Raw genomic sequence first — 57,671 nt, forward strand, 5'->3', positions numbered from 1 at the left:
TCCTCCTCACGAACCAGGAGCTGCTGGCCGGTGATGTAGTACGGGCCGTACTGACCCACGACCTGGCGGCGCTCGTCGTTGATGGAGTACGACGCGAGGACGATGTCGACGGTGCCGTTCTGGAGGAAGGGCTCCCGGTTGTCCGAGACCGTCTCCTTCCAGGTGATGTCCTCGGGCGCGACACCGAGCTTGGCGGCGATGACCTTGCCCATCTCGATGTCGAACCCGGTCGGCGCGTCGGCGCCCGGCTCCTTGTAACCGATGCCGGGCTGGTCCATCTTGACGCCGATCGTGATCTTGCCGGCGTCCGCCAGCTTCGCCATCGTCGTACCGGAGGCGAACTCGGGGTTGTCGGCGACCTCGACGTCGACGCCGGTTCCCCCACCACAGGCGCTGAGGACCAGCGCGGCAACGGCGCCCACCCCCAGCAACCGCAACTTACTCATTCGCATGACGTCCCCTTCTCGGTGTCTTTCGTACTCGTTCGGCCTCGGGCCTTGGTCGGCTTCGCCTTGCAGGGCCCCGCGTGAGGCGAAGGTTCGGTGTGCAGCAGGGTCTTCAGTGCTGCAGGATCTTGGAGAGGAAGTCCTTCGCGCGATCAGAACGCGGGTTCGTGAAGAACTCCTCAGGCGTACGTTCCTCGACGATCTGGCCGTCGGCCATGAACGCCACCCGGTCGGCGGCGCTGCGGGCGAATCCCATCTCGTGGGTCACGACGACCATGGTCATGCCGCCGTGGGCGAGATCGACCATGACGTCGAGCACTTCCTTGATCATCTCGGGGTCGAGCGCCGAGGTGGGCTCGTCGAAGAGGATGACCTTGGGCTCCATGGCCAGCGCGCGGGCGATCGCGACCCGCTGCTGCTGCCCGCCGGAGAGCTGGGCGGGGTATTTGTCCGCCTGGTTGGCGACGCCGACCCGTTCGAGGAGTTGGGTGGCCTTCTCCTCGGCCTCTGCCTTGGACTTCTTGCGTACCTTGATCGGTCCGAGGGTGACGTTCTGCAGCACGGTCTTGTGCTGGAAGAGGTTGAACGACTGGAAGACCATCCCGACATCGGCCCGCAGTTGGGCGAGGGCCTTGCCTTCGCCCGGCAACAGTTGACCATCGAGGCGGATCTCGCCCGAGTCGATCGGCTCCAACCGGTTGATGGCGCGACAGAGCGTGGACTTGCCCGAGCCGGACGGTCCGATCACCACGACGACCTCGCCGGCATGGACGGAAAGGTTGATGTCGCGGAGCACGTGCAGCTCTCCGAAGTACTTCTGCACGTTGTCGAGGACGACCAACGGACGCCCGTTCGCCGCCTGGGCGGCGGGCATCTCTTCGCTCGTGTCAGTCATGACAGGGCAAGGTACCCTGTCCGCGCTCCGGTGCGCGACACAGCGGGGCGGACCGTAACCCGACTGCATTACAGATCGTCGGCAGGCCGCGTCGCCGGTCACTCATCGTGATAACCCATCTGCCGATCGTGACGGCAAGGTGGTGCGCGTGGTCGCCTTGTCGGGCACCTGCCTCCTGCGGCCGGCCCGGACCGGAGCCGTACCCTGGGACGGTCATGACGCAACGCACCGAATCCTCGCTTCCCGACGTTCTCGACACCGGTCACGCCGCCGGAGCCGTCGCGGGCGGCCGTACGTATGAGGTCCGTACGTTCGGCTGCCAGATGAACGTCCACGACTCCGAGCGGCTTTCCGGCCTGTTGGAGGACGCGGGCTACGTCCGCGCTCCCGCCGGTGACACCGCCGACGTCATCGTGCTCAACACCTGTGCCGTACGCGAGAACGCCGACAACAAGCTCTACGGCAACCTCGGCCACCTCGCGCCCACCAAGGCGGAGCGCGCAGGGATGCAGATCGCGGTCGGGGGTTGTCTCGCGCAGAAGGACAAGGGCGAGATCGTCCGCCGCGCGCCGTGGGTCGACGTCGTTTTCGGTACGCACAACATCGGCTCGCTGCCGGTCCTGCTCGAACGCGCGCGGGTGCTCGGCGAGGCGCAGGTCGAGATCAAGGACTACCTCGAGACGTTCCCGTCGACGCTGCCGTCGCGCCGGGAGTCGCCGTATGCCGCCTGGGTCGCGATCAGCGTCGGGTGCAACAACACCTGCACGTTCTGCATCGTGCCGGCGTTGCGGGGGCGCGAGAAGGACCGCCGCCCCGGTGACGTGCTGGCGGAGGTGCAAGCCCTGGTGGACGAAGGTGTGCTCGAGGTGACGCTGCTCGGGCAGAACGTCAATGCGTACGGCGTGGAGTTCGGTGACAGGTTCGCGTTCGGGAAGCTGCTGCGGTCCTGTGGCGGGATCGACGGGCTGGAGCGGGTGCGGTTCACCTCGCCGCATCCACGCGACTTCACCGACGACGTCATCGCCGCGATGGCCGAGACGCCGAACGTCATGCACCAACTGCACATGCCGCTGCAGTCGGGATCGGACTCGGTGCTGAAGTCGATGCGGCGTTCGTACCGTCAGGGCCGCTATCTCGACATCGTGCGGAAGGTCCGCGAGGCCATGCCGGACGCCGCGATCACGACGGACATCATCGTGGGCTTCCCGGGCGAGACCGAGGCCGACTTCGAACAGACCCTGCACGTGGTGCGCGAGGCGAGGTTCGCGGGCGCGTTCACGTTCCAGTACTCCAAGCGGCCGGGCACACCCGCCGCCGACATGGACGGCCAGGTGCCGAAAGCCGTTGTGCAGGAGCGGTACGAACGGCTGGTGGAGTTGGTCGAGGAAACTGCCTGGGCGGAGAACCGCGCGCTCGTCGGCCGGGAGGTCGAGGTCCTCGTCGCCGAAGGGGAGGGCCGCAAGGACGCCGCGACCAGGCGGCTCAGCGGCCGCGCGCCCGACAACCGCCTGGTCCACTTCACACCCGTCGGTGCGGTGCCCGTCGGTGCGGTGGCTGACGACGTTCAGGGAACGATCCGGCCCGGTGACCTTGTCCGTGTGGCGGTGACCTACGCCGCGCCGCATCACCTGGTGGCCGACGGTCCGGTTCTCGGCGTACGCAGGACGCGGGCTGGTGACCTCTGGGCAGCAAGCAGGAAGGGTTCGGGTGGTTCCGGCGAAACGCCCGCCACGGCCAGCGAGGCCACCGGGCGCCCAGCCCCGGTCCTGCTCGGCATGCCGTCCCTTCGCGCCTGACCCTTTCGCGACCGGAGCAGAGGCGCGCGTGCCCATGATCAGGATGGAGAGGTCCTCCATATGCCCCGCAACCTTCATGATCACGATCATGATCACGGGTCAGGGGGCGGGGGAGAAGCCTTCGGAACGGATGCGCCATCCGTCGGTGGGGAACCCGGGCGCGGGTCCTTCCGGCGCACCGTCCCAGCCGCCCGCCATCATCGCGACGGCGTAGAGCAGTCCGCCGTTGCCGGGTAGATAGAGCGGCAGCGTCCCCGGCCGCTGGAAGTTGTGACCGTTGCCGAGATAGCGGTTCTTCGGCACGTCCAGGAGCAACGCGTCGACCGCCAGCGACGGTTCTCCGACCCGGCACGCCGTCATGGCGAGAAGGGGAAAGTCCCACCCCCACGTCTCGTCCCACTCCCAGCGGTCCAGCACGTGGCGCAACGTGGCGCGCATCCGTGCGTGGTCGACGAGGCCGGTGTCGGGAACGAAGCCCAGCGCCCCGACCATCGCCGGGTGCCCCTCTGGCAGCGTCACCGGATGCTCCAGCTCGACGTAGATCCCGTCCCGCACCGGCAGGGGCGCGAGCCCACGCGCGATCGAGTCCCAGAGCGAGATCCGCGGCAGGCCGAGACGCTCGCGCCAGGCCTGCGCGGTCCGCAGCCCCCAGGCCCAGTAGCTCAGCTCGAACGCCGGGTTGCGCGCTTCCCGCCGGGCACGAAACGCGCGTTCCTGCGCCGACGCGAGCGGAGGCCCGAGGTCGAACTGTTCCCGTCGCGGATCCCAACTCGCGTACGACGCCATGAATGTCGCGGACTCGAACACGAGTGGTGCGAGACGTTCCAGGGTCCGCCGGGTGGGCCGCGCCCGCCACAGGAGCTCGGCGAAATAGATCGGGTGCGGCTGCTGCCAGATGAGGACGGCTCCGATGTCGCTGGGGCTCTCGCGTCCTTCCGGGCCCACCTGCTTGGGCCATCGGGCACCCGCGTAACCCTGCACCCTGGCGTACTCCTGCGCGACGGGGAGGATCCTTTCGTACCATCCGATGCTGCGTTCGAGCAGCGACGTGCGGCCCCACAGTGCGAAGTGGGCCGCGTGCCACCAGTGCATCTCGAGGTGGAACTTCCCGCGCCAGCTGTTCTGGACGAGTCCGGTCTCCTGCGGCGGTGTCGAGCCGGCGCAGTGGATGGCGGTGAGGTACTGCGAGAGCACGACCCGCCGCTCGAGCTCCTCCACGCGCGGGTCGGTGCTGTCGCCGAAGTCGACGACGCCGCCGGTCGCCCAGAACTCCGCCCAGAACAGCTCGGCCGCCGTCAGAGTCTCCTGCACGGTCTGCGGTGTCCCGGCAAACGGAGTGGGGGAGAAGCCCGCCGTGAAGTCCAGCGCGCCGATCCCGTCGGTCCTCAGGACGAGCTCGTGCGGCCCGGTCTGCTTCAGGTGCGCACCGCAGGACCAGGTGAGCCCGACATGGTGGACGTCCCTGTCGAGGACCCTGCGGATGTGGGCGTGGCGGCCGCGGACCGAGACCTCCGTGTGGTGCAGCGCGGCGGAGTTCCAGTCGCACGGCTCGCTCCAGTCGCCCTGGGCGTACGGAAAACGTACGGCGACAGCGAGATCGCCCCGGGCGAGGAGCGCCGACTCGATGCGCACGGCGATCAGGTCGAGCTCCGGGTCGCAGGTCGTCGCCACCTCGACCAGCGTCCCGTCGAGGAGGAACCGGCTCTCGATCCGGCCGCGCCACAGGTCGAGGCGTTGACTGATCGCCGCCAGCTCCGACACCCGCAGCCCACGGCCGTCGGCCCGGACGAACCCGATCCGGCCGAGGTCGATCCGATGCGGGTTCTGCCGAAGCCACTGCCGCGCCTCCTTCGCCCGATGGGTGACCGTCGGGTCGGAGTAGTCGGCACCCGTGGTGGCGTAGGTGACCGTGCGCCCCTCGGGCGTCTCGTAGTCCTCGTACGAGTCCGCCAACGCGAAACCCTGCGGGTTGGGCGCGGTGTGCCAGGCCCACTGCGCTTGGGTTCCCAGGCGAATTCCGTCCGCGTGGAAGTCGGGCAGGCTCTGCAGTCCGGTGACATCCACGGTGAACGCGAACTCGCCGTTGCCGACGGAAAGAGGTTCGAGCGGGTCGGCGGAGGTTCGGTGCACGGCGTGGCGGGCCACGATCGTGTAGCGATCCATCATCATGAGAAAAGGTCAAAGTGTGTGTAGTCGGCGAGCGGGAACTCTCGGGTGGGTGCGGCCCAGTCGGCACCGGTTTCGGAGAAGAGCAGGCCGTCGCGCGCACAACGTTCGACCAGGGCGTCGACACCGTCCAGGGCGACCCATCGCGCACCTTCCTCGAAACGGGCGGTGACTGCGGGTGGCGAGACGGGTCTGGGTCTGCCGGCGGATTCAAAGATCCCGGACAGGGCGAGAACGAATCCGCGGCACATTCTAAGCGGGCACAGGATTTCCCGGTCGCGCCCACCCACCACCTCGGCGAGGTCGACGAGCATGTGTGAACGGTCGACGGGACCATGAAGTGCTGGCAGGTCACCCGGAACGTCGGCCGGCAGGCCTGCGGCCATGGGCGGGTCGATCGTGAGCCTCCCGGTCGTGTACCACGCCGTGGCGGTGGCTGAGGTTCCCCTGACGACGATCCGCGGATCGGTCTGCTCTTCGGCGCACAAAGTCGTGACGGCGATGATGGTGTGGCCGTCGGTCGTGGTGATCCGGACGCTTGCCGTGTCGTCACCCTCGATGTCGCGGCAGCGGTAGAGCTCGGCGCGTACGGTCGCGGGGACGGCGGTATCTCCCGCCGCGCGCCCAGCAGCCCGCCCGGCGACCATGAGGGCGTTCATCAGGCCGTGGGCGAACGGATTGGTCAGCGTGCCGTCAAGGACGTAACGCCCCTGATGCGTGAGCCGCCCCGCCCAGCCGGTCCGCGCGTAATAGGCGTCGGAACGTTGCCACCGGCCGATCATCGCGACCAGTTCGATCTCGCCGAGCGCGCCGGTGCGCGCGAGGTCGCCAAGGGCGTCGGTCACGGGGGCCCGCGCGGTCTGGAAGCCCACCTGACACAGGACGTCACGGCCGCGCTGCACCTCGACCAGCCGGTCGAGGTCCTGGATGGTCACCACCGGTGGCTTCTCGACCAGGACGGAGACTCCCGCGGCGAACGTCTGCTCGATCATCTCCGCGTGCAGCGGAATGGGCGTCGCGAGGATCGCGATGTCGAGCGGCTCACCAGCCAGCATCGCGGCGAGCGACGGATAGCCCATCGGGTGGTGCGAGCAGGACTCGGCGACGGCCTCGGCGGCACCTGGGGCGATGTCGGCGTAGGCCACGAAGTCGAGGCGCCGGTCGAGATGGAGCTGGGCGGCGGCCCGCAGGTGGGTGCGCCCGTATCCGTTGACGCCCACCAGGCCGACGCGGGGGAGTCGCATGAGCATTTCTCCTCGCCCAAGAGGAAGCGTCCGCATCGCCCGACACCGCGAGAACCCGGGCGAGGTGCCCCGTGATCGGACACCGGCGGCGAGGTCGGCATGGGCCTGACCAGCGGCCGGACCGTCGCGATCCTAGGTCAACCGGCGCGGACGGGTCGAGCGTTGTCCCTGGTACCGGCCACCCTCGGCCGCTGGGCGACGAGTCCCCGCAGGCTCCAGAAGAGAGCACCGAGGGGGATCTCGAGAATGTAGGTGAACGTCGAGAACAGCAGGACCGCCGCAGCTACCGGTCCGGCCGGACCACCCAACGACACCATGGCGGCCGCGGTACCGGCTTCGCTGATGCCGAACCCGCCCGGCGTCACCACGACGGTGGTGAGCAACCGCCCCAGCGCGAACGCCGCCACCGCCTCGCCGAGTCCGACGTACGCACCGGTCGCCGCGAGGCAGGCGCAGAACAAACCCGCCTGGAGGACGAGGTAGGCGAGCATGCCGGCGGTCATCGCCGGCCAGGCGGTGCGCAGCAGTCCGGCGGTCGTCGTCCGCAGCCGGGCGAGCGACACACTCGGCAGGGAGCGGCGTGGTCGGATCCGGTGGGGAAGGAGCCGCAGGGCGCGGTCGGCGGTGCGTCCGGTGACCCGCGCGGCCCGGTCCCACCGCAGGGCCGTGACGGTGGCAGCCACGAGACCGATCAGGGCGAGGGCCGCCACCAACGCAGGCACGGCGACCCGCGCGTCGGGAACCCTGCCGGTGCCGAGCAGGGCCACCAGGCCGAGCGCGGGCAACAGGAACCTCGCGAGCACGTTCCACAGGCCGCTCGTCACCGTGCTCACCGCGATCGGGTTCGTCCGGAAGCCCCACGAGCGGGCGAGCGCGAACGTCAACGCCACACCCGCGGCACCGCCGAACGGCATCAGGTTGCTGACCGCGCTTCCGGCGGCGTTCAACGTCATCGCCTGCGGGCGGCTGAGGCCGGGCAGGGACGCCGTGAGCACGAAGGTGTACGCCCAGAGTCCCGCCAGCCACAAGACGACGAGTCCGGCGACGACCACCGGGTCGAGTGCGGCGAACTGCGCGCCGATGTCGCTCCACCCCACGTCGACGAAGTACGGAAGGCAGACGACGAGACCGACCGCGACCAGCAGCGAGAGGGCGGACAGGGCCATGCGTAGCGGGGCCGTTCCTCGCCGGGGGTCGGGTGTCGCGGCGGAAGGGAACGTCATCGGGCGCTCAGCCCCGGGGGTGCCGCGCTCTGGGTCGGCACCTGGTCCAACGGGTGCGTGAACGCCGAACCGGATGCCACGTCCCTGCGTACGTACCACTCCGTTCCCAGCACGAGGCGGAACAGCGGACCGGGCAGTCGCCTCAGGGCGGCGAGCGTACGGATGGAGTCGCCCCCGGTCGCCTGGCTCGCGTGCGCGGCAAGGCTTGCCCGCTTGGCCGCGGCGTACCTGCGTACGTCGATGCGATGGGTGATCTCCGTCCGCGACGCGAAGAGGTGGGCGAAGCGTTCGACGTCGAAGCCGGGCGGAAACCGATAGACGCGACCCACCAGCCGGAGCGCCCGCAGCAGCAGCTCACGGTCGACCGTGGCCTCGAGCACTGTCGGCGTGCAGGCGAGCTCGGCCGCACGGACGCCGACGCGGTGGACGTGCACGTGGTCCGGGTGGCCGTAGCCGCCGGCGGGGTCGTAGACGGTCAGCAGGTCGGCGCGTTCGGTCCGCAGCCGGTCGGCCAACCGGTGGGCGGCCTCGTCGACATCGCTTCTGCAGAAGGCCACCTGGCCCGGCCCCGGAACGGCGGTGCCGTCGAGTCCGCTGTCGGCGTAGCCGAGAACCTCGACGCGTGCACAGCCGAGTGCCTTCGCCGAGGCCGCCAGTTCGCGCAGCCGCACCTGGTCGAGGTTCTCGCTCCCTGGACGCGTGGCGGAAAGGCCATTGCCTCCGGCCGTGGCGACGACAAGGACCACCCGGTGCCCTTCGCAGGAGAGGCGCGCCATCGTTCCGCCGGTGAACAGCGCCTCGTCGTCTGGATGGGCGTGAAAGAAGACACACGTACGACTCACCCGCCCAGCCTGACATGTCGCCAATCAGAATCCGCGCATTCTCGGGGAGATCTCCGGGACACCACTGAGGATCAGAGATCTTTCGAACCTTCGCGTCAGGGACATCTCGGGGGTTCCTCCAATGGTGAACCGCGACGGCGCCTTGATAGGTATGGACGCAGGCGTGAAGGGGAATGCTGGGGGCGATGCAATAGTCCTGACGCACAAGTCCTCTGCCACCTGGCCGACGGCCACGGAAGTAGAAGAGATGTGTCGCGCGTATTGGTATTGCGTCGGCCCGATCCCACGCTAATAGACACGCCGAAATACGACAGGACAGGCGTCGAGGAAACGCAGAGTCGAATTGCGGGTGGAATTCCACCGGACTCGGCGCGTGGGGAGGGTGCATGGTGAAAGTTGTTCATGTCAGCGACTGCTTTCTACCCCGGCTGGGTGGCATCGAGACCCAGGTCGCTGAACTCACCCGGATGCAGCGTGGCGCGGGCCACGACGTCGAGATCATCACCGCGACTCCCGACCGGACGGACGGCCGTGTCGCCGCTGCGGTGCCCGTGCATCGCGTGGTCGCGCGGCTCCCGTGGGACCTTCCGGTCCATCCGCGGATGGGACACCACCTGGCGCGGCTCTACCGGGAACTGCGGCCCGATGTCGTCCACGTGCACGTCGGCGCTGTGTCGCCGTTCGCCTGGTCAGGCGTCCGGGAGGCTACGTTGGCCGGCATCCCCACCGTGGTGACCGTGCACAGCATGTGGGACGCCGGCACTGCCACGGTCTATCGCTTCCTCGACGCGATGGTCGGCTGGACGCGCTGGCGCGGAGTGTGTACGGCGGTGAGCGGAGCCGCTGCAGAGCCCATCCGCCGGGTCGTCGGGGAGCGCGTCCCCGTCCACGTCGTGGCCAACGGCATCACCATCGGCCACTGGCGTCTCGCAGCGCCGGGTGGCGGGGTCGAGCCCCACGGTCCCGTGCACGTGGTCGCGGTCGGCCGGCTCGCACCCCGCAAGCAGCCGTTGACACTGCTGCGGATCCTGCGTGACGCTCGGGACGTCCTCGCCGTCGGGCAGGACGTCGGGCAGGACGTCGGTCGGGACACTGCCGGCACGTCCCCGCTCCGGGCCACGATCGTGGGTGACGGTCCCGCACTGCCGTGGATGCGGTGGTACCTCCGGCGACATCGGATGGAGCCGTGGGTGAGGCTCACCGGGCGCCTGGACCGTACGCAGGTGCGTACGGTCCTGGAGGACGCGGACCTGTTCGTGGCACCGGCCCGGCGCGAGTCGTTCGGCCTCGCGGCGCTGGAGGCCCGGCTGGCGGGCGTTCCGGTGGTCGCGTACGCCGACAGCGGGGTGTCGTCGTTCGTCGTTGGGGAAAGGGAGGGCCTGCTGGGCCGCTCACCGGGCGAGCTCTCGGCCGCCGTGGCACGGCTGGCCAGCGACCGAGCACTCCGCGCCGCACTCGCCGCGCACAACCTCGCGAGCGTCCCAGTGCACTGCACCTGGCCGGTGGTGCTCGCCGACTTCGACGAGCGTTACGCTCAGGCCATGGCGCGGGCGCCGGTGGCGCCGGTGAGGTAGGGCTGGGGGCTCTCGACGAAGGAGAGTGGCGGCGATGCCGACGACGCTGCGGGATGTCGCGAAGCTCGCCGGCGTATCCCCCAAAACCGTCTCGAACGTCGTCAATGGCTACGTACACGTACGTCCCGAGACCCGGGACCGGGTCGAACGCGCCATCGCCACGCTCAACTACCGGCCGAACCTCTCTGCCCGGAGCCTTCGCCAGGGCAGGACCGGCATCATCGCGCTCGCCGTCCCGGAGTTGGACATTCCGTACTTCGCCGAGCTTGCCCGGCACCTCGTGACCGAGGCGGACCTGCACGGGTGGACGGTCCTCGTCGACCAGACCGAGGGCGTGCACGAGCGGGAACGCAAGGTGATCGGTGGCCTTCGCGACCAGCTCATCGACGGTCTCATCCTGAGCCCGCTCGCCCTGACGGCCGAGGACCTCGCGGCGCGCACCGACTCGACACCCATGGTGTTGCTGGGCGAACGCGTCCACCATGGTCCCGCCGATCACGTGGTGATCGACAACATCGCCGCCGCCCGGGATGCGACCAACCATCTGATCGAGCGCGGGTGCCGGCGGATCGCCGCGATCGGTGCCCAACGGGTGCCTGCCGGCGAGACGGCCCGGCTGCGGCTGCGCGGCTACCGCGAGGCACTCGCCGAGGCCGGGCTGCCCTACGACGACGAGCTCGTGACGACCACTCTGCGCTATCACCGCCGCGACGGCGCGGCGGCGATGACCTGGCTGCTGGGGCTCTCGCCCCGGCCCGACGGCGTCTTCTGCTTCAACGACCTGATGGCTCTCGGTGCGCTGCGTACCCTCGCGGAGCGGGGGGTCAAGGTGCCAGGCGACGTCGCCGTGATCGGGTTCGACGACATCGAGGACGGCCGCTACTCCGTGCCCACCCTGTCGACGATCTCACCGAACAAGCAGGAGATCGCGCGCCTCGCCGTCGATCTGCTCAAGCGGCAGATGGTGACCGGCGGTCCCGGGCGGGCCGATGCGGACGGGCCGCAGGAGATCTTCGCGCCGTACAAGCTCACGCCACGGGAGAGCACCCTCGGCTGAACCGAGCCCATGAACCGGCCCATCAGATGGGGTGTTCGGCCACCCACGCGTGACGCCTTACGCACCCACCTGGCACGGTAGCTGTTCGACGAAAACTCCTCGGAGGACCCATGCACGACGACCACCGCCTGGTCGAGGCCCGGCTGGAACGCGCCCTCAGGCAGCGCCTGCGCCCGGCTCTCCACGGCGCGACTGTCCCGCTCGACATCGAGGTCTGGCACGCACCAGGCGAACCGGTACCGGTGAGCGACGCCCTCGGCGCCGACTACAAGCCGGCCGCCCTCGGCGAGTCCTGGGGTCCGCCCTGGGGCACCAGCTGGTTCCGGCTCACCGGCCGCGTCCCGCAGGAGTGGGACGGTCAGCGGGTCGAGGCGGTCGTCGACCTCGGCTTCGGTGGCGGGCCGGGCTTCTCGGCGGAAGGGCTCGCCTACACACCTGACGGCGAGCCGATCAAGGGCCTCAACCCCGACAACATCTACGTCCCGCTCGCAGGTCTGGCCTCGGGTGGCGCCTCGGGCTCGGACCAGGCGTACGCGAAGGGTGGTGCCGCCTTCCAGGTCTACGTCGAGGCGGCCGCAAACCCCACGGTCATCGGCTGGCCGGACTTCTCACCGACGAACCTCGGAGACAAGGAGACCGCCGGGACCGAGCCGATGTATGAGATCCGCCGGGCGGACCTCGCCGTCTTCCACGCGGACGTGTGGAATCTCCTGCTCGACATCGACGTCCTGAACGAGCTCCGCGCCGAGCTGCCCGCCGACCTGCCGCGCCGCTCGGAGATCCTCCGGGCGCTCGAGCGGGCGCTCGACGCGCTCGACTACGACGACATCCCGGGGTCCGCCGCGGCCGCCCGCGCGCAGCTGGCCGGCGTTCTCGCCAAGCCGGCGTACGCCAGTGCCCACCAGATCTCGGCCGTCGGCCACGCCCACATCGACTCCGCCTGGCTCTGGCCGCTGCGCGAGACGGTCCGGAAGGTCGCGCGCACGGTCTCCAACGTCACGACGCTGGCCGCGGACCACGACGACTTCCGGTTCGCGTTCTCCCAGGCTCAGCAGCACGCCTGGATGAAGGACCACCACCCGCAGGTGTGGTCGCGTCTCAAGGCCGCTGTCGAGAGCGGCCACGTCGTGCCGATCGGCGGCATGTGGGTCGAGTCCGACACGAACATGCCCGGTGGCGAGGCGATGGCCCGCCAGTTCGTCCACGGCAAGCGGTTCTTCCTCGACGAGTACGGCATCGAGACCGAGGTCGTCTGGCTGCCCGACTCGTTCGGCTACTCCGCGGGCCTGCCGCAGCTGGTGAAGCTCTCGGGCCACAAGTGGTTCCTCACCCAGAAGATCTCCTGGAACCAGACGAACAAGTTCCCGCACCACACGTTCTGGTGGGAGGGGATCGACGGGACCCGGGTCTTCACGCACTTCCCGCCGGCCGACACCTACAACGGTCAACTCACCGGACGCGAGCTGGCCCATGCACAGCGCAACTACCAGGACAAGGGTGGCGGCACGTGGTCGCTGCTGCCGTTCGGTCATGGTGACGGCGGTGGCGGGCCGACCCGGGAGATGCTGGGCCGGGCGGAGCGCCTCGCCGACCTCGAGTCCTCGCCCAAGGTGACGGTCGAGCACCCGGCGCGGTTCTTCGAGAAGGCGCACGAGGAATACGCCAACGCGCCCGTCTGGGTGGGCGAGCTCTACCTCGAGCTGCACCGCGCCACCTACACGTCGCAGGCGAAGACCAAGCAGGGCAACCGGCGCAGCGAGCACCTCCTGCGGGAAGCCGAGCTGTGGTCCGCGGCGGCCGCGGTGGCGGGCCGGCTCGAGTATCCGTACGCCGATCTGGACCGGATCTGGAAGGCCGTCCTGCTCAACCAGTTCCACGACATCCTGCCGGGCAGCTCGATCCGCTGGGTCCACCGCGAGGCGGAGGAGACCTACGCGCGGCTCGCGGTCGAGCTGGAGGCGATCATCGCGCGCGCCCAGCAGGCGTTGGCCGGCGAGGGTTCGGCCGACGTCGTCTTCAACGCCGCGCCGCACGACCGCGACGGGGTGCCGGCCATGGGCGCTTCGGTGCGCGGGCGTTCGCACGCACCGGACGTGACGGTGAACGACGAGGGTCCGGGCATCGTGCTCGACAACGGCCTGGTGCGCGTCACCGTCGACGAGCGCGGCCTGCTGAGGTCGGTCTACGAGATCGAGTCGCAGCGGGAGGCCCTCGCACCTGGCGCGGCCGGCAACCTGCTCCAGCTCCACGTCGACACCCCGAACCTCTGGGACGCCTGGGACGTCGACCCGTTCTACCGCAACAAGGTCGTCGATCTGGTCGACGCGGACTCGGTGGAGGTCGAGAGCGCCACGCCGGAGGAGGCCGTGGTCGCGGTCACCCGGTCGTTCGGCTCCTCGCGGGTCGTGCAGCGGATCCGGGTCCGTGCGGGTGCCTGTCAAGTCGATGTTGACAACGAGATCGACTGGCACGAGAAGGAGAAGTTCCTCAAGGCGTCGTTCCCGCTCGACGTCCGGGCCGAGCAGTCCGCCTCGGAGACGCAGTTCGGGCACCTTTTCCGGGCGACGCACACGAACACCTCGTGGGAGACGGCGAAGTTCGAGATCTGCGCCCACCGGTGGATCCACGTGGGGGAGCCGGGATACGGGCACGCGATCGTCAACAACTCGACGTACGGCCACGACGTGACCCGCGACGTCCGTCCCGACGGTGGTACGACGACGACCGTACGCCTCTCGCTGCTGCGGGCGCCGCGGATCCCCGACCCGGTGACCGACCAGGGTATGCACCGACTGTCGTACGCCCTGGTGCCGGGCGCCGGCATCGCCGAGGCGGTGGAGGAGGGCTACCGGATCAACCTGCCCTCGCGCACCGTTGCCGGGTCTGACGGCGTTGCTCCACTGGTCACGGTCGACAACCCCGCGGTCGTCGTGGAGGCGGTCAAGCTGGCCGACGACCAGTCCGGCGATGTCGTCGTCCGCCTGTACGAAGCGCACGGCGGTCGGGCGACGGCGCGGCTCACCACGTCGTTCGGGATCGATTCGGCGCAGGAGACCGACCTGCTCGAACGCCCCCTGGCCGAGCGCGACCTGTCCGACGGCGGAGTCGAGGTGGCGCTGCGCCCGTTCCAGATCCTGACGCTCAGGCTGGCCCGCGCGTCGTAGCAGCGGTGTTCGGCACAACGCCATGGCCAAGGAAGGCGGCCGCGGTTCGTCCAACCTGCCGACAGCGCGCACCTGTCAGGGGTATCTCGCCTTCTACGACGAGATACCCCTGACAGGTCACCGGCTACGACAGGTCACCGGCTACGACAGGTCCACCGGCGACGACAGCAGGTCCGGCAGCCACGGGTCGATCGGCTGGCTGTACCCGGACAGATCCCTCACCAGGCCCCACGGTTGTGACACAATCCGCGGCATGGGTGACGGAAGCAGGGCCGCCGCCGATGAAGTGGCGGAGACCCTCCGCACAGAACTCCTCGACGGCATACGTCCCCCGGGCTCGCACCTGTCCGAAGAACACCTGGCGGAGAGGTTCGGCGTAGGTCGCTACACCGTGCGGGCCGCCCTGCGCAGCCTGGTCACCGCGGGGTTGCTGGTCCACGAACGGCACCGAGGTGCGTTCGTCCCCACACTCACCCGGGACCGGATCGACGAGCTCTACGCCTACCGTTCCGTCGTCGAACTGGGTAGTCTCCGCCTCGCCCTCGACCGCGAACAGGATCTCCGCCCCGTCGAAGACGCCGTCCTCGAGCTCGAACGCATCGACCGGCCGGGAGGCACTCACGGCGCGTGGCACGACGTCACCGCGGCACACCGAGCGGTCCACCACGCGATCGTGGCCGCCGCCGGAAACTCCCGCCTCCTCGCCGCCTACTCCGCGTGTGAGGACGAACTGCAGTTCGTGCTGGCGTTCCTTCGTCCCGAGTTCGCGCCGGGACGGCTCGCGACGCTGCACCGAGACCTGCTCCGGCGCCTCGCCGACGGTGTCGAGGCCGCGCAGGCCGCGCTCGCCGACGACCTCGAGGTCGGTCGGCAGGGTCTGCTGCGGGCGCTCCACGACCCTGCCCTTGAAGGGAGAACTGCTTGATGCCAGAGCTGTCGAAACTGCCCGAACGGCCCGCCATCCGTCGCCAACTCCCGCGCTGGTCCGAGCTGCGGCCGCTCCTGCGTACGCGCCGGATCGAACTGGACGCGACCGAGCGCCGGCTCCGGCGCGCCCTCACGATCGCCGACCTGCGGGAGGCCGCGCGGCGGCGGACACCTCGGGCGGCGTTCGACTACACCGACGGCGCCGCCGAGGGCGAGGTGAGCCTGCGCCGGGCACGGTCGTTGTTCCGCCGCCTGCAGTTCAACCCCAGCATCCTGCGCGACGTGTCGAAGGTGGAGACGGCGACGACGATCCTCGGGCGCCCGTCGGCGTACCCGTTCGCGTTCGCGCCCACCGGCTTCACCCGGATGATGCAGCACGAGGGGGAGTCGGCAGTCGCTCGCGTCGCCGAACGCGTGGGCATCCCGTACGGCCTCTCCACCGTCGGCACCACCTCGATCGAGGACGTCGCCGCGGCGGCGCCGGCCGCCGACAAGTGGTTCCAGCTCTACATCTGGACCGACCGGGCAGCCGGCAAGGACCTCGTCGACCGCGCCCGCGAGGCCGGCTACACGGCACTGGTGCTCACCGTCGATGTGCCGGTCGCGGGCGCGAGACTTCGGGACGTACGCAACGGCATGACCATCCCGCCCACCCTCACGCCGAAGACGCTCATCGACATGGCGACCCACCCGGCGTGGTGGTTCAACCTGCTGACCACGAAGCCGCTGACGTTCGCGTCGCTGTCGGACTGGCCGGGCACGGTCGCCGAGCTGATCAACACGATGTTCGACCCGACGGTGACGTTCGAAGATCTGGCGTGGATGCGGGAGTCGTGGCCGGGATCCCTTGTGGTGAAGGGAATTCAGAACGTCGACGACGCGCGCAAGGTTGTCGACCTCGGCGTCGACGGGGTGGTGGTCTCCAACCACGGCGGCCGACAGCTCGACCGGGCACCCGTGCCGTTGGAGCTGCTGCCGCAGGTGGTCGACGCCGTCGGCGACCGGGCGGAGGTGCTCGTCGACACCGGCATCATGAGCGGTGCCGACATCGTGGCCTGCCTCGCACTGGGCGCGAAGGCCGCGCTCGTCGGTCGGGCGTACCTCTACGGGCTGATGGCCGGCGGTGAGCGGGGCGTCCAGCGGGCGGCCGACATCCTCGGCACGGAGATACGCCGGACGATGCAGCTGCTCGGCGTCGCCGACGTCAGCGAGCTGAACCGCTCCCACGTCACGTTGCCCGCCGTGCCCTTCTGAGCGGGGTCGCCGTCAGGGGCGGATCCGGGTCATGGCCCGTGCATCCGCTCGGTGGGCAGGGCAGGATGGACAGAAGCCAGCACACCACGCGAGGAGGCTGCGCCTTATGTATGACAACGCCACGTGGTTTCCGATCTGCGCCGCGCTCTCGGCTGTCGGGGTCGTGGCGGCGTTCTTCGCGTTCCGCCGGCGTGGGCTGGCCTCCGGTCTCCGGCTGCTCGGCTGGGCGGTCCTGCCGATGGCGATCTACCTGACCGGCATGGTGCGGCTGTTGTGGACCATCGGCGCGGCGGTCGGCAAGTGGGTCTCCGGCTTCGTCTTCAGCCCGTTCGTCTGGGCCGGCGTGGCCCTCTTCGGCTTCGCCGCGATCGCGCTCCCCGTCGCCGGCGCGCTGCGGCGGCGGAAGGCCGGCCGTGAGGTTCCGGCGGGCGAGGGCGCGGGCGCTGCGCAGCTGGAACGCGGTGTCACTCCAGGGACCGGCGCGGTCGGTGCCGCGGCGTCCGGGACGAAAGGGAAACCAGCCGAGAAGAAGGCCAGGAAGTCGTCCCAGGAGAAGTCGACCGCCGACAAGGGGGCCCGGGACGAGGCCGCGGGCCAGGGGGACAAGTCCTCCGACCCGCTCGAAGGCATGGAAGACATCGAGGACATCCTCAAGCGACGTGGCATATCGTGAGGCGTTTCTGACCCCGCTGAGCGCGTGGTGACGCCACGTCGAGCAGGTACGAATGTCCCCGTCGGCCAACCGCCCCGTCAGGACAGAGGCAGGCCCCCGGAGATCCTGACGTGCGCGCTCGGTGGCTGTGCCTCGCGGCGCGCTCGCCCGGCTGGGGACGGGCGAGCATCGAACGATCTCCGGGGGCCCGAATCCGGCCGGGTCGAGGCGTTCACTCCCACGATCGGCCGGGGCACGGAGTAGCGGGGACCGGGCGGGGCACGCCGCACTTCGGTGACGCTCGCGTTCGCGCGACGAGGTGGTCGCGGCAGGATGGGCGCCGAGGCCGTGTGCCGGCAGTCTCGTACCCGTCGGCCGGTGGTCCACACGCCAGGCAGGGTCACGATCCGGTGAAAGGTGGCGGCCGTTGCGCTCCGCTCCACTCGACGTACTCGCCGTCGTCGGTCCGACCGCGGCCGGGAAGTCCGACCTCGCGGTCGAGCTGGCGCTCCGGCTCGGCGGCGAGGTCGTCAACGCCGACTCGATGCAGCTCTACCGGGGCATGGACATCGGTACCGCGAAGCTCGCGGTCGCCGAGCGGCGAGGTGTCCACCATCACCTGATCGACGTCCTGGACATCCACGAGACGTCGACGGTGGCGGAGTTCCAGGACCGCGCCCGAGCGGCGATCCGCGACTGCCAGGCACGCCGCGTCCTCCCCATCGTGGTCGGCGGGTCGGCGTTGTACGTCCGGGCGGTGCTCGACAGGTTCGAGTTCCCCGGCACTGATCCGGTCGTACGCCGGCGACTGGAGGCGGAACTGTCCGCCGTCGGATCCGTACGCCTGCACGCACGCCTCGCGGAGGTCGATCCGGAGGCCGCGGCCCGGATCCTGCCTTCGAACGGGCGGCGGGTGGTTCGTGCCCTGGAGGTCATCGACATCACCGGGAGGCCGTTCACCGCGTCGCTTCCCACGCATGCGTACGCATTCGACCAAGTCTGTCAAGTCGGCCTTGACGTTCCTCGTCCGGTGCTCGACGAACGGATCCGGCTCCGCGTCGACCGGATGTGGGACGCGGGCATCGTCGACGAGGTACGCCGGCTGGATGCCGCGGGCCTGCGGAAGGGCGTGACGGCGAGCCGGGCGCTGGGCTATGCGCAGGTGCTGGCCTACCTCGCAGGTGAATGCGGCGAGGACGAGGCGAAGGACGCGACCGTACGGGCCACCCGACGCTTCGCACGCCGCCAGGACTCATGGTTCCGGCGAGACACCCGGATCGGCTGGCTGCCCTACGACACCCCCGGCCTGGTCGAGCGGGCCCTCGCTGCGGTGTCGGACGACCAGCTGCCGCGGCAAGAATGATCAGTTTGCGGGTCAATACCAACAACACGTGGCAAATTCACCACCGCGTCGGTGCGAAATGATCACGCAGGCGTGATCATTTCGCCCCGACGCGGTGGTTCTCTTCGACAGGGTTCGCGTATAGCGTCGATCGGGACGAGGAAGGGAGCACCATGATGCGCCGACTCGCCGTCGCTTCCGTCGCCAGCGCCACCGCGGCGGTGCTGGCCGCCGCGCTTGTCGTCCCACCCGCACAGGCGTACGTCCGCGCCGCGAGCCCGCCCGGCACCACGACGTCCCTTGCCGAAGCGCCCGCCGGACATGTGCCCGCCGGGAAGGTGCCGGTCGCCGAAGGCTATGGAGGGGCGGTGTCCACGGTCGACCTCGACGCCACCCGCGCGGGTCTCGGAGTGCTCCGCAGGGGCGGCAACGCCGTCGACGCGGCGGTCGCGGCGGCCGCGACGCTCGGTGTCACCGAACCGTTCTCCGCAGGCATCGGTGGCGGCGGCTTCTTCGTCTACTACGACGCCCGCTCCGGCGAGGTCCGCACGATCGACGGCCGGGAGACGGCACCGGCGGCGGCGACGGAGGAGTTGTTCATCGACCCCGAGTCCGGCGGGCCGTTGCCGTTCGAGCAGGCGCGGGTCAGCGGCCTGTCCGTCGGCGTCCCGGGCACTCCTGCCACCTGGCAGCGTGCGCTCGACGAGTGGGGTACCTGGTCCCTGCCCCAGGCGCTCGCTCCCGCGACAAAGGTGGCCGCGGAGGGCTTTGTCGTCGACGAGACGTTCCGCTCCCAGGTCGCCGAGAACTCCGACATCTTCGACGACTTCACCTCGACCAGTGAGCTGTACCTTCCGGGCGGCGCGCCGCCCGCTGCTGGATCCCGCTTCAGCAACCCGGATCTGGCGCGCACCTATGCGTTGCTCGCCAAGCAGGGCGTCGGTGCCCTCTACGACGGCCCGCTCGGTGCCGAGATCGCGCGTACCGTCCAGCAGCCGCCGGTCGCCCCCGACACCGATCGCGTTGTCAGGCCGGGCGCGATGACCGCTGCGGACCTCGCGGCCTACGACGCACCGCTGCGCGCGCCGACGCACGTGGACTACGCCGGCCTCGACGTCTACGGCATGGGCCCGCCGTCGTCCGGTGGCTCGACCGTGGGGGAGGCGCTCAACATCCTCGAGAGCCAGGACCTTTCGGCCGACGACAGGACCGCGGCACTGCACGCGTACGTCGAGGCGAGCGCGCTGGCCTTCGCCGACCGCAACCGCTACGTGGGCGATGCCGACCAGGTGGATGTCCCGCTCGACGAACTGCTGTCCCAGGGCTTCGCCGAGGAACGTGCCTGCCAGATCGATCCCGACGCGGTGCTGGAGAAGCCCGTCGCCCCCGGCGTCCCGGACGGGCAGTACGCGGGCTGCGGCGAAGAGGCGCCCGGCCCAACCGGCGGGCAGCGCGAAGGCTTGTCCACCACGCACCTGACCGTCTCCGACCGGTGGGGCAACGTCGTCGCCTACACGCTCACCATCGAGGCGACAGGCGGGAGCGGCATCGCGGTGCCCGACCGGGGTTTCCTGCTCAACAACGAGCTGACCGACTTCAACTTCGCACCCACCCAGGGCGATGCGCCCGACCCGAACCTGCCGGGGCCCGGCAAGCGACCGCGTTCGTCGATGTCGCCGACGATCGTGCTCGACGACGGCCGACCCCTCCTCGCGCTCGGTAGCCCGGGCGGAGCGACGATCATCACGACCGTCCTGCAGACCCTTGTCAACCGGCTCGATCTCGGCATGAACCTGCCGGATGCCGTGGCGGCTCCGCGCGTATCGTCACGCAACACCGCATCCCAGGCCGAACCCGCATTCCTCGCCTCACCGGAAGGCGAGGCACTTGTGGCAAAGGGGCACAAGTTCGCCGAGATCCCGGAGATCGGCGCGGAGACGGCGCTGGAGTTCGGCCGGCACGGGTTCGTCCAGGCAGTCGCCGAACCCACCAGGCGAGGAGGCGGATCGGCCATGGTCGTCAGACCCGGCCCGGACCGCTGAGGACCGCACGGCGGCGTACGAGGCGCCTCCTGATGCAATAGGTTCGTACGAAGGACCCCAGCGAGCCGGACCGTCGAGCAACACGGGCCGCCGAGCACGACAGGGTCCTTCGGCATGACAGGGTCCTTCGGCATGTACTGGGACACCTCAGGCGGAACGGAAGCGAGCGACTAGGTGACGCGGACTGTGCGGTGGGTCAAGGGCCACGGCACCGAGAACGACTTCCTGCTGCTCCGCGACCCGGACGGTACGGCCTACCGTGACCTGGACGCCGCGGCCGTGCGGGCGATGTGCGAACGCCGCAGGGGTGTGGGCGCCGACGGGGTCCTCCGTGCCGTACGCACGGACGCGATCGACGACGGCCGGGCCTACGCCGAGGTGGCCGAGTGGTTCATGGACTTCCGCAATGCCGACGGCTCGACCGGCGAGATGTGCGGCAACGGTGCACGGGTGTTCGCGGCTTTCCTGTACGCGGAGGGGCTCGCCGACCCCGGCACCGAACTGCCTGTCGCGACCCGGGCGGGACTGAAGCGGATCCGGGTCGAGGGCGACGGCCAGCTCACGGTGGACATGGGCATCGCCCGGTTCCCAGCCTCGGACGGCCTGGAGGTCTCGGCCGCCGGTCACACGTGGTCGGCGACGGCGGTCGACATGGGGAACCCCCACGGGGTGGCGTTCGTCGACGACCTGGCGGATCCCGGCCCGCTGTTCGACCCGCCGACGTGGAGTCCGTCGGAGGTGTTCCCGAAGGGCGTGAACCTCGAGTTCGCCCTACGCCGGGGCGCCCGGCACCTGGCGATGCGGGTGCATGAGCGAGGCGTCGGGGAGACGCGGTCGTGCGGTACCGGCGCGTGTGCGGTGGCGGTGACGACGGCACGAGTCGACGGGGTGGATCCGCCCGCGACGTATCGCGTCGACGTACCTGGTGGCACACTCGCGGTCGGTCTGCATTCCGATGGGCACGTGGAGCTCACCGGACCCGCAGTCCTCGTCGCGCGCGGTGAGGTCGACGTCTAGCTCAACGCCTCGGACGACCGGCGTCCTTGCTCTCCTCCCTGCTCATGGACTCTCCTCCGTGGTACGGCCTCCCTCGTCAGGAGAATCCCTGACCAGCGTCTCCGTCTTCCGGCCTAGAAGAGACGGGCCCTTCGGCCGAGGACTTTTGTCGGTCGTCACAGCTAATGTCCGTGAGCATGGCGATGATTCCGCAGCAGGCCACCGAGGACGATGCCGGTGCGCTGCGTGAGCAACGCCGGCGGATCGTCCTGCGTCACGTCCGTTCCCGGGCCGCGTCCCGCCTCGCCCGCAGGTCCGCCGTGATCCGCACGGCGGTGTTGCTGCGTTCGATCGGCTACCACGACGAACGCTGAACCGCCTTGCCGCGCAGCCGGTTCATGGACGCTGAACGGTGCCGTCCGGCAGCCGGGTACGGGTCCAGGCGTCGTTCACCAACGGATCCACCGGCGGATACTTCGCCGCCAGCTTCTCGTCGAGATCGACACCGAACCCTGGTGTGTCACTGGGCCACAGGTGCCCGTCTCGCACCTCGGGACAGCCGGGGAAGACCTCGGCCGCCGCCTCGTTGAAGACGTGCTGCTCCTGGATGCCGAAGTTCGGCGCGGCCAGGTCGAGCGCCAGGTTGGCCGCATGCCCGACCGGTGAGACGTCGCCCGGACCGTGCCAGGCCGTACGAATGCCGAAGAGCTCGGCGGCCGACGCGAGCCGCCAGGCCGGCGTGAGCCCACCGATCGCGGAGATGTGGCACCGGACGAAGTCGATCAACCGGTCGCGTACAAGGGGGACGTACTCCGCCGGGTTCGTGAACAGCTCCCCGATCGCCAGCGGCGTCGCGGTCTGCGCGCGCACTGTCGGGAGCCAGCCGAGGTCCTCCGGCGCGAGAAGGTCCTCGAGGAAGAACAGGCGGAACGGCTCGAGCTCTTTTGCCAGGCGTACGGCCTGGGTGGGGTGCAGTCGTTCGTGCACGTCGTGCAGGAGGTGCACCGACGGTCCCAGCTGCTCGCGCAGGTGGGCGAAGAGTGCGGGCACCACCCGCAGGTAAGCGTCGGGTTCCCACGCGTTCGGCGTGAGGCTGGGTCGCACCCTGAGGTCGGCTTGGGGTGAGCCGCCACGCTCATCGCCGGCACCCGTCGACGCCGCGGACGGAGCTCCGTACGTCAGCGCACCTGGGATCGCGACCTGGCAGCGGACGTACCGGTAGCCGTCCTCGACGTACGCGCGCACGTTGTCCTCGACCTCGGCGGCGTCGCGTCCGGAGGCGTGGGCGTAGACGGGCACGGCCGTGCGGCAGCGTCCGCCGAGCAGCTGCCACACCGGTAGGCCGGCCTGCTTGCCCTTCAGGTCCCACAGCGCCATGTCGACACCAGAGAGCGCGTTGTTGAGGACCGGCCCCAGGCGCCAGTACGAACTCACCAGGAGTGACGACGCGATATCGGTGATATCGGCCGGGTCACGCCCGATCAGCTGGGGAGCGAGGTAGTCCTCGATCGCTGTGGTGACTGCCCGTGCACGTTGCGTGAACGTCGCGCAGCCGAGGCCGTAGAGCCCGGGTTCGGACGTCTCGATCTTCACGACCACCAGGGTGATCCGCTCCGGTGCGGTGAGGATCGTCCGTACGCCGGTGATCCGTACGCCGCTGTCCGACGACTGCCAGGGCGGAGCGGCGAGGGGTTGGGACTGCTCAGAGGGCGAACTCACTGGGTGATCCTTCCGGCCGTTGCCAAGCTGTGTTGCCGCATGTGGCGTGGGCAGAGGGGAGAGGGCTGGTGGCGTGAGGGACTGTACGAAGCGGATCGGGCGGTGCCTACCGGTCCACGCCGAACGGACAGGTATCGGTCATACCGGTTCCGGCGTCCAGGGCATGTCGGTGCAAGCGTGGCGTCGGAGCCGATGTCGGTGCTCACTTGGATGTCGGTGCTCACTTGGATGTCGGTGCTCACTCGGACGATATGCGGGTGCACGGAAACGGCCCGCGTGCCACGATGGAGGAAGCTACGGCGCCTCCGTAGCGTTGACTGGAGCAGGATGACTCTACGACCACACACGAACACCCAGGCCGAGCTGGCGCGACATGGCGATGCCCCGGAGAGGCCAACCGAGAGTCGAATCGACCTCGATCCGATCATGGCTGTGCGGGAGGTACCGGGCATGGACGATCGCGCCGAGGCAGATCCCGCCACCGGTGAACTCGATCTCGAGGACCGTCAGGCGCTCCGCCGGGTAGCAGGCTTCTCGACCGAGCTCACCGACATCACCGAGGTCGAGTATCGGCGCCTCCAGCTCGAACGCGTCGTCCTCGTCGGCGTCTGGACAGACGGCAGCGTCGAAGACGCGGAAAACTCCCTCCGCGAACTCAAGCTGCTCGCCGAGACGGCTGGCGCGGAGGTCCTCGAAGGGCTGATCCAGCGGCGAAGCCGGCCCGACCAGGCCACCTACATCGGCCGCGGCAAGGTCGACGACGTCCGGTCCGACGTGATGATGACCGGTGCCGACACGGTGATCTGCGACGGCGAGCTGAGCCCTGCCCAGCTGCGCAACCTGGAAGAACGCATCAAGGTGAAGGTCATCGACCGCACCGCGTTGATCCTCGACATCTTCGCCCAACACGCCAAGAGCAAGGAGGGCAAGGCCCAGGTCGAGCTGGCCCAGCTGTCTTACTTCCTTCCCCGGCTGCGTGGTTGGGGTGGGCAGCTGTCCCGGCAGGCCGGCGGCCGCGCCGGCGGTGCCACCGGCGGTGTCGGCCTGCGTGGACCTGGTGAGACCAAGCTCGAGATCGACCGGCGCCGGATCCGTACCCGGATGGCCAAGCTACGCCGGGAGATCGTGGCGATGAAGACCAGCCGTGGGACGAAGCGCCTGCGCCGCCGCCGCAACGAAGTGCCCTCCGTCGCCATCGCCGGCTACACCAACGCCGGCAAGTCCTCGCTGCTCAACCGGCTCACCGGAGCAGGCGTACTCGTCGAGGACGCGTTGTTCGCCACCCTCGACCCGACGACGCGGCGGGCCAGCAGTCCCGACGGCAAGCTCTTCACGCTGACCGACACCGTGGGTTTCGTACGCCATCTTCCGCACGAGTTGGTCGAGGCGTTCCGGTCGACGTTGGAGGAGGTCGCCGACGCCGACCTCGTGGTCCACGTCGTCGACGGCTCGCATGCCGACCCCGAAGGCCAGATCAGCACCGTCCGTGAGGTGCTGGCCGAGGCGGGCGCCGGCGACGTGCCGGAGATCGTCGCGATCAACAAGGCCGACCTCGCCGACCCGGTGGAGCTGGCCAGGCTGCAGACGCTGGTCCCGCGATCGGTCATTGTCTCCGCGCGGACCGGACACGGCATCGCCGAACTGCTGGAAGCGATTGGGACCGAACTCCCGCGCCCAGAGGTCGAGGTCAGTGCGCTCGTTCCCTACGCACGCGGCGACATCGTGGCGAAGGTCCATGAGCACGGCGAGGTACTCGAGATCGAGCACACCCCCGAAGGCACCAGGCTGCGCGCCCGGGTCAACCCAGGCCTCGCGGCCGCCCTGACCGGCTTCGCCGCCGGGTGAGGGTCGTCGCCGATCGGCCGCGCCCGCCCATGCAGGAACGACGCGGGTGACGTGCTGCGGTGGAGACGACGGGCGGTGCATGCCTACCGCCCCGTCACGTGGCTAGGACGCGCCCCAGCTGGTGGAGCGGGGAGACGTGGTACGCCGTGGAGAACCGCCGAGCAACCACGCACTGATGAGGCCGCCGACGGCGCCGAAGAAGTGTCCCTGCCAGGAGATCCCGGCCTGGGGTAGGAGCCCGCTGAGGAGCGCACCGCCCCAGAAGACGACCACCAGGATGCCGATCAGGAGCTGGCCCAGGCTGCGGTTGAAGATACCCCGCACGATGAGGTAGGTGGCATAACCGAACACGATCCCGCTGGCGCCGACCGTGATCGAGCCGGGCGGCGACGTCAGCCACGTGCCGATCCCGCTCACCAGCGCCACGACGACGGTCACGCCCAGCAGATGGGCCGCGCCGCTCGCGGCGATGATCGCGCCGAGCATGAGCAGCGGGATCGTGTTGGAGATCAGGTGGGCGAACCCCGCGTGGAGGAACGGCGCGGCGGCGATGCCGATCAGGCCGTCGGAGTCACGCGCCTGGATGCCGAAACCGTCGAGCGCCCCGCCGAGGAACGTGTCGAGGAACTCGCTCGCCCACATCAACCCGACCAACAGGACCAAAATCTTGAGACCGGCGACGCCGGGATCACCGAAGCGGTTGCCGGCACCGCGCCGGTCCGGCAGCGGCGAGTACGCAGACGACATGCTTCCACCATGCCCGATCCGGGCAAGTCGCGCCGCTTGTGCGGTCAGTTTCTTACCGGGTTTTCAAGTCCATCCGCTTCGGAACCCCGGCCTCGCGCCTGGTGGCACGGCGGACAGGCTGCCGGGGGCGCGTGGTGGGCGTCGCGCGGGCGGACAGGCAGCCGGGGGCACGTGGTGGATGTCGCGCGGGCGGACAGGTGGCGGCCGGGCAGGCGGTTTCGCGTGGTGGGCCGTCACACGGGCGGCCGGATGGCGGTCCGGCGGCCGGAGTGGCGTAGTGGGTCCGCAACCGGGACCACGCGCTGGGAGGCTGGCTCAGCCCTCCGAACGCCCGCCCAGGTGCTCGGCCAGGAACCGCTCGGCCGCCGCGTAGTAGACCTCGCGGTTCTCCGGCCGGGCCAGGCCGTGCCCTTCGTCCGGGAAGAGAAGGTATTCGTGCGGAACGCCCTTGCTCTTCAGGGCCTCCACGATCTGCTCCGCTTCGGCTTGTTTGACCCGCGGGTCGTTCGCACCCTGCGCCACCAGGACCGGGATCGAGATGTCCTCGACCCGGGACAGGGGGGAGCGTTCCCAGAGCATGTCCTTCTCGGTCTCGGGGTCGCCGACTTTGGCGTACATCATCGCGACCATCGGCTTCCAGTACGGCGGGACCGCGGCCAGCAAAGTCAGGAGGTTGGACGGGCCGCACATGTCGACCGCACAGCGGAACACGTCGGGTGTGAAGGCGGCACCCGCCAGTGCGGCATACCCGCCGTAGGAACCGCCCATGATCCCGATCCGGTCCGGGTCGATGAACCCCTGCCCGCCGAGGTGTTCGATGGCGTCGAGCAGGTCGGTGTGCATCGTGCGGCCCCACTGCTTGTCGGCGGCGTTCCCGAACGCCTTGCCGTAGCCCGTCGACCCGCGGAAGTTGACCTGCACACATGCGTAGCCGCGGTTGGCGAGCCACTGCGCTTCGGCGTTGTAGCCCCAGGCGTCACGCGCCCATGGACCGCCGTGGACGTTGAGCACCGCGGGAAGGTGCTCGCGTTCGACGTCGGGCGGGAACGTCACGTAGCCGTGGATCTCAAGGCCGTCGCGCGCGGTGAAGGCGAACGGCTCCATGGGCGCGAGGGCGTACCCGCCGAGGTCAGGCTTGTGCGCGAACAGGAACCGGAGCCCGCCCGTCGACCGGTCGTACAGGTAGAAGCGGACCGGGCCGTCGGACGGCATGACCGACACCATCCAGAGCCGGTCGTCGCGTTCGGTGCGGTTGATGCCGAGCTCGCCGTCGATGCCGAGGGAGCTCCGGAGCTGTTCCACCGCCTCGCCGTACGTCTGGTCGAGAAACGTCCAGGACTTGCGATCCTTGTCGAAGATCACGGCCTGCGGCACGCGGGTCTCCGGGTCGAACTCCACGCCGTCCACGTCGTACGCGGAATCGGCGGCGAGCTCAGTCTCCTTGCCCGTCGCGAGGTCGACGCTCACCAGCCGGGCCGCGTTGGCGCCGAGAGAGGAGACGAGGTAAAGCGTGGTGCCGTCGCGGGAGAACCCGACCGGGCTGGTGGTGTTGGCGTCGTCGGCCGGAACCTCCAGCCAGGAATGGAACTCGCCATCCTCGTCGGCGAGGAAGAACACCACACCGCCGTCCTCGGTCACCGAGGCCGCACCCTGGATGGTGAGATCGGTGTCGGCGAGCCAGCCGACGTAGCCGGGATTGTCCCGGATCTTCTCCAGTTCGCCATTGGTGAGGTCCAGGCGGTAGACGTCATGGAGTTCCGGCCTGTCCCTGTTGATGGCGAGCAGCATCGTGGTCGGGTGCCAGCGGTTGTGGCCGAGGACCCGCACCTGCACGTTGTCGTACGGCGTCACACACCGCTCGGCGCCGGACTCCAGGTCGAGCAGGTGCAGGCGCCAGTTCTCGTCGCCGCCCTCGTCCTGCAGGTAGTACAACGTCCGGTCGTCGTGGCAGAAGCCGAAGACCCGGATACCGCGGCCGCGATCACGTGTCACCGGCGTCGCCTGGTCCGGTTCGTCGACCGGGCCGACCCAGACGTTGAGCACGCCCTCGTCAGGAGCGAGGTAGCCCAGCCGGGTGCCGTCGGGGGAGACGGTGGGGGTGGCGTACGTCGGATTGCCGAACAGGACCGCGCGGGGGATCAGCGGTACGGCGTCGTAGGTCATGGGCAAATCCCACCACATGAGGGGCCGCCGGCGGGGAACCCGGGCGGTATAACCTCGCGGGATGGCCGAACCAGCGCGGGATTCCCGCGACGCCCCGCCATCGACGTCGGACCGGCCGGATCCCCGCGTGCGTGAGCTGCTCCAGGACGCTGTGACCGCGCTCGCCGGCACCGAGCGGCCCGGACAGGTGGTCATGGCTGAGGCCGTGACGCGCGCGATGGAGCGTGGTGAACACCTGGTCGTGCAGGCCGGAACGGGTACGGGGAAGTCCCTCGCCTATCTCGTTCCGGCGTTCCTGCATCCGGGTGGGGGCGAGCGACGCCCGGTCGTGGTGGCGACGGCCACGCTGGCGCTGCAGGCGCAGCTGGTCGGCCGTGACCTTCCCCAGCTCGTGGATGCGATCGAGAAGCGGCTCGGCCGGCGACCGTCGTACGCCATTTTGAAGGGACGGCACAACTACGCCTGTCTGCACCGGGTTCGTGACGGCGTACCCGACGAGCAGGGAGCCCTGGTCGAGAGAGTCGACACGGGGCCGCTCGGCCGGCAGGTCCTGACGTTGCGGAACTGGGCGAAGAACGAGGCACAGACCGGCGGCAACGGCGACCGCGACGCCGCGCCGACCCACCAGGACCGCGCCTGGGCGCAGGTGGCCGTGTCGTCGCGGGAATGCCTGGGCGCACAGCGCTGCCCCTATGGCGACGAGTGCTTCGCCGAGCGAGCCCGGGAGCGTGCGCTGGCCGCCGACGTGATCGTCACCAACCACGCACTGCTGGCGATCGACGCCCTGGAGAACGTCCCCGTGTTGCCCGACTACGACGTCGCGATCGTCGACGAGGCGCACGAGCTGGCCGCCAGGGTCACGAGCACGGCGTCGGCGGAGCTGGCGCCCGGCATGGTGCAGCGCGCGGCGCGCCGGGCCCGGTCCTTCTGCGACGACGGCGGCGAAGCCGACCCGTTGGAGGACGCGGGCGAGACCCTGCGCACCGCCCTCGCCTCTGCGGCGCTCGGTCGGGTGGAGTCCCTGGGTGGCGAGCTCGCCGCGGCGGTCGCGCTTGTCCGTGACAGTGCACGTGCGGCCTGGTCGGCGTTCCCTGGGGAGAAGAAGGACCCGGGGGGCGATGCCGAGAAGGAGTCGGGACGCCGCCAGGCGCGGGCCTACGTCGAACAGGTCCGTGACATCGCCGATCGGATCGCGGCGATGTCGCCCCACGACGTCGTGTGGGTGGCCGAACGCGAACGTGGAGGGCCTGAACTGTGTGTGGCGCCGCTGTCCGTGTCGGGCCTGCTGCGGGTGCACCTGATGGCCGAGCGGACGTGCATCCTCACCTCGGCGACGTTGAAGCTGGGCGGCGACTTCGACGCGGCGGCTCGGTCGGTGGGCCTGCGACCGGTCGACCGCCTCCCTGATCCGCCGGAAGGCCACGAACCGGTAGGCGACCAGCCAACAGGTGACGGGCCGGATGGTGAACGCCCAGAAGGTGACCGCCCAGAAGGTGACCGCCCAGAAGGTGACCGCCCAGAAGGTGACCGCCCAGAAGGTGACCGCCCAGACGGAGACCGGTCAGGACGTGCGGCTGGCCGTCACACAGGCGGTGAGAACGCAGAACCCGGCGGCGCTTCCACCGACCCGGCCGCGGCGGCGGGCACGGACGTCGTGGAACCCTTGCCGTGGCGTGCGCTCGATGTCGGTTCGCCGTTCGACTACGGCCGGCAGGCGATCCTCTATGTCGCTCGACGATTGCCGCCGCCGGGGCGTGGTGGCATCTCGGAGCGCACGTTGCAGGAGCTGGCACAGCTCATGGAGGCCTCGGGCGGCGGGACACTCGGCCTCTTCTCGTCCCGCCGCGCCGCGCAGGACGCCGCGGCAGCGGTTCGGGAACGCCTCGGCCTCGAGGTGCTCTGCCAGGGCGAGGGGCAGCTGGCGGAGCTGCATCGCCGGTTCGTGGACGAGCCGCGGACGTCGTTGTTCGGCACCTTGTCGCTCTGGCAGGGACTGGACGTGCCGGGCGACACCTGCCAGCTCGTGGTCATCGACCGCATTCCGTTCCCGCGTCCCGACGACCCGCTCGCCTCGGCCAGGCAGCGCGCCGTCGACGAGGCCGGCGGCAACGGCTTCATGGCGGTGGCGGCGACCCATGCCGCACTGCTGCTCGCCCAAGGCGTCGGCCGGCTGATCCGGCGTTCGTCCGACCGCGGGGTGGTCGCCGTGCTCGATCCCCGGCTGGTCACGGCCCGCTACGGCGGCTTCCTGCGGGCGTCACTGCCACCGATGTGGTTCACGCCCGACCGCGACGTCGCCGTCGGAGCGCTGCAGCGTTTGCGCGCCGCCCGCGACGCCTGATCAGTCCGGCATGCGTACGCAGATCGCGATCGGGGTCTGTTGGCGGCCCTGACCGAACGGGTTGTCCCGGAACAGTTCGCAGAAGAAGCCGGGGCGGCGATCGGTGTCGTGTCCCAATACGTCACGGCCGAGGTCGTTGGAGTCGATGACGACGGTGCCCGCCAGCGTCCCGGCGATGTCCTCGGGGAGCTGGGCAGTCACGGCGTCGGTGATGGCCGTGGCCACCTTGCCAGGGTCCTTGGGCGGAAGCTTCGCCGAGACATTGGACGGGAACGCCGAATAGGACGTCGGGCCGTCGATCGCGTTGACCCGGTGCCCGGCCACGACGTAGAACCATCCGCGCTGGCGGACGGCCTTGCCGACGACACTGGCTGCTGCCGCTGCCAGGATCCTGGGAAGGCCCGCCTCGTTGATCGCCAGCTGCATCGTCCAAGGGCTGCCGAGTCCGATGCCGTGCGGCGTGCGCTGGACCAGCCGGGAGAGGACCCTGGCCGCGGGTCCCGGGTCGATCTCCCAGGTGAAGTAGGACCGTCCCTGCGAGATCGCCACGATCTTCTCGCTCACCACGACGTACCACGGTCCCTCGAAGACCCCGCTGAAGTGGGGACTCTCCGCGACATGGCGCGCGGCATCGCGGACGTAGGCCGTCACGCGGGTCGGCACGTCGTCGCCGCGGGCGAAGAGTTCAGTCTGGAGGGGGATGCGTGCCCATCGCATCCCTTCGACCTCCACGACCAGACTCTTGCCGTCGTTCGGGGCCAACGGGTCCTTCGCCGGCGGTGGATCGTGCGGGACAGCGGACCGCGCGTGGTCAGCTCCTGACGTCGCGTCGGTCCCCGTCGTGGAGTTTGTCATGCTGCTCCCGGTCGTCAGGTGGTGTGCGCGGCACCCTGACAGGTCAGACGCGCCGCAGGACCGCGACGACCTTACCGAGGATCACGGCGTCGTCTCCAGGAATCGGCTCATAGGCCGGGTTGTGCGGCAGCAGCCAGACCTGCTTGCCGCGCCGGCTGTAGGTCTTGACGGTGGCCTCACCGTCGATCATCGCCGACACGATCTCGCCCAGCTCGGCCGTGGGTTGCTGGCGAACCACCACCCAGTCGCCGTCGCAGATGGCCGCCTCGACCATCGAGTCTCCCTTGACCTTGAGCAGGAACAGCTCACCTTCGCCCACCAGCTGACGGGGGAGCGGCATGATCTCCTCGACAGCCTGCTCGGCGAGGATCGGTCCACCGGCGGCGATCCGGCCTACCACGGGCACGAACGCCGGCGTGGGATGAGCGTCACCGCTGTCGGTCTCGTCGTACGTCGTCATCCGGGCACTCGAGACGGCCCGGCGGTGCGTGTCGGGGAACAAGACCTCGAGCGCGCGGGGTCGGTTGGGGTCGCGCCGGATGAACCCCTTGGTCTCGAGGACGCGGAGCTGGTGGGCGACCGATGAGGACGAGGTCAGACCGACGAGCTCGCCGATCTCGCGCATGGCAGGTGGATATCCCCGGTTTTCGACCGACTCGCGGATGACTTCCAGGATTCGGCGCTGCCTGGGCGTGAGGCCGGTGGCGTCCGGCGGCCCGTCGGGCAGTTCGCGCACGGCCGCGGTGGAGGAGTCGCGATCGGACTTCTTCCGCTTGGGCATAGCGGTGTTCTCCTTCCGAGGGTTTCCAGGAAGGGCTCCCGGGTTCCCGCCGGGTGCCCACATCGAGGAGCGTAGGGCCTCCGTCATCCACTTTCAAACATCTGTTCGACGGCGTGTCGCGAGCGTGTCGCGGACCGTGCAGGACGCCGGTCGCGCCCACCTGGCCGATGGGGGTCTGCCTGGCCGACGTGGGCGGGGCTGGTCCTCTCTTATGGGAGAACCTGTGGCCTCGAACCTATTTTCGACCCTGCGGTCTGGCGGGCTGTCGGTGGGATGGTGTAGAAAATCGTCCAGGCGTTCGATCGAACAGTCGTTCGACGTCGAGCAAGGTCGAGGTTCGTTCTCTCGCCGTAGGAGGTCGGCACATGAGCAGCAGTGCGCCAGTCGTGCACATCGACGAGTTCCGTTCCCGGCGGACCTCTCGGGCGGGCGCGCCCCACCTCCCGGAGGCACTGTCGGACAGTGGACGGCTCGAGGCGGTCCCCCGCAGGGCCGCCGCCGAGCGCACTCCGGCGCGAGTCCGGCGCGGTCCACGGCCGCGGTTGGTGCGGGCGTGTCATCGAGGGCTGGTGGCGGGTGAGCCCGTGCAGGCGCCGGTCACCCTGACCCGGCGGGGCCGGGTCACCGTTCTGGTGATGACGCTGGTCTTCCTCGCGCTCGGCGTCCTCGGCTCGGTTGTCCTGTTGCAGGGCGCGTCGGCCGCCGACGCGGGCTCTGACGGTGGTCAGTCGGTCCGGACCAGGACGGTGACGGTGGCGCCAGGGCAGACGCTGTGGGAGATCGCCGCACGAGTGGATCCTGATGCCGACATCCGGGCCACGGTCGAGGAGATCTCCCGGCTCAATGGCCTGACGAGTGCGGGTGACCTGGAGATGGGCCAGTCACTCGTGGTCCCAGTTCGTTCCGGTGGCTGACATCGCCGCCCCGAAGGTCTGGCCGGCGACACGCCCGGCTATCGCGGGTTCTGTCCCGCCTTGCGCCACCTGACCTGCAGCGACGCGGGGAGAGGAGTGTCGCCGGCGCGTCGAAGCTTGCATGGGTCTGGCGACCGACGTACGGTACCCCTAGATATGGTAGTTACAGAGCTGTAAGTCGTCCACAGGTTGTGATTCGAAGCCCACAGGTTCTCCCCAGGGAATCCACAGTCTCATCCCCAGGAGAAGCGCGATCTGGGCCCCGAACCAGGACATGTCGGGCAGATCTTGACGGCAGGGCCCGATCATCTGATCACCGCCGCCTGGACCCCGAGGAGCGCGCGTCATGCACTGCCCTTTCTGTCGACACCTCGACAGTCGCGTCGTCGACAGTCGTACGACCGACGACGGCACCGCGATCCGGCGCCGTCGCCAGTGCCCTGAGTGCGAGCGTCGCTTCACGACCGTCGAACAGGTCACCCTCGCCGTGGTGAAGCGCTGCGGAGTGACCGAGCCGTTCAGTCGGGACAAGGTCGCGGCCGGTGTGCGCAAGGCGTGCAAGGGACGGCCCGTCGACGAAGATGCCCTCGCGCTCCTCGCACAGCGCGTCGAGGACGAGATCCGGGCTAGCGGTTCGGCCGAAGTTCCGTCGCACGAAGTCGGGCTCGCGATCCTCGGTCCGCTGCGGGAACTCGACGAGGTCGCCTACATGCGGTTCGCAAGTGTCTACCGGAGCTTCGGGAGCCTGTCCGACTTCGAGACCGAGATCGCGCTTCTGCGCGCCGAGCGGGCCGAGACGGTTCCCGAACCCACACCCGAGCGGGAATCCGCCCACCCCTAGGAGCAGGGCCACGACGGCCGAACGGGACCAGGTGGAGAACGGCTCGCCACAGACCCGTTCCTGGGCAGGCGAGGGGAAGCGTCCGGACCAGGAACACCAACACACCAGAAGGAACCAAGGAGAGGCAGCATGACGGAGACGGTGAGCGGCTCAACCCGCGGGGGGGCGAGGGGACGTACGAATAAGGGGCTGAAGATCTCGAGGGTCTTCACGAAGCCCGGTTCGCACCCCTACGACGAGGTGACCTGGGAGCGCCGCGACGTCGTACAGCAGAACTGGAAGACCGGCGAGACCGTCTTCAGCCAGAAGGGCGTGGAGTTTCCCGACTTCTGGTCGGTGAACGCCTCGACGATCGTCACCACGAAGTACTTTCGGGGTGCCGTCGACACCCCGCAGCGGGAACAGAGCCTGAAACAGCTCATCGACCGGGTGGTCAAGACCTACCGACAGGCAGGCGAGGAGCACGGATACTTCGCGACTCCGGCAGACGCCGAGATCTTCGACCATGAGCTCACCTGGATGCTGCTGCACCAGTACTTCAGCTTCAACAGCCCCGTCTGGTTCAACGTCGGCACGCCGTCGCCGCAGCAGGTGAGCGCCTGCTTCATCCTGGCGGTCGACGACTCGATGGACTCGATCCTCAACTGGTACAAGGAAGAGGGCCTGATCTTCAAGGGCGGCTCCGGCTCGGGTGTGAACCTCTCCCGCATCCGTGCCAGCCGCGAACTGCTCTCCTCCGGCGGCACGGCGTCCGGGCCGGTGTCGTTCATGCGCGGTGCGGACGCCTCGGCCGGGACCATCAAGTCCGGCGGGGCGACCCGGCGCGCGGCGAAGATGGTGATCCTCGACGTCGACCACCCCGACGTGGAGGAGTTCATCGAGACGAAGGCGCGCGAGGAGGACAAGATCCGCGCGCTTCGTGACGCCGGCTTCGACATGGACCTCGGCGGAGCCGACATCCACTCGGTGCAGTACCAGAACGCCAACAACTCCGTGCGGGTCTCCGACGAGTTCATGCGTGCGGTCGAGGACGGCGCGCCGTTCGGCCTGCGGGCCCGGATCACCGGGGACGTTCTGGAGAAGGTCGACGCCAGGGGGCTCTTCCGCAAGATCTCCGACGCGGCATGGGGTTGTGCCGACCCCGGCCTGCAGTACGACGACACGATCAACGACTGGCACACCTGCCCCGAGACCGGTCGGATCACGGCGTCCAACCCGTGCTCGGAATACCTTCACCTGGACAACTCCTCGTGCAACCTCGCCTCGCTCAACCTGCTGAAGTTCCTGACCGATGACGGGCGCTTCGAGACCGACACCTTCGTCAAGGCGGTCGAGCTCGTCATCACCGCGATGGACATCTCGATCTGCTTCGCCGACTTCCCCACCCAGGCGATCGGTGACACGACGCGGGCCTACCGCCAGCTCGGCATCGGCTACGCCAACCTCGGCGCCCTGCTGATGGCTACCGGGCACGGCTATGACTCCGAAGGCGGCCGGGCGCTCGCGGCGGCGATCACCTCGCTGATGACGGGCACCGCCTACAAGCGGTCCGCCGAGCTGGCGGGGATCGTCGGTCCGTACGACGGCTACGCACGCAACGCCGAGCCGCACAAGCGGGTCATGCGCAAGCACGCCGCTGCCAACGACGCCGTACGCTCGATCGGCGCGATGGACCGCGAGGTTCTCAAGGCGGCAGGCGCGGCCTGGGACGGCGCGTTGAAGATCGGCCAGAAGAACGGCTACCGCAACTCCCAGGCCAGCGTGATCGCACCGACCGGCACGATCGGTCTGGCGATGGACTGCGACACGACCGGCGTCGAGCCTGACCTGGCGCTCGTGAAGTTCAAGAAGCTGGTCGGCGGCGGGTCGATGCAGATCGTCAACAACACGATCCCGCGCGCGCTCGACAAGCTCGGCTACCAGCAGGAGCAGGTCGAGGCGATCGTCGAGTACATCTCCGAGCACGGCCACGTCATCGATGCACCAGGGCTCAGGCCGGAACACTACGAAGTGTTCGACTGCGCCATGGGCACTCGGGCGATCAAGCCGATGGGCCACGTGAAGATGATGGCGGCGGTGCAACCGTTCGTCAGTGGCGCCATCAGCAAGACCGTGAACATGCCCGAGACGGCGACGGTCGAAGAGGTGGAGGAGATCTACTTCCAGGGTTGGAAGCTCGGCCTCAAGGCACTCGCGATCTACCGCGACAACTGCAAGGTCGGTCAGCCGCTCTCCGATGCGCGGGCGAAGAAGAAGCCCGCGTCAGAGGGGTCCAGGGCAGGCACCGCCGAAGCGGAGAAGGAGGTCGTGGTCGAGTACCGTCCGACGCGCCGGCGCCTGCCCAAGTCTCGGCCGTCGCGCACGACATCGTTCACCGTGGGCGGTGCCGAGGGTTACATGACGGCCGGCTCCTACCCCGACGACGGGTTGGGCGAGGTCTTCCTCAAGCTCGGCAAGCAGGGGTCCACGCTCGCGGGTGTCATGGACGCATTCTCCATCGCGGTGTCGATCGCCTTGCAGTACGGCGTTCCGCTGGAGACCTTCGTCCAGAAGTTCACCAACCTGCGGTTCGACCCGGCAGGCATGACCGATGACGCCGACGTCCGCATGGCGCAGTCGATCATGGACTACATCTTCCGGCGGCTGGCTCTCGACTACCTGTCGTTCGAGAAGCGTGCGGCCCTCGGCATCTACTCGGCCGAGGAACGGCAGCGTCAGCTCGAGACGGGTTCGTACGAACCGATCCCGGAACCTGACGATGCCAGCGACATCGGCGATGCGGCCTCGCTCACCCAGGAGGGGAGCGGTTCGGACGACGACGCCGGGCCGGAAGGGTCCCGGGTCGCACAGGCGCAGGCCAAGCCGGCCCCTCGGGAGGCACACACGTCGACCGAACTCCTCGAGGCGATCCAGGGACGGACGGCCGACGCGCCGCTCTGCTTTACCTGCGGAACGAAGATGCGTCCGGCAGGGAGCTGCTTCGTCTGCGAGGGATGTGGCAGCACCAGCGGCTGCAGCTGATCGGAGTGAACCCGGGCGGCCCGGGCGGTGAGTCGAGAGGCTCGTTCGCACGGGCTGTCCGGGTTCTGGTTTTCCGTCCAACGCTGGCGGCGGGGCGGCCGATGCCGAGCTCTGGCCAAACCGGTGCGACAACGATGGCCAGGTCCGGCAGGATTGCACCTCGTGCTCCTGACTCTGACGACTACTGCCGAACCCGCCACCGATCTGGGCTATCTGCTCCACAAGCACCCGGGGCGGGCGCAGGAGTTCGCCGTCGCCGGTGGCACGGCCCACGTGTTCTACCCCGAGGCGAGCGCTGCCCGGTGCACGGTGGCGCTCCTGCTGGAGGTGGATCCGATCGGGCTTGTGCGTGGCAGGCAGAGCCGTTTCAGGGACGCTTTCGCGCTGGGCCAGTACGTCAACGACCGGCCGTACGTCGCCTCCAGCATGCTGGCCGTCTCGCTTGGCAAGGTCTTTCGTACCGCTTTGTCCGGGCGATGCGACGCCCGGCCTGAGCTCGCGGCGACGGCGCTCCGGCTCGAGGTACGTATACCTGTCCTGCCGTGCCGTGGAGACCCGGATCTCGCCGAGCGGCTCTTCGCGCCGTTGGGCTGGCACGTGCAGGCGGACCGGATCATGCTCGACGAGGCGATTCCGGACTGGGGGGCCTCGCGGTACGTCGATCTTCGACTCGTCGGCCGTCTGCGGCTGGCCGACGCGCTCAACCACTTCTACGTCCTGCTGCCCGTGCTGGATGGCGACAAGCACTACTGGGTGGGTGCGGACGAGGTGGAGAAGCTCGTCCGGGCGGGCTCCGGGTGGCTAGCGACCCATCCGGACAAGGCCTTGATCACTCACCGGTATCTCGCCCATCAGGCGGGCCTCACCCACAGTGCGCTGGCCCGCCTGGCGGAGGTCGACGACGTGGAGCCGGCGGAGCTCGACAACGCCGTCCCCTCGTCCACTGGCACCGCCGGCGCCGACCGCGCCGACGGCCCTGACGGCGCTGACACAGCCGCCGGGGAGCCGGATCGACTGGTTCCGCTGTCCGAGCAGCGGCGCGCCGCCGTCCTTGCCGTCCTGCGGGACGTGGGTGCCAAGCGGGTGGGGGACCTTGGCTGCGGTGAGGGTGCGCTGGTCGCGGCCATGCTGGCCGATCCGTCGTTCACCGATGTCCTGGCGACCGACGTGTCCGCGCGAGCCCTGGAGGTCGCCGCGAGGAAGCTCCGCCTGGAGCAGATGCCAGAAGTGAAGCGCGAGCGCCTGACGCTCTTCCAGTCCTCGTTGACCTACCGCGACGACCGGTTGACGGGTCTGGACGCGGCGGTGTTGATGGAGGTGGTGGAGCACGTGGATCCGCCCCGCCTCGCCGCCCTCGAACGCAGTGTCCTGGGTCATGCGGCACCCGCGACTGTGATCGTGACGACGCCGAACGCGGAACACAATGTGCGGTACGAAAGCCTGCCCGCGGGAGTCTTCCGCCATCGCGACCACCGGTTCGAGTGGACGCGCGAGGAGTTCGCCGCCTGGGCCGAACAGGCGGCCGGCCGGTTCGGCTACACCGTGCGGCTGCTCCCGGTCGGTGCCGACGATCCCGAGGTGGGACCGCCGACGCAGCTGGCCGTTTTCACCCGCCAGATCTCCGGCGAGTCCGATCGCGGAGGCGCGCGCCCATGACCTCGACATCGACCAATGAAGCCGCGCGCTCCGCTACGTCCGACCACCTGCTGGAGGTTCCCGCGTTGAGCCTGGTGGTGCTCGTGGGGGCGAGCGGGTCGGGAAAGTCGACCTTCGCCCGGACCCACTTCGCATCGACGGAAGTGCTGTCCAGCGACTTCTGTCGCGGCCTGGTCGCCGACGACGAGAACGATCAGTCGGCAACGAAGGACGCCTTCGACGTGCTCCACTACATCGCCGGCAAACGCCTCGCGGCCGGTCGGCTCACGGTCGTCGATGCGACCAACGTGCAGCCCGACGCCCGCAGGTCCCTGGTCGGCCTGGCTCGCGAGCACGACGTCGTCCCGGTGGCGATCGTGCTCGACCTTCCCGAGCGCGTGTGCATCGCTCGCAACGCCGGGCGGGCCGATCGGACGTTCGGTGCGAACGTCGTCCGGCGCCAGAGCGGCCAGTTGCGGCGCGGGCTTCGGAACCTCAAGCGCGAAGGTTTCCGCACGGTCCACCGCCTCACCTCCGAAGCGGACGTCGACGCGGTCACGATCAGCCGGACCCGGTTGTACAACGACCTTCGCCACGAGGCCGGCCCGTTCGACGTCATCGGCGACGTGCACGGCTGCCGCGCGGAGTTGGAGGACCTGCTCGTTGCCCTCGGCTACGAGGCGGCACGCGACGCACACGGGCGGCCGGTGAACGCGCGGCATCCCGACGGACGTCGTGCGGTGTTCGTCGGCGACCTGGTTGACCGCGGCCCGGACACACCTGGTGTCCTCCGCCTCGTCATGGGCATGGTGGCCGACGGTTCGGCGTTCTGCGTTCCCGGAAACCACGAGAGCAAGCTGCTGCGAGCGATGCGCGGGCAGAACGTGCGGGTTTCTCATGGGTTGGCCGAGTCGATGGAGCAGTTGGCGGGGGAGTCCGAGGAGTTCCGCGCCGATGTGGTGCGGTTCCTCGACGGGCTCATCTCGCACTACGTGTTGGACGGCGGCGCCCTCGTCGTGTCGCATGCGGGACTGTCCGAACGCCTGCAGGGACGCGCGTCGCGCCGTGTCCGTGCGTTCTGCCTGTATGGACAGACCACCGGAGAGACCGACGAGTTCGGTCTGCCCGTGCGGTACCCGTGGGCGGATGACTACCGCGGCCAGGCCATGGTGCTCTACGGCCACACGCCCGTGCCGACACCCGAGTGGATCAACCACACGATGTGTCTTGACACCGGCTGTGTCTTCGGCGGCCGACTCACAGCACTCCGCCATCCCGAGCGGGAGGTCGTGTCAGTACCCGCCGCGAGGGTCTACTACGAGTCGGCGAAGCCATTCCCGCCCGCATCACCGGCACCGGGCGCTGACGTTCCGAGGAACCCGCAGCTTCAGGCCGTTGCCGGTGGGCCGAGGCAGGCGGCCCGCCGCGAACCTGACGTCCTCGACATCACCGACGTCGCCGGTCGGCGGGTGGTGGAGACCCAGCATCACGGGCGGGTCAGTGTGCGGGAGGAGAACGCCGCCGCGGCGTTGGAAGTGATGAGCCGCTTCGCCGTGGATCCGCGATGGCTGCTCTACCTTCCGCCGACGATGAGCCCTGTCGCCACGTCGACGAGAAGCGATCTGTTGGAGCACCCCGACCAGGCCTTCGACGCCTACCGCGCGGAGGGGGTCGGTGCGGTGGTGTGCGAGGAGAAGCACATGGGTTCGCGGGCCGTCGCGCTGGTCTGCCGCAACCTCGCGGCGGCGCGGGACCGCTTCGGCGCGCCCGGTGACGCGAGCGGTGCGGTCTGGACGCGAACCGGGCGGCCCTTCTTCGGTTCTGACGTGACCGAGCGGCTCATCGAGCGACTCGGTCAGGCCGCTGAGTCCGCCGGTCTGTTCGACGAACTGGCGACCTCCTGGTTGCTGCTCGACGCAGAGCTCCTGCCATGGAGCGCCAAGGCCGAGGACCTGCTGCGCCATCAGTACGCGTCTGTGGGCGCCGCGGCTCGAACCGCCCTGCCAGCGGCTGTCTCGGTTCTGGAGCAGGCCGCAACGTCCGGACTCGAGGTGACGCCGCTGCTGGAACGTACGAAGTCCAGGCAGGCCAACGCCGAGGTCTTCACGACGGCCTACCGGCAGTACTGCTGGGCCACCGAGGACCTGACCGGGGTGCGCCTGGCGCCGTTCCAGCTTCTGGCCAGCGAGGGCGCGAGTCATCACGACAAGGCCCACGCGTGGCATCTCGACATCGCCGATCGGCTGGTGGCGGCGGATGGCGCACTGTTCACCGCCACCAGGCGTACGTTCGTCGAGGTCACGGATCCGGCGGCGGTCGGGGCGGCCGCAGCATGGTGGGACGACCTCACCTCCGCTGGAGGCGAGGGCATGGTCGTCAAGCCGGCGGCGAACCTCGTCCGCGGTCGGCGGGGTCTGGTGCAGCCGGGGCTCAAGGTCCGTGGCCGGGACTACCTTCGCCTGATCTACGGCCCCGACTACACCGAGCCGGTCAATCTCGAGCGGCTTCGCCAGCGCGGCCTCAACCACAAGCGTTCGCTGGCGGCACGGGAGTATGCGCTCGGGCTCGAGGCGCTCGACCGGCTCGCGCACGGGGAGCCGCTGTGGCGGATACACGAGTGTGTGTTCGCCGTCCTGGCGCTGGAGTCCGAGCCGGTGGATCCTCGACTCTGAAACTCATCGCCTGCGATGCGGGCGGCGCACGGTTGACGGTCGCCCGGGTCGGCGCTTCAGTCCGGCCCGGGTCCGACCACGTCGGAGGTGCTACTCAGCCTGGAGATCGGCGAGAGCGCGCTGGGCTGCTTCCAGCTCCGCCTGCAACTGCTCGACCCGGGAACGCTGCCGGTCCCGGGCGGCGCTCAGCACCGACTCGATCGCCTCGGCGATGTCGGGGTGGAGGTCCTTGGCGGCGGCGACGACCGCCGTTGCCGGCACCGGCAAAGCCTTCACCACCCGCTTGCCGCCATGGGTGACCTCGGCCTGCCAGTCGGTGGCTTCCGCGGTTCCGGTCACGGTGAGGACGAGTTCGACACCCTGCGGCTTCGCTCCAGCGCCCGTGCGAGGCCTCCCACGCCTGGGTCGCGCCCCCGCCAGATCGGCAGCTTCGGACGCATCTGCCGCCGGAGCCGCGTCGCTCCCGCCACTAGCGGAACCGGGGCTGGACGCGACGTCGAGCGAGCTGTCGCCTCGATCGTCCGCGGTCTCCGCAGCCGCCACCGCCGCGGCTTCGTCCTGCTTGGTCACATCCACCATCAGCGCTCCTTGATGTCCTGCCATAGGTTTGTCGGGTGCGGCGCTCACTGTAGCAGTGGGTAGAACGTGTGTTCGACAAGATCCTCTTGCGTGTCGCGGTGAAACTGTGGGCTGTCTGGAGAACCGGGAACGCAGGCGTGGGGAAATGGGGAACAACAGTGCGCGTGGTCATTGCTGGGGCCCATGGCAAGGTCGGCTTGCGCCTGGGCCGGATGCTCGCTGATCGCGGTGACGACCTCATCGGCATCGTCCGCAATCCTGAGCACGGACCGGACCTTCGCGCGCACGGAGTCGCTCCGATCGTGCTCGACCTGGAGCAGGCGACCGTCGAAGCGGTGAGTGACGTGCTTGCCGGTGCCGACGCCGCCGTCTTCGCGGCCGGTGCCGGCCCTGGTAGTGGCGCCGCCCGCAAGGACACGGTGGACAGGGCCGCCGCGGTGCTCCTGGCCGAGGCCGCCGAACAAGCCGGCGTACGACGAATCCTCCAGGTGTCGTCCATGGGAGTGGAGCAGGTCCGCGACGGTGCGGCGCCGCCGGAGATGGGCGAGGTGTTCGTCGCCTACCTGAAGGCGAAACTCGCCGCGGAGGAGGACCTGCGGACGCGCGACCTCGACAGGACGATCCTGCGTCCGGGCGGGCTCACGGACGCACCCGGCACCGGGCGGGTACGCCTCGCCCCACACGTGGAACGCGGCCAGGTTCCTCGCGAGGACGTGGCCGCCGTCCTGATGGCGTTGCTGGAGGCGCCCGCGACCGCGGGTCTGGTCCTCGAGCTCACCAGCGGCGACACGCCCATCCCGGATGCCGTGTCCGCGGTGACAAGCCTGCCTTGACAGCGCGATCGGCAGGCACCGCGCCCCGCGCGGCTCGAGTCGCGTGGCTGTTGCGAGAAGCCGGATCGCGAAGAACGATGGCGTTGCGGGCAGGTTAACCGGAAGCGCCGACAGGCTGAAGAGTGCGACCTCGAGCCGTCCAGAGTGAGCTGGGTCCGGAACGACCGTGTCCAAAGTGACCTGAGTCACTTCGACAAAGCGGAATGGCCGGAGTAAGAGAAGAGCTGAAGCTTTGTGGGCAGTGTCGCCCACCTTTCCTCCTTCTGAGACGACCTCGGGCGGCGTTGCCTCCCGTTCCAGCACCATCGTCACGCCCTTGCCGTACCACGGCACACATATGTCAGGCATCCGTCGCGACCATCCGTGCGCGCGATGCCAGAGCTTCGGAGACCACCTGTGCGCACCACCGTCGGCGCTGTCGACCCAACGCTGCGAGAAAGACCTGCCCGGATGCCGTTGTTGGTTCTCCTCCTCGGCTCGATCACGGCGATCGGGCCGCTGTCGATCGACCTGTACCTCCCGGCTTTTCCGGAGCTGACCCGTGCGCTGCACACCAGCGAGGCGATGGTCCAGCTCACCCTGACCGCCTGCCTGGTCGGTCTCGCCTCGGGCCAGGCGTTCCTCGGACCACTGTCTGACGCCGTGGGGCGCAGGCGCCCGCTCATCGCGGGCATGATCGGCTTCACGGCCGCCTCCGTGCTGTGCGCACTTGCTCCCACGATCGAGGTCCTCCTGGCCGGCCGGTTCCTGCAGGGCTTCGCCGGGTCGGCGGGCATGGTCCTCGCACAGGCGCTCGTCCGTGACCTGGTGGAAGGTCCGATGATCGCCAGGGTCCTCAGCCGGCTGATGCTCGTCATCGGCGTCGCGCCCGTACTCGCGCCCACCTTCGGCGGCCAGATCCTCGGTCTCACCGGGTGGCGCGGGCTGTTCTGGGCACTCGCCGGCTTCGGCGGGATCATGACCTTCGTCGTGGTGGCGTTCGTCAGCGAGACGCTCCCGAGCGAACGCCGCCAGCGCGGCGGCATCCTCGGCACCCTGCGCGGTTACCGACGGGTCTCGTCCGACCGGCGCTACCTGGGATATGGCGCGATCTCGGCGTTCGGGTTCCTCGCGATCTTCGGCTATGTCTCCGGGTCCTCCTTCGCCTACCAGGAGGTCTACGGTGTCTCGCCGCAGACGTTCGGCCTGCTCTTCGGCCTCAACGGGGTCGGGTTGGTCTGCGCGAGCCAGCTGAACGCACGGCTCGTCCTCAGGGTGCCGCCGTTCGTGATCCTGCGTACCGTCCTGCCGATCACAGCGGCCGGGGCGATCGCGATGCTGTTCACGACGGCGACAGGGGCGTTCGGGATCATCGGCCTGGCCGCACCCCTGCTGGTCGTGATGACGAGCCTGGGTCTGGTCCTGCCGAACTCCGGTGCCCTCGCGCTGAACCGCCATCCCGAGTCGGCGGGGACCGCAGCGGCACTTGTCGGAATGACCCAGTTCGTGGTGGGAGGCATCGCCGGCCCGGTCATCGGCCTGGCCGGTACGGGCAGCGCCGTACCCATGGCCGTCGTCATGGTGACCGGTGTGGCCGGCATGAGCGTGATGGCGACGCTGCTGGCTCCGGGAGAGCCGAGGCGCGGCGCGCGGCACCGGAGATCCAGGAGCCCGGTCGAGGCGGCCGAACCAGCCCTTCGCTGACGGCCGGCCTCGGTGCCCGGCCGGATCGGGCAGACTGACAGGCGTGGTGGCGCCACGGTGGGTTCTTCACGTCGACCTCGACCAGTTCATCGCGGCGGTCGAGGTGCTCCGCCGGCCGGAGCTCGCCGGGCGGCCGGTCGTCGTCGGCGGGGCCGGTGACCCGACCCAGCGCGGCGTGGTGGCTACGGCGTCGTACGAAGCCCGCGAGTTCGGCGTCCAGTCGGGCATCCCGTTGCGTACGGCGGCGCGAAGGTGCCCCGACGCGGTGTTCCTCCCGTCGGACCCGCCGGCCTATGACGCGGCGTCGGAGAAGGTCATGGACACCCTGCGGGAGTTCCCGGCCGTCGTCGAGGTCATGGGCTGGGACGAGGCGTTCCTCGAGGTGCACACTCCTGACCCGGAGGCGATGGCCGCCGAGATCGCCGACGCCGTACGCACGAACACCCAGCTCGCGTGCTCGGTCGGTATCGGCGACAACAAGCTGCGCGCCAAGCTGGCGACGGGTTTCGCCAAGCCCGCCGGCGTCTTCCGACTCGCCGAGGCCAACTGGTGGCAGGTCATGGCCGAACGCCCGACCGACGCCCTGTGGGGGATCGGCCGGAAGACGGCCCGCAAGCTCGCCGACCTCGGTGCCCACACCGTCGCCGAGCTCGCCGGGACGGACGCGGCCGTGCTGGCGGGGCGGCTCGGGCCGACCATGGGCCCGTGGTACCGCCGGATCGCCCGGGGCGAGGACAGGTCACCCGTCGTCGGGACGCCGTACGTCCCGCGGTCGCGAAGCCGGGAGACGACGTTCCAGACCAACCTCACCGACTGGGCGGCCGTACGCACGGAGGTCGTGACGCTCGCGCACCGGGTCGCCGACGACGTGGTCGCCGAGGGCCGACCGGCCGCGCGGGTCGCCGTCAAGGTCCGATGGGCACCGTTCCAGACCCACACGCGAAGCGTCACCCTGGCGGCGCCGACGAGTGACGCCGCCGACATCGAGGCGGGGGCGCTCGCCGCGTTGGCGAAGTTCGAACCGGGCAGGGCGGTCCGGCTGCTCGGCGTACGGGCCGAGTTCGAGACCAGGTGAAGGGGAACGCCCTCAGAAGCGCCAGCGGGTCTGGCTGAACGGCCGACCCTTGGCGAACCCGAAGGCCTTCGAGGGCGCCACTTCGTAGATGAGCGCGTCGCCGCGCCGGATCGCGTCGGCGAGGCCGTGGAACGTTCCGTCCGGCGCGGTGAAGTGGTGCCGGTACTTCGACTCGTAGCCGGTGGCGATCCGGTCCAGCCGAGCCTTGTCCTCGACAGTACGGGCGTCGCCTTCCACCACGATGTCGCAGCCCTCGTCGAGGTCGTTGCGGCCGGTCGTGAGGATGCAGTGCGGGTTGCTGGCGAGGTTCTTCGCCTTGCGTTCCTCCGAGCCGGTGCAAAAGTACAACGCGTCGTCCAACCAGAGCCCGATCAGGGGCGTGACGTGGGGGCGTCCGTCCGGGCGTACCGTCGTCAGCCAGTACACGCCCGCCGTCTCCAACTGCCCGCATGCCTCCGCCCACCCGGTCGGCGTCGCATCCTCGCTGCTGAATCTCGCATCCAGGTCGGTCGTCGGCGCCTTGGCGGCCATCGTCTCTCCGTTCCTCGTGGGTACGTCCTGTGACGTAGACGCGTCCAGAGCCGGAAACTCATCGGTCCGGGCGCCCTCTGGGTCCTACCCAGGGTCCGCGCTGACGTCCCACAGGAGGACGGCGAGGTCGTCGAGCGTCGCGACGTCGCGCCCTCGTGCGATGTCCCTCACGCCGGGGAGCACGTCGAACCGGTGCATGAGCGCCACACTCATGGCCCGGCGGCAGAAGGCGTCGTCGACCGGCCACCCGTAGCCCGCCAGGAAGGCGCCGAGGAGTCTCTTGTCGCCTCCGAACGCACCGAGGTGGAGGGCTGGCAGTTCGTAGTAGGGGTCGGTGACGAAGGCGTCGCCCCAGTCGATGATGCCGACCAGTTGGCCGCCGTCGACGAAGAGGTGGTCCTCGGTCAGGTCGGCGTGGACCAGCCGGCGGTGGGGCGACGGTGCAGAGAGAAAGTCGGGGATCTGGTCGATCAGGTGCTCCGGGAGCGTGCCCCATGCGCGCTGCCGCTCGGCGGTGCCGGGCCGGTGGTCGCCGAGCCAGTCCCGTTGGAGACCAGCCGCCTCGGGTACCCGCAGGTCGTGAACCTGCCGGATGATCTCGCCGACCGTCCCGGCCAGCTTGGTTCCGGTGACGGCCGACGGGCGAAGGTCGCGCCAGGCGATGCCGGCGAGCCGGGTGGTGACGAGGTACGGCCAGGGGTCGGCGTGGTCGTAGAGCTGGCCGTGGGCGACCAGCGCCGGAGCGGCGATGTTCGGGTGCCCTCTCAGGAGTTGCTGCACGGCCAGCTCGGCGTCGTGGTCGGCGCGCCAGGTTCGGAAACAGCCGAACAGCTTCACCACGACCGGCCCGGCGAGAAACGTCGGATAGGTACCGACGAAACCGGCCTGCAGATCACCGTCCGCATGGCCGTGGCGGCGGAGTACCTCCCGTACGTACGGCGCCCAGAACCCGACGTCGCCCAGTCGATCGCCGTAGTCACCGCGGGAGAAGTCCGGCGGCGGGGGAGCGCCTATCACGCCGGCCGATCCTGCCAGTCCCATCCGTACGCCCGCAGTGGGTTTTCCTTGCGGGGCTCACGCTCGGGCTACGCCGTCACTCGCACACCACGCCGTCGCGGTCCCGGTCGTGGTACCAGAAGTACTCGATGTCCCGGCCGAAGTAGTACGGCCCGTAGCCGCTCTCCCTGGCCTGCCGGCAGTTCACGAACCACGGGTCGACGTCGTGTGGCCAGTTCCGAGACCGGTCGTGGCGCGAGTCGTTTCCGGAATCGGACGGCTCCGAGGGCGTCGACAGGCCCGCCGAGGAGTCCCGGTGTGGCTCCTTCGGTGAGGTCGCAGGAGGGTGCGGCTCGGCGGAGTAGGGCGCCGGCGCCTGGCGCGCGGTGGGCACGGGACCACGATCGGCGTCGCGGTCAGCCTTCGGCGTGCGCCGAGCCGGCTGGTCATCCGGATCGAGAGTGACGACGCTCGTCTCGCCGGGTGCGGAGAAGACGAAGACGTAAGCCAGCAGGATGGTGACGCCCACGACGAACCCGAGGGCGACGCCGAGCGGTCGTCGGCCGAACGTGGCGCGGGGTGGGGAGTCGTCGATCCACAGCTGCCATCCGTACGGCGGAGGACCCCAGGACGGGTCGGGTTTCCAGCCGGGTGGAGGGGTCCAGTCAGCGGGTGGGCGTGGCCAGTTCGGTGGCGGGTTGTAGCGATCGGCCATGGCTGTCTCCCCGGACGAGGACCGTGGTGATCTTAGGCGTCACGGTTCCTCTCCGCAGGCCCTTGCTCACATCGTGGCAAGTCCGGTCAGCCGCGCAGTGTGTGATCCAACGGCGGTCCGCGGCCGTACGAGGCGAGCGTCGACGCCTGCGCCGCTCCTGGTCAGCCGACGGCGAGGGTCGGGTGATAGCCACGCTGCCTGTCGTCAGCGGTGCGCCACCCCTGCTCGGTGAGCAGGATCACCTGACCGTCGAAGGCTGGTACGTCGTGCCCGGACTGACGCCATCCCTCGAGCCATCGGCGGTCGGCGGCGGTGATCTCGAGCGGCCCGCTCCGGACGATCACCGTCAGGAACGAATGCCTTGGCGGGCCGACACTGACCCGCGGGCCGAACAGCCGCTCGGCCGTGTCGCGGACGGCCGCCGCGCAGTGTCGGATCTCGTCCGTGGTTCTGTCTGTCAGGGCGAGCACGGCCGTGTCGAGGAGATGTTGGATCGTGTCGGGAAGTTCGACGAGACCGATGATGACCATGCCGGCGCGAAGCCGGTGACGCCGGGCGATGCCCGCCAGCGCGGCGGCCGGGTCGCGCAACTCCCCCCGTTGAGTTCGCATGTCTTTGATGGTGCGCCTTTTCCGGTCGGCTTGGTGAGCTTTTTCCACAACCGGGCCTTGTCGTGACGACCGATCACGTCGCGGCGTACCGGGATTGGACGGGTCCATGGGGCTCTGTGTGATCCTTGGTGAGCGTCGTACGTCATCCGGACGAGAAGGGAGCGCACTCAGGTCATGGGTCGGCACGACTTGCTTTTGGCGCGCGTGCCAGCGGAGCTGGCGGGCCATGCCCGCCTGGTGGTCGAGTGGCTGGTCGGCGACGCGATGGAGTTCAGTGAGCTTGGGCAGGCAGAGGTCCAACGGCTGCTCTGGCTCGACCTCCCCACCAGGTGGACGGTTTCCCCCGCCCAGTGGCCGCAGGTGGCCGAGGCGACTGCGCAGGTCCTCGATCTGGCTGGGCGACCGACGCTCGCCGTCCTGGCCCGATCGGATGAGACCCGGGAGATCCTCGCCGCCCATGCCCGCTCGGGCGATGACGGTGCCCGCGCGGCCGAGGCGGCGTATGTAAAGACCGGCACCATGCCGCCCGACACCGATCTGCTCGTGTGGGGATCCAGGCACAACGGACCGGAGACGCACGCCCACGACGAGCTGAGGCGTGTCCTCGAGGCTGCCGTGGTGGCCGGCGACTATGTTCCGGGAACGGCCGGTTGGCGCCAGCGGCAGCAGGCCCTGACCGACCGGTGGCTCACCACGCCGACCCGGTTGTTCGACGCGCAGCGTCCCGTCGATGTGATCCACGGCTTTCGCCGTGAGCGGTGGAGCACGACGGGCACACCGGCCCGCTGCGTGATCCTTGGGGAGATCGAGCCACTCCTACGGGAACCGCTGCCGGTGCCCGAGGGGGAGCCGGCACCTCTGGTGTGGCTCCTGGACCAGATCGGACAAGGCGTACGCCTCACCCAACGCGGCTATCTGCCGCCGTCGATCGTCAAGGCCGCCGACGAGCGTTTCGGATGGAGCCCGCCGCCGTTCCGGGCGACGAGGGAGGCCGACCTGGCGCCGCTGCTCGAACTGCACGAACTCCTGCGTGAACACCGGCTGCTCACCAAGCGTCGCGACCAGCTCCGACCGTCCGCCCGGTGCCAGGCACTACGGGAAGCACCGGGACGGTTCTGGGAGGTGTCGGCGGTCGCGTGGCTCGGCACGACCCCCTTCGAGATCCGGGTGGGCGAGATCGCGTGCGCGGTCATGCTCCGTGGATCGTGCACGCTCGACGACCTCAGCGCGCTCGCCCACGAGGCGGTCGCGCCCGAGTTCCGCGATCGGCACGGCCGGTTGATACCCGAGGGCGCGGCCTATGAGGTCGTTGTCGGATGGTTCCGTCGCGCAGTCGCGCTCGGCTTCGCCGATGGTCGGGTTGGTGGCCTGGAGAGGAGCTTGAGTGAGGTGGGCAGGCCGGCGGCGCTCACGGCGCTGCGCGCCCGGGCACACAGCGCGGTGAGCTGACAACGCTGGGTCGGTCACGAGGTCAGCGCCCAAACCACGCTCACGATCGGGCAGCTGGTGTGTGGCAGGCTCGTCACCGTGGGAAAAGTCGTGATGGTGACCGGGATGCAGGCGGCGGGAAAGACGACGATCGGGCCATTGCTCGCTGCCGGCCTCGGGCCTCTCGCGGCCGCGTTCGACGGCGATGTCTTCTATCGGATGGTCGTCGCGGGCAACGTGGACATGACACCAGCGCGGCACCCTGAAGCAGTCCGCCAGGTGGGGCTGCGGTACGACGCGGCGGCGCTCGTGGCACAGCACTACGTCGATTCGGGGTTCGACTTCGTCTACACCGACATCATCCTGGGTGCCGAGGTGCACAGGTGGATGGACTCGATCAGGAACGCCGAGCGTCACCTGGTCGTCCTCAACCCTTCGGTCGACGCCATCGTGGAGCGCGAGATCGGAAGGGGCAAGAACTCCTACCGAGACTGGCAGAAGCCTGGCATGACTCTCGAAGCGGCGGTCGCCTCGATGCAACGCGCCCTCCAGGAAACGCCTCGTCGAGGTCTCTGGCTCGACTCGAGTGGTCAGACACCCGAGGAAACGGTCGAAGCGATCGTCAGTGACCTGTCGACCTCGCTGTACTAGCAACGAGCGCCGCAAGCTCGCCCGAGGTGAGCGGGATACCGACCAGAAAGCCTGCGGCGCTTCGAGATTGCGGCTCAGGGCGTGTCACGGAGCGGGTGCACGGTGTCGACGAACTCCCTGAACGTCTTGACCCACAGGTCGGGCACATCGCGGTGAAGGTGATGGCCGCCGGGCAGGACCGTGAAGCGTTCGGTGGGGAGGGCGCGTTCGACGGCGAGCCGATCGATACCGCGCAGCGCGCTCAGCCGACCACTGCCGAGCGGGTCGGGTTCGTCCGGTGCGGCCAACACGAGTGCCTGGGCGCGCAGAGTCGCGACCAACGTCGGCAGGTCCCACGGGCGGGGTGCGCGAAACCCGGCGAGGATCGCAGGAACATCGGCCGCGGCCATGCCGGCGACGGCGTGTTCGACGTCTTCGGGTGACCAGCGTGGGTTGGCGAGGCGCAGCCGCCGCATGAGCTGGTCGCGGCCGGAGTGGACGAGCGCGGAGTCCGTGGCGATCGAGTCGGCCAACGCTTCGCGGTCCTCGGTCCGGGCGCCCGGCGGCTCCTCCAGCACCAGCGCCTCGGTGAGATCGACGTACCGGCTGGCCAGCACGAGCGCGACGATGGCGCCGAGCCCGTGGCCGACGAGGACGTCGACCTTGCCGGGGAACCGTTCGGAGGTTCCCTGGACGATGGCCGGCATGTGCAACGGCCGGTTGACGAGTGGTCGCTTGCCGTGGCCGGGGAGGTCGAGCGCGGTGACGTCCCAGCCGAGCCCGGCGAGCGCCGGTCCGATCCGCCACCAGGTCGCCGCGTGTGACATCTCGCCGTGCAGGAGCACCACCCGGCCGCGCGCCGGACCCAGTGGCTCCCACCGAAGAGTCATGTCGGACATCAAAGCGGACGGGACCGCCTGTTGACGACACGCGGAGCGGATCTTTTCCGTACGCACGTCGCCGGCAGGCGCGCGGGCCGGTGGAGCGCTGGGGGAGTCGGGAGATATAACCGGAGCGCAGGACACGCCGCCCGGCGACACTCGCCGGGAGAGGCCGTGGCCTGAGCCGAGAACCGGGAGGCCGCCGATGAGCAACCTGACCCTTGACCCTGATCCCCGCTCCGGCGAGCGCGAGGTGCTGCTCGGGTTCTTGCGCGGGGAGCGTGCCAAGGTGCTCAAGACCGCCGAGGGATTGACGGAGGAACAAGCGCGCTGGACGCCCGCTGGCAAGCTCATCCCCGTCACAGGTGTGCTCAACCACCTCACCCATGTCGAGTGGCGCTGGATCGACGGTCGCTATCTCTGCCAGGAGGTGTCCCGGTCGGAGGAGGAGTTCGTGCCGACGGCAGACCACACGCTGGCGGAGGTTGTCGCTGCGTACGAGGAGCGGGCCATCCGCACCGACGCGACCGTCCGTGGCGCACCGAGTCTCGACGCTCCATGCCTCGGTGGTCGGGAACCGATACCCGGCCTCGACCTCCGGTGGGTGCTTCTCCATCTCATCGAGGAGACGGCCCACCACTGTGGGCACGCGGACTCGACCCGGGAGATGCTCGACGGCACCAAGTTCTGGTGAACGGCGACCTCAGCGAGGGAGATGACATGCATACCACGCGGTCCTATCGCCAGCGCGGCCTCGAGTGCACGGAGTACGTGATCGACGTGCCGCTCGACCATGACCGCCCCGGCGGGGAACAGATCCAGGTCTATGCGCGCGAAGTCGTCGACACCACTCAGCCCAATGCCGAGTCGCTTCCGCGTCTCGTGTTCCTCCAGGGCGGTCCGGGTGGGAAGGGGCCGCGCCCGGTCAGCCGTGCGGGGTGGCTCGAGCGGGCGTTGAAGGACTACCGCGTCGTGTTGCTGGACCAGCGCGGCACTGGACTGTCCACGCCGGCCAACCGGCAGACTCTGCCGCGGCGGGGGACGCCGGCGGACCAGGCGGACTACCTCAGCCATTTCCGCGCTGATGCGATCGTCCGCGACGCCGAACTCCTGCGCCGTGCGCTCCAGGGTGACGAACCGTGGACGGCCCTCGGTCAGAGCTTCGGTGGCTTCTGCGCGCTGTCCTATCTGTCGTACGCACCGGAGGGGTTGCGCGAGGTCTTCGTCACCGGTGGGCTTCCGCCGCTTTCGGCGACGCCGGACGAGATCTACCAGGTCACCTACTCGCGCGCGGTCGAGAAGAACACCGCGTACTTCGCCCGCCACCCAGACGACCGCGACCTGTGCGCCCGCATCGTCGACCATATCCGCGACCACGACGTACGCCTGCCGACCGGCGAGCGGCTGAGCCCGCGCCGCTTCCAGGGTGTCGGCATGCGCCTGGGTATGCGGAACGACTTCGACGCGTTGCACTACCTGCTCGAGGAGGCGTGGGTCGACGGGGTGGCGGGACCTGACCTCTCCGACACGTTCCTGGCGGCCGTCGGGCAGGGAGCGAGCTTCGCCTCCGGTCCGTTGTACGCCGTCCTGCACGAAGCGTGCTACACCCAGCGTGCGGCGTCGGCGTGGTCTGCCGAACGGGTCTATGCACTGCGGCCGGAGTTCGCCCTCGATCCCGACACGCCGTTCCTGTTCACCGGCGAGATGATCTACCCGTTCCTGTTCGACGAGGACCCCGCGCTCGTGCCGCTACGCGAGGTCGCGCACGTGCTGGCGGACAAGGACGACTGGCCGGCGCTCTACGACGTCGACCGGCTCGGCGCCAACGACGTACCGGTCTTCGCCGCGGTCTACTTCGACGACCTCTACGTCGCCCGGGAGTTCTCCCTCGCGACCGCCGCCTCCGTACGACGCGTGACACCGTGGATCACCAACAGCTACGAACACGACGGGCTGCGTACGGGCAAGGTTCTCGACCACCTGTTCGCGCTGGCAAAGGAAACGCCCTGAGCCGGCAGGCTCCTGGTCCGGTGGCAGCTACCGGCGCCCGCTCGGTGGACGCAGCACGGCGACCGGATCGGTCACCTGGATGTCGCGGCAGGTGAAGCGGAACAACGCCGCCGGCCGCCCGCCCGACGGTCCGGGCGAGGCCGTTTCGCCGGTCGTCGTGAGCTGCCCACGTCGGGAGAGGACCCGCTGCAGGTTGGTCGCGGAGACCCGGTGTCCGAGGGCGGCGGAGTAGAGCTCGCGCAGCTCGGAGATGGTGAACGTCGGCGGCGCCAAGGCGAATCCCAGGTTGGTGTAGGAGAGCTTGGAGCGGAGTCGGTCGCGCGCGCGGAGGATGATCGCCTCGTGGTCGAACGCCGTGCGGGGGAGCGCATCGACTCGATGCCACTGTGTGTCATCAGGCAGCTCCGGGTCGTTGTCGCTCGCGACGAGGCCGAGGAACGCGGTGGCGATGACGCGAGGGCCGGGTACCCGGTCGGGTGCACTGAACGTCGCGAGCTGTTCGACATGGGACAGTTGCCGCACATCGACCTTTTCGGCCAGCTGCCGGCGTACGGATCTCTCGATGTCCTCGTCGGCCTGGAGCCGTCCGCCCGGAAGCGACCATCGACCGGCCTGCGGCTCGCGCGCCCGCTGCCACAGCAGCACCTCGAGGGACAGCTGGTCGGGTGACCGGGACCGGACCTGGAGCACTGCCGCAAGCACCTCATGCCCCAGTTTGTTCACGCGGTGATAGTATCTCTAGAAGTTTTCGATTCAAAGGCGAAAACCGGAAAGTCGAAAGCCCCAAAGGGAAAGCCCCAGAGGAGAAGTGCAGGGAGGGCCCATGACCGCTGTCACCTCAGCGGAGCCCCGCTCGGACACCGAATCATCTGAGAGCGACATGTCAGAGAGCGGGACCGGCGCCTACGACGGAGTGGAGCCGGACCAGGCATGGCAGGAGGAGGTACGCCGGCTCGCCACCGAGCGCGACGCCGTCCTCCTGGCGCACAACTACCAGGTTCCTGCGATCCAGGACATTGCCGACCACACCGGTGACTCGCTCGCGTTGAGCCGCATCGCCGCCGCCAGTGACGCGTCGACCATCGTCTTCTGTGGCGTCCACTTCATGGCCGAGACCGCGAAGATCCTGAGTCCGGACAAGACCGTCCTGATCCCGGACGCGCGGGCCGGGTGCTCCCTGGCCGACTCGATCACCGCCGACCAGTTGCGGTCGTGGAAGGCCGAGCACCCAGGCGCCGTCGTCGTGTCGTACGTCAACACGACCGCGGAGGTGAAGGCGGAGACCGACATCTGCTGCACGTCGTCCAACGCGGTCGAGGTCGTCGCGTCGATCCCCGCCGACCGCGAGGTGCTGTTCCTGCCTGACATGTTCCTGGGCGCTCACGTCAAGCGTGAGACCGGGCGGGAGAACCTCCACGTCTGGGCGGGCGAGTGTCACGTCCACGCGGGCATCAACGGCTCGGAACTCACCGAGCGGGCGGCCGCGCACCCTGACGCCGAGCTGTTCATCCACCCCGAGTGTGGTTGCGCGACCTCTGCGCTCTACCTCGCGGGCGAGGGTGCGGTGCCGCCCGACCGGGTGAAGATCCTGTCCACCGGTGGGATGCTCGACGCGGCCCGCGAGACCCGGTCGCGATCCGTGCTGGTCGCCACCGAGGTCGGAATGCTGCACCAACTCCGCAAGGCCGCACCGGGTACGGACTTCCAGGCGGTCAACGACCGCGCGTCCTGCAAATACATGAAGATGATCACCCCGGCCGCGTTGCTGCGTTCGCTGCGCGAGGGCGTCGACGAGGTCCACGTCGATCCGGTCCTGGCCGAGCGTGCCCGCGGCGCCGTGCAGCGGATGGTGGAGATCGGCCAACCCGGCGGCGGCGAATGAGGAGCCGCTGGGAAGCATCCGCAGACGTGGTGGTGATCGGTTCCGGCGTGGCCGGGCTCACCGCCGCACTCGAGGCGTCCCGACTCGGTCTGCGAACTCTCGTGGTCACCAAGACGTACGCCCACGAGGGAAACAGCCGCTGGGCGCAGGGCGGGGTCGCCGTCGTCCGCGCCGACGAGCACGACGAGGGCGACACTGTCGACCGGCACGTGGACGACACGCTGCGGGCCGGTGTGGGTCTGTGCGACGCCGACGCGGTCGCGGCCATCATCGGGGACGGTCCGGCGGCCGTGGCGTCGTTGCGGCGGTACGGCGCGGCGTTCGACGTCGACGCCGCGTCGGGACTGCTCGCACGCACCCGGGAGGGCGGCCACACCGCCTACCGCGTGGTCCATGCCGGTGGTGACGCGACCGGCGCCGAAGTGCAGCGGGCCCTGCTGACCGGTGTACGCAAGCGCGCGTTGACAGTGCTCGAGAGCCAGGTCGCCGTCCAGGTCCTGCGTACTCCCGAAGGGGCGGCGGCCGGTGTACTCCTGCTCGGCGCCGACGGTGTGGCGGGCGTCGTGCGCGCACCCGCTGTCCTGCTCGCCACCGGCGGGCTCGGCCAGCTGTACCAGTCGACGACGAACCCCGACGTCGCGACCGCCGACGGGATCGCGTTGGCGTTGCGGGCGGGTGCGTCCGTGGCGGACATGGAGTTCGTGCAGTTCCATCCGACGGTGCTCTACACCGGACGGGGTTCGACCGGCCGGCGGCCACTGGTGACGGAGGCGGTCCGCGGCGAGGGTGCGGTCCTGGTGGACGCGTCCGGCGCGGCGGTGATGGCGGGCGTCCATCCGTTGGGTGACCTGGCACCACGAGACGTCGTGTCGGCGGCGATCATCCGGCGGCTCGCGGAGGCGCCGGGCGGTGTGGACGACCACGTGTATCTCGACGCCACGCACCTCTCGGCGGCGGCGTTCCGAGCGCGGTTCCCGACGGTCTACGCCGCCTGCACGGCGGCGTCGATCGACCCGTCCGTGGAGCCGATCCCGGTCGCCCCGGCGGCGCACTTCGGGTGCGGTGGCGTCGTGACGACGGTCGACGGGCGCACGGAGGTGACCGGTCTCTACGCCGCTGGCGAGGTCGCGCGCACCGGCCTGCACGGCGCCAACCGGCTGGCCTCCAACAGCCTGCTGGAGGGTTTGGTCGTGGGCACCCGCGCCGCCCGGGCGGCGGTGTCCGACCTGGCGACGGGCGCACTCGCGGACGTGGACCAGATGGTCGAGGAGCCGTTGCCGGTGCTTTCGGTCGCCCGGCGTTCCACCCTGCAGCGGGTCATGAGCCGACACGTCGCGATCGGGCGGGACGCCTGCGGGCTGGCGGTGGCGGAAGAGGCGCTCGACGCGACCGGTACGACGACTCTGGTGGATACGCGTGAGGGGGTCGAGGACGCCGCCCTCGCCCTGGCGGCGCGCGCGGTCATCGTCGCCGCGCAGGAGCGCCACGAGTCGCGTGGTTGCCACGTGCGCCACGACTTCACCGACACTGACGACGAACGTTGGCGGGTCAGTCTGGCTGTACGCCTCGACGCTGAGGGTCAGCTCGTCCCGGCCAGGACATTGGCATTGGATGGTGTGGCATGACGCGGGGCACAGTGGTGACGGACGGGTCGGCGGAGGTCCGGGTGGGGGCCTGGGCGGAGCGTTCGCTGGACACGCTTTCGCCAGGCGTGGCCGCTGCGCTGGCCGTGTCCGGGCTCGACGCCGATGACGTCCTGAGGGTCGTCAAGACCGGCTTGACAGAGGACCTCCGGTACGGCCCGGACGCGACGACGGTGGCGACGACACCCGAGCAGGTGCTCGTCCGGGCAGAGATGACGCCCCGGTGTCAAGGCGTCCTTGCCGGCGGCGCGGTGGCGCTGGTGGTGTTCGACCTGCTGATGCCGGGGGAGGTGGAGGTGCTGGCGCGCGAGGCCGACGGTGCGGTGCTCGCGCCACACCAACCGGCGCTGGTGGTGCGCGCGCCGGTACGGGGCCTCCTCACCGCCGAACGCACTGCGCTCAACCTGGTCTGCCACCTGTCCGGTGTCGCCACCACGTCGGCCGCGTGGGTCGCTGCGGTCGCGGGTACCGGATGCACGATCCGCGACACGCGGAAAACCCTGCCCGGGCTGCGGATGTTGGAGAAGTACGCCGTCCGTTGCGGTGGCGGGGCCAACCACCGGTTGGGGCTGGGGGACGCGGTCCTCATCAAGGACAACCATGTCCTAGCTGCCGGCGGTGTGGCCGCGGCGCTCGCTGCGGTGCGTGCAGAGGTGCCCGATCTTCCGTGCGAGGTCGAGGTGGGTTCGCTTTCGGAGTTGGACGAGGCGTTGGCAGCCGCGGCGGAGTTCGTCCTGCTGGACAATTTCACGGTCGAGCAGTGCGCGGAGGCGGTCCGGCGCACTCGTGCGTCGGCACCTGGGACGCGGTTGGAGGCTTCGGGCGGGCTCGTGCTCGACGAGGCGCGCGCCTATGCCGGGACCGGTGTCGACTTTCTCGCCGTCGGGGCGCTGACCCATTCCGCTCCCGCGCTGGACCTCGGCCTCGACCTGCGCTGACCCCGCCGGTTCCCCACGGACGTGCTGTCCGGAGTGAGACAGCTCCGCCGGAATAAGTGGATGCACAAGGGATGTTCGAGAA

At 69.6% G+C, this 57,671-nt stretch carries 46 protein-coding genes (1 of these 46 cut by a window edge); 28 read left to right on the forward strand and 18 right to left on the reverse strand.

Annotated elements, in window-relative coordinates:
* Window positions 1–452, reverse strand: the 5' portion of a protein-coding gene (locus ABN028_RS03435; protein ID WP_349326460.1) for a glutamate ABC transporter substrate-binding protein. It extends 421 nt beyond the left edge of the window; the window shows 452 of its 873 coding nt (coding positions 1–452); its start codon is at window positions 450–452; its stop codon lies beyond the left edge, outside the window.
* Between the two features lie 106 nt (window positions 453–558).
* Window positions 559–1,320, reverse strand: coding sequence for an amino acid ABC transporter ATP-binding protein (locus ABN028_RS03440; RefSeq protein WP_502877544.1), 762 nt, complete (start codon window positions 1,318–1,320; stop codon window positions 559–561).
* A gap of 236 nt (window positions 1,321–1,556) precedes the next feature.
* Between ABN028_RS03440 and miaB the strand changes: the two genes are divergently transcribed.
* Complete coding sequence (gene miaB / locus ABN028_RS03445) at window positions 1,557–3,137, forward strand: tRNA (N6-isopentenyl adenosine(37)-C2)-methylthiotransferase MiaB (protein ID WP_349695584.1); 1,581 nt, start codon at window positions 1,557–1,559, stop codon at window positions 3,135–3,137.
* Window positions 3,138–3,236: 99 nt separating this feature from the next.
* On the opposite strand, the gene ABN028_RS03450 is transcribed toward miaB, so the two are convergent.
* From ABN028_RS03450 to ABN028_RS03465, 4 genes are all read right to left on the reverse strand, one after another.
* Complete coding sequence (locus ABN028_RS03450) at window positions 3,237–5,300, reverse strand: hypothetical protein (RefSeq protein WP_349695585.1); 2,064 nt, start codon at window positions 5,298–5,300, stop codon at window positions 3,237–3,239.
* A gap of 2 nt (window positions 5,301–5,302) precedes the next feature.
* Window positions 5,303–6,547 (reverse strand): Gfo/Idh/MocA family protein, encoded by a 1,245-nt coding sequence (locus ABN028_RS03455; RefSeq protein ID WP_349695586.1) that lies wholly within the window; start codon window positions 6,545–6,547, stop codon window positions 5,303–5,305.
* A 137-nt stretch (window positions 6,548–6,684) separates the two neighbouring features.
* Entirely contained in the window at window positions 6,685–7,770 is a 1,086-nt protein-coding gene (locus ABN028_RS03460) for a lysylphosphatidylglycerol synthase transmembrane domain-containing protein (protein ID WP_349695587.1), read from the reverse strand.
* The gene (locus ABN028_RS03465; protein WP_349695588.1) at window positions 7,767–8,612 is read right to left on the reverse strand and encodes a PIG-L deacetylase family protein; all 846 of its coding nucleotides are present in this window, start codon (window positions 8,610–8,612) and stop codon (window positions 7,767–7,769) included. The genes ABN028_RS03460 and ABN028_RS03465 overlap by 4 nt, the downstream gene beginning before the upstream one ends.
* Window positions 8,613–8,998: 386 nt before the next feature.
* On the opposite strand from ABN028_RS03465, the gene ABN028_RS03470 reads away from it, so the two are divergent.
* The 10 genes from ABN028_RS03470 to ABN028_RS03515 all read left to right on the forward strand — a co-directional run bounded on the left by ABN028_RS03470 (window position 8,999) and on the right by ABN028_RS03515 (window position 21,994).
* On the forward strand, window positions 8,999–10,186 hold the full coding sequence (locus ABN028_RS03470) for a glycosyltransferase family 4 protein (protein WP_349695589.1): 1,188 nt from the start codon (window positions 8,999–9,001) through the stop codon (window positions 10,184–10,186).
* 34 nt (window positions 10,187–10,220) lie between these two features.
* Entirely contained in the window at window positions 10,221–11,243 is a 1,023-nt protein-coding gene (locus ABN028_RS03475; RefSeq protein ID WP_349689510.1) for a LacI family DNA-binding transcriptional regulator, read from the forward strand.
* Between the two features lie 110 nt (window positions 11,244–11,353).
* Window positions 11,354–14,407, forward strand: a complete 3,054-nt coding sequence (locus ABN028_RS03480; RefSeq protein ID WP_349695590.1) for an alpha-mannosidase — start codon at window positions 11,354–11,356, stop codon at window positions 14,405–14,407.
* A 22-nt stretch (window positions 14,408–14,429) separates the two neighbouring features.
* The gene (locus ABN028_RS03485; protein ID WP_349695591.1) at window positions 14,430–15,332 is read left to right on the forward strand and encodes a GntR family transcriptional regulator; all 903 of its coding nucleotides are present in this window, start codon (window positions 14,430–14,432) and stop codon (window positions 15,330–15,332) included.
* Window positions 15,332–16,588 (forward strand): alpha-hydroxy acid oxidase, encoded by a 1,257-nt coding sequence (locus ABN028_RS03490; RefSeq protein WP_349695592.1) that lies wholly within the window; start codon window positions 15,332–15,334, stop codon window positions 16,586–16,588. The genes ABN028_RS03485 and ABN028_RS03490 overlap by 1 nt, the downstream gene beginning before the upstream one ends.
* 106 nt (window positions 16,589–16,694) lie before the next feature.
* Window positions 16,695–17,261 carry a G protein-coupled receptor family protein gene (locus tag ABN028_RS03495; RefSeq protein WP_349695593.1) on the forward strand — a complete coding sequence of 189 codons (567 nt, stop codon included), beginning with the start codon at window positions 16,695–16,697 and terminating at the stop codon, window positions 17,259–17,261.
* A gap of 406 nt (window positions 17,262–17,667) precedes the next feature.
* The gene (gene miaA / locus ABN028_RS03500) at window positions 17,668–18,603 is read left to right on the forward strand and encodes a tRNA (adenosine(37)-N6)-dimethylallyltransferase MiaA (RefSeq protein WP_349695594.1); all 936 of its coding nucleotides are present in this window, start codon (window positions 17,668–17,670) and stop codon (window positions 18,601–18,603) included.
* 152 nt (window positions 18,604–18,755) lie between these two features.
* A complete protein-coding gene (ggt, locus tag ABN028_RS03505; RefSeq protein WP_349695595.1) occupies window positions 18,756–20,624 on the forward strand; it encodes a gamma-glutamyltransferase in 1,869 nt (622 codons plus the stop codon).
* Window positions 20,625–20,798: 174 nt separating this feature from the next.
* Entirely contained in the window at window positions 20,799–21,641 is an 843-nt protein-coding gene (gene dapF / locus ABN028_RS03510) for a diaminopimelate epimerase (protein WP_349695596.1), read from the forward strand.
* A gap of 176 nt (window positions 21,642–21,817) precedes the next feature.
* Window positions 21,818–21,994 carry a hypothetical protein gene (locus tag ABN028_RS03515; RefSeq protein ID WP_349689502.1) on the forward strand — a complete coding sequence of 59 codons (177 nt, stop codon included), beginning with the start codon at window positions 21,818–21,820 and terminating at the stop codon, window positions 21,992–21,994.
* A gap of 22 nt (window positions 21,995–22,016) precedes the next feature.
* Here ABN028_RS03515 and ABN028_RS03520 read toward each other — a convergent pair whose 3' ends face one another.
* Window positions 22,017–23,339 carry an enolase C-terminal domain-like protein gene (locus ABN028_RS03520; RefSeq protein WP_349695597.1) on the reverse strand — a complete coding sequence of 441 codons (1,323 nt, stop codon included), beginning with the start codon at window positions 23,337–23,339 and terminating at the stop codon, window positions 22,017–22,019.
* 450 nt (window positions 23,340–23,789) lie between these two features.
* Here ABN028_RS03520 and hflX point away from each other — a divergent pair, with 450 nt between their 5' ends.
* Window positions 23,790–25,184 (forward strand): GTPase HflX, encoded by a 1,395-nt coding sequence (gene hflX / locus ABN028_RS03525; protein ID WP_349326645.1) that lies wholly within the window; start codon window positions 23,790–23,792, stop codon window positions 25,182–25,184.
* A 102-nt stretch (window positions 25,185–25,286) separates the two neighbouring features.
* Here the strand turns inward: hflX and ABN028_RS03530 are convergent, their stop codons facing one another.
* Entirely contained in the window at window positions 25,287–25,931 is a 645-nt protein-coding gene (locus tag ABN028_RS03530; RefSeq protein ID WP_349695598.1) for a rhomboid family intramembrane serine protease, read from the reverse strand.
* A gap of 315 nt (window positions 25,932–26,246) precedes the next feature.
* Window positions 26,247–28,094, reverse strand: a complete 1,848-nt coding sequence (locus ABN028_RS03535) for a S9 family peptidase (protein ID WP_349695599.1) — start codon at window positions 28,092–28,094, stop codon at window positions 26,247–26,249.
* A 61-nt stretch (window positions 28,095–28,155) separates the two neighbouring features.
* Between ABN028_RS03535 and ABN028_RS03540 the strand changes: the two genes are divergently transcribed.
* Window positions 28,156–30,435 (forward strand): ATP-dependent DNA helicase, encoded by a 2,280-nt coding sequence (locus tag ABN028_RS03540; protein ID WP_349695600.1) that lies wholly within the window; start codon window positions 28,156–28,158, stop codon window positions 30,433–30,435.
* Here the strand turns inward: ABN028_RS03540 and ABN028_RS03545 are convergent, their stop codons facing one another.
* Complete coding sequence (locus ABN028_RS03545) at window positions 30,436–31,290, reverse strand: hypothetical protein (protein WP_349695601.1); 855 nt, start codon at window positions 31,288–31,290, stop codon at window positions 30,436–30,438.
* A 43-nt stretch (window positions 31,291–31,333) separates the two neighbouring features.
* Complete coding sequence (lexA, locus tag ABN028_RS03550; protein ID WP_349326488.1) at window positions 31,334–32,071, reverse strand: transcriptional repressor LexA; 738 nt, start codon at window positions 32,069–32,071, stop codon at window positions 31,334–31,336.
* Window positions 32,072–32,436: 365 nt separating this feature from the next.
* Here lexA and ABN028_RS03555 point away from each other — a divergent pair, with 365 nt between their 5' ends.
* The 5 genes from ABN028_RS03555 (at window position 32,437) to ABN028_RS03575 (ending at window position 41,154) form a co-directional block, all read left to right on the forward strand.
* Window positions 32,437–32,985, forward strand: coding sequence for a LysM peptidoglycan-binding domain-containing protein (locus tag ABN028_RS03555; RefSeq protein ID WP_349695602.1), 549 nt, complete (start codon window positions 32,437–32,439; stop codon window positions 32,983–32,985).
* A 346-nt stretch (window positions 32,986–33,331) separates the two neighbouring features.
* Complete coding sequence (gene nrdR / locus ABN028_RS03560) at window positions 33,332–33,826, forward strand: transcriptional regulator NrdR (protein ID WP_349326492.1); 495 nt, start codon at window positions 33,332–33,334, stop codon at window positions 33,824–33,826.
* A gap of 129 nt (window positions 33,827–33,955) precedes the next feature.
* Window positions 33,956–36,847, forward strand: coding sequence for a vitamin B12-dependent ribonucleotide reductase (locus ABN028_RS03565; RefSeq protein WP_349326493.1), 2,892 nt, complete (start codon window positions 33,956–33,958; stop codon window positions 36,845–36,847).
* 162 nt (window positions 36,848–37,009) lie between these two features.
* Entirely contained in the window at window positions 37,010–38,503 is a 1,494-nt protein-coding gene (locus tag ABN028_RS03570; protein WP_349695603.1) for a 3' terminal RNA ribose 2'-O-methyltransferase Hen1, read from the forward strand.
* Window positions 38,500–41,154 carry a polynucleotide kinase-phosphatase gene (locus tag ABN028_RS03575; protein WP_349695604.1) on the forward strand — a complete coding sequence of 885 codons (2,655 nt, stop codon included), beginning with the start codon at window positions 38,500–38,502 and terminating at the stop codon, window positions 41,152–41,154. Before ABN028_RS03570 ends, ABN028_RS03575 begins: the two co-directional genes overlap by 4 nt.
* A 90-nt stretch (window positions 41,155–41,244) precedes the next feature.
* On the opposite strand, the gene ABN028_RS03580 is transcribed toward ABN028_RS03575, so the two are convergent.
* On the reverse strand, window positions 41,245–41,733 hold the full coding sequence (locus ABN028_RS03580; protein ID WP_349695605.1) for a DUF6319 family protein: 489 nt from the start codon (window positions 41,731–41,733) through the stop codon (window positions 41,245–41,247).
* Window positions 41,734–41,897: 164 nt separating this feature from the next.
* Here ABN028_RS03580 and ABN028_RS03585 point away from each other — a divergent pair, with 164 nt between their 5' ends.
* From ABN028_RS03585 to ABN028_RS03595, 3 genes are all read left to right on the forward strand, one after another.
* Window positions 41,898–42,566, forward strand: coding sequence for an NAD(P)H-binding protein (locus ABN028_RS03585; protein ID WP_349695606.1), 669 nt, complete (start codon window positions 41,898–41,900; stop codon window positions 42,564–42,566).
* A 396-nt stretch (window positions 42,567–42,962) separates the two neighbouring features.
* Complete coding sequence (locus tag ABN028_RS03590) at window positions 42,963–44,249, forward strand: multidrug effflux MFS transporter (RefSeq protein ID WP_349326502.1); 1,287 nt, start codon at window positions 42,963–42,965, stop codon at window positions 44,247–44,249.
* 43 nt (window positions 44,250–44,292) lie between these two features.
* Window positions 44,293–45,324 carry a DNA polymerase IV gene (locus ABN028_RS03595; protein ID WP_349695607.1) on the forward strand — a complete coding sequence of 344 codons (1,032 nt, stop codon included), beginning with the start codon at window positions 44,293–44,295 and terminating at the stop codon, window positions 45,322–45,324.
* A 12-nt stretch (window positions 45,325–45,336) separates the two neighbouring features.
* Here the strand turns inward: ABN028_RS03595 and ABN028_RS03600 are convergent, their stop codons facing one another.
* From ABN028_RS03600 to ABN028_RS03615, 4 genes are all read right to left on the reverse strand, one after another.
* The gene (locus ABN028_RS03600) at window positions 45,337–45,855 is read right to left on the reverse strand and encodes a pyridoxamine 5'-phosphate oxidase family protein (protein WP_349695608.1); all 519 of its coding nucleotides are present in this window, start codon (window positions 45,853–45,855) and stop codon (window positions 45,337–45,339) included.
* Window positions 45,856–45,939: 84 nt separating this feature from the next.
* Entirely contained in the window at window positions 45,940–46,872 is a 933-nt protein-coding gene (locus tag ABN028_RS03605) for a phosphotransferase family protein (RefSeq protein WP_349695609.1), read from the reverse strand.
* Between the two features lie 76 nt (window positions 46,873–46,948).
* Window positions 46,949–47,566 carry an excalibur calcium-binding domain-containing protein gene (locus tag ABN028_RS03610; RefSeq protein ID WP_349695610.1) on the reverse strand — a complete coding sequence of 206 codons (618 nt, stop codon included), beginning with the start codon at window positions 47,564–47,566 and terminating at the stop codon, window positions 46,949–46,951.
* Window positions 47,567–47,727: 161 nt separating this feature from the next.
* On the reverse strand, window positions 47,728–48,177 hold the full coding sequence (locus ABN028_RS03615; RefSeq protein WP_349695611.1) for a hypothetical protein: 450 nt from the start codon (window positions 48,175–48,177) through the stop codon (window positions 47,728–47,730).
* A gap of 174 nt (window positions 48,178–48,351) precedes the next feature.
* On the opposite strand from ABN028_RS03615, the gene ABN028_RS03620 reads away from it, so the two are divergent.
* Both ABN028_RS03620 and ABN028_RS03625 read left to right on the forward strand, forming a co-directional pair.
* Window positions 48,352–49,626, forward strand: a complete 1,275-nt coding sequence (locus ABN028_RS03620; RefSeq protein ID WP_349695612.1) for a hypothetical protein — start codon at window positions 48,352–48,354, stop codon at window positions 49,624–49,626.
* Between the two features lie 78 nt (window positions 49,627–49,704).
* On the forward strand, window positions 49,705–50,256 hold the full coding sequence (locus ABN028_RS03625) for a phosphotransferase-like protein (protein WP_349695613.1): 552 nt from the start codon (window positions 49,705–49,707) through the stop codon (window positions 50,254–50,256).
* A 74-nt stretch (window positions 50,257–50,330) separates the two neighbouring features.
* Here ABN028_RS03625 and ABN028_RS03630 read toward each other — a convergent pair whose 3' ends face one another.
* Entirely contained in the window at window positions 50,331–51,125 is a 795-nt protein-coding gene (locus ABN028_RS03630; RefSeq protein ID WP_349326514.1) for an alpha/beta fold hydrolase, read from the reverse strand.
* 196 nt (window positions 51,126–51,321) lie between these two features.
* Here ABN028_RS03630 and ABN028_RS03635 point away from each other — a divergent pair, with 196 nt between their 5' ends.
* Together ABN028_RS03635 and ABN028_RS03640 are read left to right on the forward strand one after the other, a co-directional pair.
* Window positions 51,322–51,810 carry a DinB family protein gene (locus tag ABN028_RS03635; RefSeq protein WP_349326515.1) on the forward strand — a complete coding sequence of 163 codons (489 nt, stop codon included), beginning with the start codon at window positions 51,322–51,324 and terminating at the stop codon, window positions 51,808–51,810.
* A 26-nt stretch (window positions 51,811–51,836) separates the two neighbouring features.
* Window positions 51,837–53,126, forward strand: coding sequence for an alpha/beta fold hydrolase (locus ABN028_RS03640; RefSeq protein WP_349695614.1), 1,290 nt, complete (start codon window positions 51,837–51,839; stop codon window positions 53,124–53,126).
* A gap of 27 nt (window positions 53,127–53,153) precedes the next feature.
* On the opposite strand, the gene ABN028_RS03645 is transcribed toward ABN028_RS03640, so the two are convergent.
* On the reverse strand, window positions 53,154–53,849 hold the full coding sequence (locus ABN028_RS03645) for an NUDIX hydrolase (protein WP_349326519.1): 696 nt from the start codon (window positions 53,847–53,849) through the stop codon (window positions 53,154–53,156).
* 157 nt (window positions 53,850–54,006) lie between these two features.
* On the opposite strand from ABN028_RS03645, the gene nadA reads away from it, so the two are divergent.
* Genes nadA through nadC form a run of 3 tightly spaced genes read left to right on the forward strand, consistent with a single transcriptional unit; the run spans window position 54,007 to window position 57,589 of the window.
* Window positions 54,007–55,008, forward strand: coding sequence for a quinolinate synthase NadA (gene nadA / locus ABN028_RS03650; protein WP_349695697.1), 1,002 nt, complete (start codon window positions 54,007–54,009; stop codon window positions 55,006–55,008).
* 26 nt (window positions 55,009–55,034) lie between these two features.
* Window positions 55,035–56,633, forward strand: a complete 1,599-nt coding sequence (locus ABN028_RS03655; protein ID WP_349695615.1) for an L-aspartate oxidase — start codon at window positions 55,035–55,037, stop codon at window positions 56,631–56,633.
* The gene (nadC, locus tag ABN028_RS03660; RefSeq protein ID WP_349695616.1) at window positions 56,630–57,589 is read left to right on the forward strand and encodes a carboxylating nicotinate-nucleotide diphosphorylase; all 960 of its coding nucleotides are present in this window, start codon (window positions 56,630–56,632) and stop codon (window positions 57,587–57,589) included. Before ABN028_RS03655 ends, nadC begins: the two co-directional genes overlap by 4 nt.
* Window positions 57,590–57,671 lie beyond the last annotated feature (82 nt).

This window comes from Actinopolymorpha sp. B17G11 (genome assembly GCF_040196095.1).
In the GTDB taxonomy this organism is placed as follows: Bacteria; Actinomycetota; Actinomycetes; order Propionibacteriales; family Actinopolymorphaceae; genus Thermasporomyces.

What these genes read in the sequence shown, in the direction of transcription:
- ABN028_RS03440 (WP_502877544.1), bottom strand. Translation starts at nt 1,320, where the DNA reads ATGCCCGCCGCCCAGGCGGCGAACGGGCGTCCGTTGGTCGTCCTCGAC.
- miaB (WP_349695584.1), top strand. Translation starts at nt 1,557, where the DNA reads ATGACGCAACGCACCGAATCCTCGCTTCCCGACGTTCTCGACACCGGT.
- ABN028_RS03450 (WP_349695585.1), bottom strand. Translation starts at nt 5,300, where the DNA reads ATGGATCGCTACACGATCGTGGCCCGCCACGCCGTGCACCGAACCTCC.
- ABN028_RS03455 (WP_349695586.1), bottom strand. Translation starts at nt 6,547, where the DNA reads ATGCGACTCCCCCGCGTCGGCCTGGTGGGCGTCAACGGATACGGGCGC.
- ABN028_RS03460 (WP_349695587.1), bottom strand. Translation starts at nt 7,770, where the DNA reads ATGACGTTCCCTTCCGCCGCGACACCCGACCCCCGGCGAGGAACGGCC.
- ABN028_RS03470 (WP_349695589.1), top strand. Translation starts at nt 8,999, where the DNA reads ATGGTGAAAGTTGTTCATGTCAGCGACTGCTTTCTACCCCGGCTGGGT.
- ABN028_RS03475 (WP_349689510.1), top strand. Translation starts at nt 10,221, where the DNA reads ATGCCGACGACGCTGCGGGATGTCGCGAAGCTCGCCGGCGTATCCCCC.
- ABN028_RS03480 (WP_349695590.1), top strand. Translation starts at nt 11,354, where the DNA reads ATGCACGACGACCACCGCCTGGTCGAGGCCCGGCTGGAACGCGCCCTC.
- ABN028_RS03485 (WP_349695591.1), top strand. Translation starts at nt 14,430, where the DNA reads ATGGCCAAGGAAGGCGGCCGCGGTTCGTCCAACCTGCCGACAGCGCGC.
- ABN028_RS03490 (WP_349695592.1), top strand. Translation starts at nt 15,332, where the DNA reads ATGCCAGAGCTGTCGAAACTGCCCGAACGGCCCGCCATCCGTCGCCAA.
- ABN028_RS03495 (WP_349695593.1), top strand. Translation starts at nt 16,695, where the DNA reads ATGTATGACAACGCCACGTGGTTTCCGATCTGCGCCGCGCTCTCGGCT.
- ggt (WP_349695595.1), top strand. Translation starts at nt 18,756, where the DNA reads ATGATGCGCCGACTCGCCGTCGCTTCCGTCGCCAGCGCCACCGCGGCG.
- ABN028_RS03515 (WP_349689502.1), top strand. Translation starts at nt 21,818, where the DNA reads ATGGCGATGATTCCGCAGCAGGCCACCGAGGACGATGCCGGTGCGCTG.
- hflX (WP_349326645.1), top strand. Translation starts at nt 23,790, where the DNA reads ATGGACGATCGCGCCGAGGCAGATCCCGCCACCGGTGAACTCGATCTC.
- ABN028_RS03530 (WP_349695598.1), bottom strand. Translation starts at nt 25,931, where the DNA reads ATGTCGTCTGCGTACTCGCCGCTGCCGGACCGGCGCGGTGCCGGCAAC.
- ABN028_RS03535 (WP_349695599.1), bottom strand. Translation starts at nt 28,094, where the DNA reads ATGACCTACGACGCCGTACCGCTGATCCCCCGCGCGGTCCTGTTCGGC.
- ABN028_RS03540 (WP_349695600.1), top strand. Translation starts at nt 28,156, where the DNA reads ATGGCCGAACCAGCGCGGGATTCCCGCGACGCCCCGCCATCGACGTCG.
- ABN028_RS03545 (WP_349695601.1), bottom strand. Translation starts at nt 31,290, where the DNA reads ATGACAAACTCCACGACGGGGACCGACGCGACGTCAGGAGCTGACCAC.
- lexA (WP_349326488.1), bottom strand. Translation starts at nt 32,071, where the DNA reads ATGCCCAAGCGGAAGAAGTCCGATCGCGACTCCTCCACCGCGGCCGTG.
- ABN028_RS03555 (WP_349695602.1), top strand. Translation starts at nt 32,437, where the DNA reads ATGAGCAGCAGTGCGCCAGTCGTGCACATCGACGAGTTCCGTTCCCGG.
- nrdR (WP_349326492.1), top strand. Translation starts at nt 33,332, where the DNA reads ATGCACTGCCCTTTCTGTCGACACCTCGACAGTCGCGTCGTCGACAGT.
- ABN028_RS03565 (WP_349326493.1), top strand. Translation starts at nt 33,956, where the DNA reads ATGACGGAGACGGTGAGCGGCTCAACCCGCGGGGGGGCGAGGGGACGT.
- ABN028_RS03575 (WP_349695604.1), top strand. Translation starts at nt 38,500, where the DNA reads ATGACCTCGACATCGACCAATGAAGCCGCGCGCTCCGCTACGTCCGAC.
- ABN028_RS03580 (WP_349695605.1), bottom strand. Translation starts at nt 41,733, where the DNA reads ATGGTGGATGTGACCAAGCAGGACGAAGCCGCGGCGGTGGCGGCTGCG.
- ABN028_RS03600 (WP_349695608.1), bottom strand. Translation starts at nt 45,855, where the DNA reads ATGGCCGCCAAGGCGCCGACGACCGACCTGGATGCGAGATTCAGCAGC.
- ABN028_RS03610 (WP_349695610.1), bottom strand. Translation starts at nt 47,566, where the DNA reads ATGGCCGATCGCTACAACCCGCCACCGAACTGGCCACGCCCACCCGCT.
- ABN028_RS03615 (WP_349695611.1), bottom strand. Translation starts at nt 48,177, where the DNA reads ATGCGAACTCAACGGGGGGAGTTGCGCGACCCGGCCGCCGCGCTGGCG.
- ABN028_RS03620 (WP_349695612.1), top strand. Translation starts at nt 48,352, where the DNA reads ATGGGTCGGCACGACTTGCTTTTGGCGCGCGTGCCAGCGGAGCTGGCG.
- ABN028_RS03630 (WP_349326514.1), bottom strand. Translation starts at nt 51,125, where the DNA reads ATGACTCTTCGGTGGGAGCCACTGGGTCCGGCGCGCGGCCGGGTGGTG.
- ABN028_RS03635 (WP_349326515.1), top strand. Translation starts at nt 51,322, where the DNA reads ATGAGCAACCTGACCCTTGACCCTGATCCCCGCTCCGGCGAGCGCGAG.
- ABN028_RS03640 (WP_349695614.1), top strand. Translation starts at nt 51,837, where the DNA reads ATGCATACCACGCGGTCCTATCGCCAGCGCGGCCTCGAGTGCACGGAG.
- nadA (WP_349695697.1), top strand. Translation starts at nt 54,007, where the DNA reads ATGTCAGAGAGCGGGACCGGCGCCTACGACGGAGTGGAGCCGGACCAG.
- nadC (WP_349695616.1), top strand. Translation starts at nt 56,630, where the DNA reads ATGACGCGGGGCACAGTGGTGACGGACGGGTCGGCGGAGGTCCGGGTG.